The sequence below is a fragment of the Bradyrhizobium sp. GCM10028915 genome (genome assembly GCF_042666195.1).
Lineage (GTDB): Bacteria > Pseudomonadota > Alphaproteobacteria > Rhizobiales > Xanthobacteraceae > Bradyrhizobium > Bradyrhizobium canariense_D.
The window spans coordinates 1-56,402 of record NZ_JBHTFN010000045.1 but is presented as its reverse complement, the minus strand read 5'-3'; the positions used below and the strand labels follow the sequence as shown (position 1 = coordinate 56,402).

The following is a 56,402-nucleotide window of genomic DNA, read 5'->3' as shown; positions in this document are numbered from 1 at the left end:
CACCAGGAAGATGTTGGTAATGTTGAGATCGCGCGCGAGCAGCGCCACGCCATAGCCGGCCGAGCCGAAAAACAGCGCCTGGCCGAAGCTCATGATGCCGGCATAGCCCCACACCAGGTCGAATGACAGTGCGAACAGCGCGAGGATGATCACGCGCGTCGCGAACACCGTGAGGTAGTCCTGCAGCACCAGCGGGGCGAGCAGCGCCACGACGAGCACGACGCCCTCCACGATCGGCAGGATTTTCCGCACCGAACCGGCTTGCCCTGCTGATCCGTGTTCAACCATGGCAACGTTCTGCTCCCCGCCGATCTCGGCGGGGACTGCCTGCTTCGCTGCGCCCATCGCTTTCGGCATTCGACTCTAGCATTCCTTGGGATCGACGAGTCCGTCGCTGCGTCCGACGATCTCGTAGTTCCCGCCTTTGGCGACAGCGGTGTACATCTTCATCTTGCAGTGGCGCTTGCCCGGCACCATCTCGGCAGGTCCGCCGGGACCTTCGGCGATCTTGGCATGATCGAGCGCAGCGGCGACCGAGTCGCGATCGACCTTGCCGGCTTCCTTGACGGCGGCTTCCCACAGTTTCAGGCCGCGATAGGTGCCGGTGGCGGCGCTGCCGGCAGCGAACAGGAAGTTGCCCGGGAAATCCTTCTCGTAGGCCGCCTGGATTTTTGCGTCGAACGGGTTCTCCTTGGTGAGCACCTTGAAATAATCGAGACAGCTGGCGAGACCCTCGATCTCGGCCGCCTGATTGATGTTGAGCGTGTTCTCGTCATAGTAGACGCAGGCCAGCCGTCCGCCATTCTTGAGAAAGCCGGCCTCGTAGAGCTGCTTGAAGAACGGACCGACGCCGGGCGGGATGACGGTGTTGAAGACGACGTCGACTTTGTTGGAGATGATGCGGTTGACGGTCGAGGAGAAGTCGACCTGGTCAAGCGGATAGTATTCCTCGAACACGACCTCGCCGCCGTTGGCCTCGATCACCTTGCGGGCGTAGACGTTGAGTGTGTGCGGCCAGACATAGTTGGCGCTCGGCAGCGCGAACTTCTTGCCGCCGTTCTTGATCAGCCAGGGAATGAACTCGTCACACTGCTGCGCCGGCGTCGGCCCGGTACAGAACAGATAAGGCGTGCACTCCTTGCCTTCGTAGAGCTGCGGATAGATGTAGAGCGTCTTGCCGCGCGCGACGATCGGGTCCTTGATGGCGTTGCGCATCGACGAGGTGATGCCGCCCAATACCATGTCGACCTTGTCGCGCTGGATCAGCTTGCGGACGTTGCCGACCGCGACGGATTCGTTCGAGGCGGTGTCCTCGACAAAGAGCTCGAGCGGGCGGCCGAGCAGACCGCCGCCGGCGTTGATCTCCTTGATCACCATCTTGGCGACGTTGGCGTCGGCATTGCCGGCGTAGGCAATCGGCCCGGTGAGGTCGGTGGCGATGCCGACCTTGATCGGGGCTTCGGCCGCATTGGCCCAGGGCGCCGGGATCACCCAACTGCCGACGCCGGTTGCGACTGCACCGGAGGCAAAGGCGAGATTCGAAAGGAACCGGCGACGGGAGAGCTGAGAACGATCGGACATGTGACTAAACCCCTTTTCCAGCAATGAGGCCCTGCGGCCGGAATTTGATGAAGACGATGGCGAGAACGAAGACGAGGACATCGGCCACGACGGGCGCCATCACCCAGGGCAGCGCGGCGCTGAGCGTGCCGATGACGCCGGCGCCCGCGACCGGCCCGATGAAGGAGCCGACGCCGCCGACCATGACCGCGACAAAGCCCTGGATCAGGAAGCGCAGGCCGAGATCGGCGAACAGGCTGAACACCGGCACGATCAGTGCGCCGGCAAGGCCAGCAAGCGCCGCGCCGAACGCAAAGGTGGCGCCGTAGATCAGCGGCGTGGAGATTCCGGAGGCGCGGGCCAGCGAAGGATTTTCCAGGGTAGCGCGCACGCGCAGGCCGAAGCTGGTGCGCGCCAGCAGCAGATAGCAGCCGCCCATCACCAGCGCCGTGATGATGATGATGGTGAAGCGCCAGGCCGAGATTTGCATGGCACCGATATCGATCGAGCCGCCGATCGGCTCCGGCACGGTGAGATAGAAGCCGCCGATCAAGCCGCGCACGGATTCGCGGATGATCAGGCCGAGCGCATAGGTGCCGAGCATGGCGACGATGGGGGCTGCGTAGAAGCGTCGGATGATCAGCGCCTCCAGCACGAAGCCGAGCGCGCCGACAATGAATGGTGCGGCGACCATGCCGGCCCAGATCGGCAGGCCATTGGCGTAGGCAAGATAGGTGATGTAGGCCCCGAGCAGGACGAACTCGCCCTGCGCGAAGTTGAAGATGCCCATCATGCTGGCGATGATCCCGAGCCCCAGCACGATCAGGACGATGATCGCACCAAAGCTCAGGATCTCGAACGCCGCGACGAACGCGTTAGCCATGCGCCGGAGCCTTTCCCGTTCCGAAGGAATCGGAACGGGGCTCCGGCTTGATGTCTTGACGCGTCCGAAAACGCTTCCCTGTTACGTCCGTCTGCATGAGTCCCTCGCTCACATCTTCTTCCAGTCGCCGATCTGCTCGAAGGCGTGGGCGGCGCGGTAGATGGTGGATTCCTCGAACATGCGGCCGACCAGCATCAGGCCGACGGGCAGGCCGTCGACCATGCCGCAGGGCAGCGACATCGCCGGATGATGGGTGATGTCGAACGGCGCGGTGTTGGAGATCATCTCCAGCGCACGCGCGACATAGTCTTCGCGGCTGGCCGTGGGCTCCGGCAGCTTCGTCGCCTTCATCGGCGTCGTCGGCAGCAGCAGCAAATCGTAGTCTTTGAAGGCCTTGTCGTAAGCCGCGGTCAGGCGTCGGGAGATGTTGAGAGCCTTGCCGTAATAGCGCGGACCGAAGGTGTTGTTGATGTAGGTGCCGAGCAGCAGGAACAGCTTTGTGGTCTCGGACAGAGAATCCGCCTGCCGCCGCCAGCCGCGATGGAAGTCCATCAGCGTGGTCGAGTAGAGATCGGAGCGGGACAGACCATAGCCGTCGCCATACATCATGGTCTGGGTCATGCCCTCGGTGCCGATCGGCGTCCAGATCGCGGGACCCATGAGATGCATCGGGATCGAAACGGTCTCGACCGTGGCGCCCAAATCCTTGAATCGCTTTGCGGCCTCGCGCACGCTCTCGTTCACGGCGGCTTCGGCCGTCGCCTGCTCAAAGCCTTCCTTGAGGATGCCGATCCTCATGCCCTTGACGCCCTGGCCGAGCGCCTTGGTGTACTCCTCGACCTTGGGCGCCTTGATGCGGGGGTCGTAGCCGTCGTCGCCGGCCAGCACCTCCAGCAGCAGCGCGTTGTCGGCGACGGTCGCCGTCATCGGGCCGGTGTGGTCGACGAACACCTCGATCGGCATGATGCCGGTGTAGGGCACGAGGCCCCAGGTCGGCTTCATGCCATAGGTGCCGCAGAACGAGGACGGCATGCGGATCGAACCGCCCTGGTCGCCGCCGATCGCCATGTCGACTTCGCCGAGCGCGACGACGACGCCGCTGCCTGACGACGAGCCGCCGGCCGAATAGCCCATCTTGTGCGGATTGTGGACGGCGCCGACCGCATTGGTGTGGCTGCCGCCGGACATGCAGAAGGATTCGCAATGGACTTTTCCGGCGATCTCGGCGCCCGCATCGAGCATGCGGGTGACGATGGTGGCGTCGAAATCGGGCACGTAGCCTTCGAGCGTCGCCGAGCCGTTCATCATGGGAACACCGGCGAGCATGATGTTGTCTTTCAGGGCGACCGTCTTGCCCTTGAGCTTGCCACTCGCCGCCCCCTTCACGGTCGACTTGCGATACCAGGCGTTGCGCGGGTTCTCTTCCGGCGAGGGCCGATAGCCCGGCGTGCGCGGATATTTGACCTCCGGCACCTCGTCCGGCATGGCTCCGACGAGATTGTAGGCCTCGATCGAGCCCTGCATCAGACCGCGGAACGAGGCGACATCGTCGTCGGTCAGCGAAAGGCCGCACTGGTCGGCGACACTGCGCAATTGGGCTGGCGTGGGAAGGACAACTGTCACGGCGCTCTCCTCAAAGGCTTCTTGATCCCTGGAATTGGAATCCCTGGCATTGGAGCCTCATTGGCGCGCGTGTGCGGGCGCGCCCATCGGCTCTACCTTGATATTACAGACGGAAATATTTTCCTTTTCAAGTATTATTTTGGATTCGGGCGTTTGCAGATGGGGCGCCGGCGTCAGATCGGTTTGATCAGCTTGAAATCGAGGCCATCCGCGCCGGCGAGATACATTTGCATCCGGGTATGACCGTTCCTGACGGTGACGGGGCCGCGCGCGCCGCCATAGACGATGTTGCGGCCGGCCGCGAGCATGGGCCCCATCGCCAACGTGCCCGCCTTGTTTGCCACGGCCTCAAGGAAGCGCAGTCCCTCATAGCTGGATTGACCGAGCGAGCCGATCGGGGGGCCGTTCGGTCCGAACATCGCGCGATAGCGGCTCTGGAAGTCGTCGTTGGCCCGCGATCCGATGCCCGGGAAATAGCCGGAGGCACAGAACAGATTTTCGCTGTTGTCGGCGCCGATTCCGAGCAGCACGGTCTCGTCCATCGCCCCGGCCAGCCGCAGCGTCGTGGCGCCGAGGCCGCATTCGCCGAACGCGCGATTGAACGTGATGCTGTCGGTGCCGATCAACGAGATCAGGACGACGTCAGGCCTCGCGGCACGGATGCGCTCCAGATGCGGCTCGTGGTTGTCTTCGCCGAGGGGAACGAACTCTTCGCCGACGACATGGCCGCCGGCCTCCTTGATGTAGCGCTTCACCGCGCGGTGCGACTGCCAGGGCCAGACATAATCGCTGCCGATCAGGTACCAGCGCGCCGCCTTCTTGACGTCGGCAAGCCAGTGGATGGAGGGGCGGCTCTGCCAGCGCGGCGTCTCGCCGATCGCCATGACACCCGGCGTCTGCTCGCCGCCCTCGTAGACGGGCGTATAGATGTAGGGGATACGGTGGCGGGTCGTGACCTTGCGCAGCGCCACACGCACCGCGCTGGTATGCAGTCCCACGATGAGGTCGATCTCATCGGAAGCGATCGCCTGCTCGGCGCGGCTCAGAATCCCGTCGAGCGGCCCGCCGGCATCGTAGATCGAAAGCTCGATCTCGCGCCCGAGAATGCCGCCGCGCTTGTTGATCTCGGCGACCGCGAGCTGCGCGCTGCTTGTCGCGCACGGGCCCCAGACACCGGGCGAGCCGGTGCAGCAAATGAAGCCCCCGATGCGGAGCTTGTTGTGTGCGCCGCGGCGCTTCATGAAATGCGCATCAGCCGGCGACAGGTCGAAATCCGCTGCCGCGGGCGACAGATTCCTGAACAGCAAGGACGGCGGTAACGCCGGACCGCCGTGAGCCGGGAAGTTTACCGTCGCGCGCACGCCAACTCCTGTCTGATACCAGACTTGAAAGCTCATTCAGCAGGCGGCCGCGGCACCCGCCCTATTGTTGGGCAATATCCTATTTTGAAAATATTGAATATTCAAGAATTGAAGTGCATATAGATGCAGCATCGATTGCAAGACATTCACTCATTTGGGTCAAGACAAAGTCTTAGCCGTGGCAAAACCGAACACCCCGATCACCGAACACCTCGCGTACCTGCTCGCGCAAGCCAACCGGGAGATCAACCGGCAGCTCGAACTGCGGTTGAGCAAGGAAGGCGTGCCCGTCGAGCAGTGGCGCATTCTGAAAGTCCTGTCGGATGGCAACGGCCATTCGATGGGAGAGCTCGCGGATGCCGTGCTGCTCAACCATCCGACGCTGACCAAGATGATCGATCGCATGGTCTCGGACACGCTGGTCTACCGCGTGCAGGACCCGAACGACCGCCGCAAGGTCCTGATGTTCATCTCCGATCGCGGCAAGGTGCTGAGCAAGAAGCTCAACTCGCTCGCGGTCGACCAGGAAGAGCACATCCTCGAGAGCTACGGCGACAAATCGACGAGCGAATTGAAGCGGCTGCTGGAGAGCTTGATCGACAGCTCGAATTGAGCTGGCGTGTTTAGCAAGCTCTCTCCACACGGTCGTCCCGGCGAAGGAGATGGAGCCGCGCGCCCCATACTCGATGTCATCGCCCGATTTAATCGGGCGATCCAGTATTCCAGAGACTGACGTGATTGAACCGAGAAGCCGTGGCGTACTGGGTCGCCCGGCTAAACCGGGCGACGACAGTGGAATGTGAGGCGCCGACGTCGCACCTCACACCTGATCGCTAAGCGTACCGCCCGTGGCAGTGCTTGTACTTCTTGCCTGAGCCGCAGGGGCAATCCTCGTTGCGGCCGATCTTGCCCCAGCTTGCCGGGTTCTTGGGATCGCGCAACGCCGCGTCGGTGGCCTGCGCTCCGAGCGTGACGCTCGCGAGCGCCATTTCGTCCTCGCCGGTGTTCGGGTCGAACTTGTGCGCTTCCATCGGCGGCAGCACCGGGGCTTCCTGCTCCGGCGGCACGATCTCGACCCGCATCAGCTGCGCCGTGACGGCCTCGCGCAGATGCGCGCTCATCTCCTGGAAGAGGTTGAACGCCTCGGTCTTGTACTCCTGCAGCGGATCGCGCTGGCCGTAGCCGCGCAGGCCGATGACCTGGCGCAGATGGTCGAGCATGATCAGATGCTCGCGCCAGAGATGGTCGAGCGTCTGCAGCAGGATGGTCTTCTCGACGTAACGCATCACGTCGGGACCCCATTGCGCGACCTTTGCGGCCATGTGCTCGTCGGCGCGGGTCTCGATGCGCGTGAGCAGCTCCTCGTCGGCGATGCCCTCTTCCTTGGCCCAGTCCTCGACCGGCAGGTCGAGATCGAGCACGCGCTTGAGCTCTTCCTTCAGGCCCGCGACGTCCCACTGCTCGGCATAGGCATGCTCGGGCACGTGCTTGGCGACGAGGTCGTCGATGAAGGCGTGGCGCATGTCGGCGACGGTCTCGGCGACGCTGTCGTCCTTCATCAGGTCGACGCGCTGGTCGAAGATCACCTTGCGCTGGTCGTTCTGGACGTTGTCGAACTTGAGCAAATTCTTGCGGATATCGAAGTTGCGCGCCTCGACCTTCTGCTGCGCCTTTTCGAGCGCCTTGTTGATCCAGGGATGGATGATGGCCTCGCCCTCCTGCAGGCCGAGACGCTGCAACATGCTGTCGAGGCGATCCGAGCCGAAGATGCGCATCAGATCGTCTTCCAGCGACAGGAAGAATTTCGAGCGGCCGGGATCGCCCTGACGGCCGGAGCGGCCGCGGAGCTGGTTGTCGATGCGGCGGGATTCGTGGCGCTCGGAGCCCATGATGTAGAGGCCGCCGGGCTTCTTCACGGTCTTGGCGGGCTTCGAACCCTTCGCGGGCTCGATCTCGACCTCTTCCTCGGCCTTCAGCACGATGTCGCGGAAGTGCTCGATGTCGGCCTTGATCTGCTCGATCTTCAAGGCCTTCTCGGCTTCGTCCTCGATCGAAGCGGCCTCCTGCTGGATGCGCATTTCCAGCGAGCCGCCGAGCTTGATGTCGGTGCCGCGGCCGGCCATGTTGGTCGCGATCGTGATCGCGCCGGGGACGCCGGCTTCCGCGACGATGTAGGCTTCCTGCTCGTGGAAGCGCGCGTTGAGCACCGCGAACAGCTTTGCCGGTTTGCCGGCGCGGGCCGCCGCGTACAGCTTCTGCATCGAATTTTCGTTACCGAAATCGATCTGCCGATAGCCGTGCTTCTTGAGATATTCGGCGATCACTTCCGATTTTTCGATCGAGGCGGTGCCGACCAGCACCGGCTGCAGCCGCGCATTGGCGCGCTCGATCTCGGCCAGAATCGCGGCGTATTTCTCGTTCTGGGTGCGATAGACCTCGTCGTCTTCGTCGAGACGGGCGACCGGCAAATTGGTCGGGATCTCCACGACCTCGAGCTTGTAGATGTCGAACAATTCGTCGGCTTCGGTCAGCGCCGTGCCGGTCATGCCCGCGAGCTTTTCGTACATCCGGAAATAGTTCTGGAAGGTGATCGAGGCCAGCGTCTGGTTTTCCGGCTGGACCTGCACGTGCTCCTTGGCTTCCAGGGCCTGATGCAGGCCTTCCGAATAGCGGCGGCCCTGCATCATGCGACCGGTGAACTCGTCGATGATGACGACCTCGTCGTCGCGGACGATGTAGTCCTTGTCGCGCGTGAACAGCGTGTGGGCGCGCAGCGCCTGATTGATGTGGTGCACGACGGAAACGTTCTCGACGTCGTAGAGCGATTCACCCTTGAGCTGGCCGGCATCGCGCAGCAGCGTCTCGATCTTCTCCATGCCGGCTTCGGTCAGCGTCACCGTACGCTGCTTCTCGTCGACGTCGTAGTCGGACTTGTCGAGCTTGGGCAGGAAGCCGTCGATGGTGTTGTAGAAGTCGGAGCGGTCGTCGAGCGGGCCGGAGATGATCAGCGGCGTGCGCGCTTCGTCGATCAGGATGGAGTCGACTTCGTCGACGATGGCGTAGAAGTGCGGCCGCTGGACCATGTCCTCGAGCCGGTACTTCATGTTGTCGCGCAGATAGTCGAAGCCGTATTCGTTGTTGGTGCCGTAGGTGATGTCACAGGCATAGGCCATCTTGCGCTCGGAATCGTCGAGGCCGTGCACGATCACGCCGGTGGTCAGGCCGAGGAAGCCGTAGATCTGGCCCATCCAGGCGGAGTCGCGGCGGGCGAGGTAGTCGTTGACGGTGACGACGTGGACGCCCTTGCCGGCGAGCGCGTTGAGGTAGACCGCGAGCGTTGCGACCAGGGTCTTGCCTTCGCCGGTCTTCATCTCGGCGATGTCGCCCTCGTGCAGCACCATGCCGCCGATCAGCTGGACATCGAAATGGCGCTGGCCGAGCGTCCGCTTGGCGGCTTCACGGACCGTGGCGAAAGCGGGGACCAGCAGGTCGTCAAGGGTCTTGCCCTCGGCGAGCTGCTTCCTGAACTCGACGGTGCGGGCCTTGAGGGCCTCGTCGGAGAGTTTCGAGACCTCGGGCTCCAGCGCGTTGATCGCGTTGACGCGGGACTGATATCCCTTCACCCGCCGGTCGTTGGCGGAGCCGAAAAACTTGCGGGCGAGCGCGCCGATCATGCTTAGTTCCTGTGTTCGCGATTCAACCGCGTTCGCGTTGCAGCCAAGAGGTTGTCACCCGCCTGCCTATCAACTCACCGTGACGCCTGCTGGGCGCCAGAGCCCCGTCTGCGGGGGGTCCATCCGCCATATGGGTGGGAGTTGGGCAAGTCTGGGTTCAACGGCCAAAAACGCAGCAAAATAAACGCCATCGCATGGACGCGACCGGGCAGAGATATGGCCCGGTCAGGGCCTTGTCAACGGCGGGTGCATTGCGGCTAATTCATCATTTTGACAGACTTTTCGCGTTGCCAAGGCCCCCTGAATTGGGCGAGTGTCCGCCCCGCTCGAGCAGCCCCCTGCTTCAACAAAAGGATTTTCCATGACCACCTCGTTCCCGGTAACCAGAACCGGCCTGCGCTTCGGCCTCGCCACCGCCCTCGTGGGCTGCCTTGCGCTGGCGCTGATCGCGGGTCCCGGCCGGGCTGCCGACGATCCGGTGCTGGCGAAGGTCAATGGCGCGGAAATCAAGAAGAGCGACGTCGCCATGGCCGAAGAGGAACTCGGGCCGAGCCTCGCCCAGATGGACCCGGCGACCAAGGACGAGAACGTCCTGTCCTTCCTGATCGACATGAAGATCGTCGGCAAGGCCGCCGAGGACAAGAAGCTCGCCGAGGGCGAGGAGTTCAAGAAGCGGCTCGCGTTCGCCCGCAACCGCCTGCTGATGGACAGCCTGCTCGCCGGCGAGGGCAAGGCCGCCACCACCCCGGATGCCATGAAGAAGGTCTATGAGGAGGCCTCCAAGCAGATCACCGGCGAGCAGGAAGTGCACGCCCGCCACATCCTGGTCGAGACCGAGGACGAGGCCAAGGCGGTGAAGGCCGAACTCGACAAGGGCGCCGATTTCGCCGAACTCGCCAAGAAGAAGTCCAAGGATCCGGGCTCGGCCGACGGCGGCGACCTCGGCTTCTTCACCAAGGAGCAGATGGTGCCGGAATTCTCGGCGGTCGCCTTCGCGCTCGAGCCGGGCAAGATCTCCGACCCCGTGAAGTCGCAGTTCGGCTGGCACGTCATCAAGGTCGAGGAAAAGCGCAGCCGCAAGGCGCCGGACTTCGAGCAGGTCAAGGCGCAGATCGAGCAGTATGTCACCCGCAAGGCCCAGGCCGATTACGTCGCCAAGCTGCGCGCGGAAGCCAAGGTCGAGCGGCTGGACCAGCCGGCGGATGCGGCAAAGGACGCCAAGCCGGCCGATGCGGCCAAGCCGGCTGACGCCAAGCCGTCCGACAGCAAGATGGCGCCCCCGGCGAAGAAGTAAGAATTCGCTGTCACTTCGGTGACGTGAAGAGTATCTAAGCCTTTGTGATGCCCGGCCCCCGCGCCGGGCATCTGCATGTCCAGATCCCACCAAGGCGCCCCGATGTCCTCCTCCGTTTCCCCCCTCGCCCCGAAACACGTTCCCGACATGCCCGTGATCGCGGGGGTCCGTCTCGCGACGGCCGAAGCCGGCATTCGCTACAAGAACCGCACCGACGTGCTGCTGGCGGTGATGGACAAGGGCACCGCGGTCGCAGGCGTCTTCACCAAGTCGAAATGTCCCTCCGCGCCGGTGGAATGGTGCCGCGCCAAGCTGAAAGGCGGCAAGGCCCGCGCGTTGGTGGTCAATTCCGGCAACGCCAATGCCTTCACCGGCAAGACCGGCCGCAGCTCCACGGCACTGACCGCGAAGATCGCGGCCAAGGCCGTCGGATGCACCGAGGGTGAGATCTTCCTGGCCTCGACCGGCGTGATCGGCGAGCCGCTGGATGCGACCAAGTTCGACGGCGTGCTCGGGAGGCTCGCGGAAACCGCCGAGGCCGGCGATTATCTCGCCGCCGCCAAGGCGATCATGACCACCGACACCTTCCCGAAGGTCGCGACCGCGACCGTGAAGCTCGGCAAAGCCAAGGTCACCATCAACGGCATGGCCAAGGGTGCCGGCATGATCGCGCCCGATATGGCGACGATGCTGTCCTTCATCTTCACCGACGCACCGATCGCGCCTGCCGCGCTGCAGGCGCTGCTCAAAAGCGGCGTCGAGGACACCTTCAACGCGGTCACGATCGACGGCGACACCTCGACCTCGGACACGCTGCTGGCCTTTGCCACCGGTGCTGCTGCGGAACACGGCGCGCCGAAGATCAGTCGCGCCACCGACCCGCGCCTGAAAGCCTTCGTCAAGGCCTTCAACCAGGTGCTCGCCAATCTTTCCGAGCAAGTGGCCCGCGACGGCGAAGGCGCGCGCAAGCTGGTCGAGATCACCGTCGAGGGCGCCAAGACCAAGGCCTCGGCGCGCAAGATCGCGATGTCGATCGCGAACTCGCCGCTGGTGAAGACCGCAATCGCCGGCGAGGACGCCAATTGGGGCCGCGTGGTGATGGCGGTCGGCAAGGCCGGCGAGCCGGCTGACCGCGACAAGCTCTCGATCTCCTTCAACGGCATCCGCGTCGCCAAGAGCGGCGCGCGAGATCCGTCCTATGACGAGGCGCAGGTGTCGGAAGCGATGAAGGCGCCGGAGATCGCGATCAAGGTCTCGCTCGGCCTCGGCAAGGGCCGCGACCGCGTACTGACCTGCGACCTCACCAAGGAGTATGTCGCGATCAACGGGGATTACAGGTCGTAGCCGGACTCGCGGTGAGTCCGCTTGACCCGCAAGCGGGCGGGGTGATCAAAATCACCCCGAGATCCGCGCATCCGCGAGTGCCTTCTTGAACAGCGCGTTCATCGCTTCCGAAATGCCCTGGGTGGGGCTGACCTCGAAATAGAATCCCGGCGAAGCGCAGCTCTGCATGTTCTGCGCGATCTTGCTGTTCGGAGACGGCCCCCACGGCCCGGGGTTAAAGGGCGAGATCCAGGTGGTGTACCAGGTGTCGGTAGGTGGTTGATACGTCGTGTACAGCACCGCGATCTTGATACCGCGGTCCTTGATGGCCGTGCAGAGCGCCGGATTGATCGGCGACTGACAGCGATTCGATGACGCGAGAGGATACGAAGAAGACGAGACACTACACATCGTCGTGCCTGAGTTGGTTTCGTCAGCGACCCCATCGGATACAAAAAACAGATATTTCAGCGGTGACGCGGATGTGCCGGCTCCCGGCGAGGCGATTGCGCTATTGATCGCGGGAAAAATCGTGGTGAAGGGAGTATCTTTGTCTTTAGTATACGAGTCATTCTGACCGGCGACCGCCATCAGGTCGATGTTTCCCGCCGCAGTCTTGGCGGAGCTCAGGCTCGACGACAGCGCGAACAGATTTCTCAATCCGATCGTCGCTGACGAAGCGCCGAAATCGTAGATCGCCATTCTGAACTGGTTCGAATAGGTCTGCGTGTTCTGGGCTGTGTCCATCAGGTTCGCGCTCGCCTGGCGCACCACGTCAATTCGGGTCGTGATGCCGTTTGCTTTGGCGATGTCGTAGTTGCTTGTGCCGGCGGCCTTGGTGGTGTCGTGACACGCGAATGCACATCCACCCGTCTTTCCCTGCAATTTCGTTATGTCGGTCGGTGTCGCTGCGACGCCCATCGACGGAGAATTGTCCAGCAGGAGATAGAAGTCGACATAGAGCGGCATATTGGCCGTCGACGACGACGTGCCGCTCATGGTCAGTGTGGTCTTGCCGATCAGGCCGAGAAACATGGTGTTGATGGTGGCGGTGAAAGAGACGGTCGAGTTGATGGTCGAGCCGGTCTTGACGACGGTCGGGGTGACGCTGTCGAGCGTATAGCCGGTCAGGTTGGCGCGATTGGCATCGAAGATTTTCTGGGCGTCGTCGACGCCGGCCGTGATCGTGCCGTCCGTGGTCATCGAGCCCGCGGCGGCAAACCCCGGCGATGCCTTGGCGAGCGCACCGACGCTGGCCGCGTCAGCCGCGCCCTGAAGCTTGGCCCGGACCTGCGTCGCGCGGGAGTAGTCGATCGCGGTGCCGATGAACGTGATCAGGGGGACGCAGCAGATTGCGAAGATCACCGCGACATTGCCGCGCCGGTCGCGAAGGAACCGACGGAAGATGGTACGACACTCAGCGCGCATGGATCTGGCCCGAAATGGTTTCAGCGTTTCCACTCTAGGAACCGTGGATTAAATATGACTTATGGAGACCTCGGAAACACGGGCCGTAACAGGGTTAACGAACCGTTGCGGATGATCCTTCAGCGAGCGGAATTCCAGGCATGGCTGATCTCAAACTGACGCTCGTGGTGGCTTGCGCGCTGGTCGACGCCGACAAGCGCGTCCTGATCGCGCAGCGCCCCGAGGGCAAGACGCTGGCCGGCCTTTGGGAATTTCCCGGCGGCAAGTGCGAGCCCGGCGAGCGGCCGGAACAGAGCCTGATCCGCGAACTCCACGAGGAGCTCGGCATCACCGTCGCCGAACCCTGTCTGGCGCCGCTGACGTTCGCGAGCTACGGCTACGAGACCTTCCACCTCCTGATGCCGCTCTTCATTTGCCGGCGCTGGGAGGGACAGGTCACGCCGCGCGAAGGCCAGGCCCTGGCCTGGGTTCGCGCCAACAAGCTGCGCGACTATCCCATGCCGCCCGCGGACATTCCGCTGATCCCGCATTTGATTGATTTGTTGATGTGAATTCGAAGCGGGCACCACACTCTCGGCGTCATGCCCGGGCTTGTCCCGGGCATCCACGATCTTCGTGCTGAACCGACAGGCGTGGATGGCCGGGACATAGGCGAGCGGAGGCGACGCCGTCCTTCGGACGGCTATGCCGGCCATGACGGCGGAGAGAGCTTACGTCCCTCCCGCCTTCTTCACCGCTTCCGCCAGGCTCGCCTTCGCTGATCCAGGCTTGAGCGGCTGCTGCTGGCTCGCATGCGGCGCCCAGCCGGAAAGCCAGATGATGTCGAATGTCGCACGGATGCGGCCGTCGGCGTCGGCAAAGCGTTCCGCGTAGATTTCAGCCATCCGCAGCAGCGTCGATCGCCGGCTCGGCGTGCGTCGCCGCTCGATCAGCACATTGGCGGCGCCCATGCGCCTGATATCCTGCATCAGCGCGAACGCGTTGGCGTAGCGCACCACGACGCGGTCGACATCGGTGACCGGCAGCGCAAACCCCGCCCGCTGCAACAGCGCGCCAACGTCGCGCAGATCGGCGAACGGTGCGACTCGCGGCGATACGCCGCCCTCGCATTCGGCCTCGGCGGCGGCAAAGGCCTGGCGCAGCTCGGTCAGGCTGTCGCCGCCGATCATCGCCGCCAGCAGCAGCCCGTCCGGCCTCAGCGCGCGACGGATCTGCGCGAGCACACCCGGCAGATCGTTGGCGAATTGCAGCGCCAGCGCCGAGACCACGAGATCGAGGCTCTCCGGTACAAAGGGCAGCTTCTCCGCACCCGACGCATCGAGCTCAATGCGCTCGATCGAGGGCAGTCGCGCGCGCAGCACCGCGAGATCCTCGCCGGGCGTCCAGAGATCGGCCGCTGTGTGAAACTCTCGCATCACCGCGGCCAGCCGGTCGGAGATGTCCTCGGCGACCCGATCCAGCAGGAAGCTCGCGGCACCTTGCGCCTGCGCGCGGCGCTGTCGCGCGCGCAGCAAGGCACGATCGAACAAAGCGGGCGGGGTTTGCGGGTCTTGAGCCATGCCGCTGGTTACGCCGATCATGCTGGTTCTGGCAATCCACTGCGCGCGGCGCTAGCCTTGCCTCATGGAGCCGACACCGGCCCCGTGTTCCAAACTAGCAATCCGCACCAGGCCCGCGGCGCCGGAGCGTCAAACGATGATCACCTGTTATCTGCGATACGAGATCCCCCCGGACAAGCTCGCCGAATTCGAAGCCTATGGCAGGATGTGGCTGGAACTAGTGCCAAGATTCGGCGGCATCCACCACGGGTACTTCCTGCCATCGGAAGGCGCCAGCGACGTCGCCCTCGCGATGTTCAGCTTCCCGAGCTTCGCGGCGTACGAACAATATCGGAAGGACAGCGCCGAAGATCCGGACGTCCAGAAAGCGATCGAGTTCGCAAGGCAAACGCGCTGCTTTCGCCGTTATGAGCGATCGTTCTTCCGGCCCGTGCTGCCGAAAGAGCCGTAGGCCGGGCGCGGACGAGAACAGCCCATTGACTTGAGCGTGGCGCAGGACGGCGCTAGCCTTGCCCAATGGACGCCGAGGCATCACCACCACGCTCCATTTCCAGCCATTTGCGCGGCGCGCTTCAGGCCTGCCGAGGTGTGATGGCGCATCTGCCAACGCTTGCACTCGACATCGCGCTGCCGACACTGTGCGTGTCCTGCCGCGAGCCGGTCGACGGCGAGGGCGTGTGCGCGGCGTGCTGGGCGCGGCTGTCGTTCATCGAACGGCCCTACTGCCCGCGGCTCGGCATTCCCTTTGTGTACGATCCCGGGCCCGACATGCTGTCGATGGAGGCGATCGCGAGCCCGCCGGCCTACCAGCGGGCGCGCGCCGCGGTGCGTTATGACGACGTCGCGCGCACCCTGGTGCATGCGCTGAAATACCAGGACCGGACGGATTTGGCGCCCGCCATGGGCCGCTGGATGGCGCGCGCGGGCGGCGAACTGCTCGCCGAAGCCGACATGCTGGTGCCCGTTCCCCTGCATTGGCGAAGGGCGTGGCGCCGCCGCTACAACCAGTCCGGGGCGCTGGCGCGGATCATCGAGCGGCAGAGCGGAGTGAAGGCGAAGGCTGAGGTGCTGCGCCGGGTACGCGCGACCGAGCAGCAGATCGGCCTGTCGCGGGCCCAGCGCGCCACCAATGTGCAGGGCGCATTCCAGGTATCCCCCGACCGCCAGGCGGACGTCCAGGGTCGGCGCATTGTCCTCATCGACGACGTCCTGACGTCGGGCGCGACGCTGGATGCGTGTGCGCGGGCCCTGCTCCGGGCCAAAGCGGCGCAAGTGGACGTGCTGGTGTTTGCCCGGGTTGTCGAGAGCCGGTGAAGTCCCATATAATTCAATGAATTCATGACATGAGAGCGCCAGACAAGATGACCGCTGCTGTCGAGATCTACACGAGGCCGGGCTGCGGCTATTGTTCCGCCGCCAAGTCGCTGCTGACCCGCAAGAAGGCGACGTTCACGGAGTTCGATATCGCCAAGAACCCGTCCTGGCGCCAGGAGATGTACGATCGCGCCGGCGAGGGCTCGACCTTCCCTCAGATCTGGATCGGCGGAGCCCATGTCGGGGGCTGCGACGAGCTCTACGCGCTCGATCGCGAAGGCAAGCTCGACGGCATGCTCGAAAGCGTCAAGGCGGAGTCATGAGCGACAACAGGACCTTCACGGCGGCTATGGTGCAGATGCGCACCGGCCTGATACCCGAGCCCAGCCTCGCGCAGGCCACCAGGCTGATCCGCCAGGCTGTAGCCAATGGCGCCGACTACGTGCAGACGCCCGAAGTCAGCAACATGATGCAGCTCAACCGCAAGGCCCTGTTCGAGCACCTCCAGAGCCAAGACGACGACAGCTCGCTGAGGGCGTACCGGGCGCTCGCGGCGGAACTGAAGATCCACATCCATGTCGGCTCGCTGGCGCTGCGCTTTTCGGACGAGAAAGCGGTCAACCGCTCGTTCCTGATCGGGCCCGAGGGCAATGTGCTCGCGAGCTACGACAAGATCCACATGTTCGATATCGAGCTGCCTGACGGCGAGAGCTATCGCGAATCCGCCAATTACCAGCCGGGCGAGACGGCCGTGATCTCCGACCTGCCCTGGGGCCGCGTCGGCCTGACGATCTGTTATGACGTGCGCTTCCCCGCGCTCTACCGCGCGCTGGCCGAAAGCGGCGCGTACTTCATCACGGTGCCCTCGGCCTTTACCCGCAAGACCGGCGAGGCGCATTGGCACGTGCTGTTGCGTGCGCGCGCGATCGAGACCGGTTGCTTCATCTTCGCCGCGGCACAGGCAGGCCTGCACGAGAACAAGCGCGAGACTTATGGCCATTCGCTGATCATCGATCCCTGGGGCGAGATCCTCGCCGAAGGCGATGTCGAGCCCGGCATCATCATGGCAAAAATCGATCCGGCCAAGGTCGAGACCGCGCGCCGCGCGATACCCTCACTCCAGCACGGCCGCCGCTTCGGCGTCGCCGACCCCAAGGCGGGGCCGGATCATCTGCACCTGGTGCGGGGATCGGCATGATCCGCTACGCGCTCCGCTGCGACCGGAGCCACGACTTCGAGAGTTGGTTCCAGAGCTCGGCCGCGTACGACCAGCAGGTGAAGCGCAAGCTCGTGACCTGTCCGATTTGCGGCTCGGCCAAGGTCGACAAGGCGATCATGGCGCCGCGCATCGTCGGCAAGAAGGGCCGCGGACGCGCCACGCCCCCGCCTGAGCCCACCGCCACGATGACCGCGCCCGAAGCTGCGCAATCCGCACCGACCTCGCTGCTGATGGCGCAGGAGCGCGAGCTGCGCGCCAAGCTCAAAGAGCTGCGCGATCACATCGTGAAGAACGCCGACAATGTCGGCGAGCGATTCGCCACCGAAGCCCGCGCGATGCATTACGGCGACAAGGAGCACCGTCCGATCTATGGCGAGGCCTCGCCCGACGAGGCCAAGTCGCTGATCGACGAAGGCATCGAGGTGTCGCCGCTGCCGACGCTGCCGGAAGATCGGAATTAGACTCCCACCAACACCGCCACGCCGACCACGATCAGCACGATGCCAATAATCTCGCGCGGCGCGATCGGCTGCTTGAACGAATAGTACGCCACGCCTTGCGCGAACAGCACCTCGATCAAAGCGAGGGTGCGGACATTGGCGGCGGCCGTCAGCGCGAACGCCAGGAACCAGAACTGCGAGGCGAAGGCGCCCATGAAGCCGGCGAGCAGCGATGGCTTCCAAAGCCTCAGGATCGACTGAAGCACTTTTGGCGCCCGCCAGAGCAGATAGACCGTCAGGATCAGCGTCTGCACGAACAGGCCGAGCACCAGCGTGAACGATGCCGCAGTCACGAACGAGACATCAGGCACGTTGATGATGGCGCCGCGGAAGCCGACCGCAGAGAGCGCGAAGGCCGCGGCCGCGACGAGGCCGGTGATGGTCGGCTTCAATTCGGCAAAGCTCTTCTCGCCGCCGGGCCGCAGCGCGGTGATGACGACGCCGATTGTCGCGATCACGATCGCAAGCACCTTCAGCCATGTCAGATGATCGCCGAGGAAGACGAAGCCGAAGATGGCGGTCTGGATCGCCTCGGTTTTCAAATAGGCCGTCGTCACCACGAAGGAGCGGTCGTTCATGGCGAGCAGCATCAGGCCGGTCGCGACGATCTGGCTGAGCGCGCCGAGCAGGAGCCACGGCCAGAACACACCGGGCGGCATATCGAGATGATCGCCGGTGGCGACCAGCACCACCGCCAGGAAAAGCAGCGAGAACGGAAAGCCGAACAGGAAGCGGATATTGGTTGCGCCCCAGGTCCCCAGCGGCTTCGTCAGCGACCGCTGCATCGCATTGCGCGCGACCTGGCCGAGCGCGGCAATGACGGTGAAGGGAATCCAGAGGCTGGCGATGGTCAACATGGGTGGGACTGCGCTGGGAGCGAGAGGACGTTGAGTCAACGTGCCGCTCGCGCTCAAGCAGGTCAATCACGCGGATGTCATGGGTGCGATGCTTGCCTGACGAATTCGGTGTCGTCCTGGACAAGCGAAGCGCAGATCCAGGACCCATTACCCCAGGGAGTGGTTTGGCGAAGACTCGTAATTATCAGTTTTCGCCTAACTAAACCCTGGCTTTCGCCAGGACGACGCCGAATGTTTGGAAGCGGCAACGCCTCACACCATGCCTTCCGCCACCACCATGTAGTTCACGTCCATGTCTGACGAGAGGGTCCATTTGTCGGCGAAGGGGCTGTAGACGACGCCGGTCTGCTCGGTGATGACCAGGCGGTTGTCGAGCAGGTATTTCGTCAGCTCGTCGGGGGTGACGAACTTGTTCCACTCGTGGGTGCCGCGCGGCAGCCAGCGCAGGACATATTCAGCGCCGACGATGGCAAGCGCAAAGCTCTTCCAGTTCCTGTTCAGCGTCGAGACCACCATCAGGCCGTTCGGCTTCAGCATCGCGGCGCAGCGCTTCAGGAAAACGCCGACGTCGACGACGTGCTCGACCACCTCCATCGCCAGAACGATGTCGAAGCGCTCGCGCGGGTCGATCTCCTCAACCGTGGTGCAGCGATAGTCGATCGCGAGGTGCGCCTTGTCGGCATGCAGCTTGGCGGCCGCGATGTTGCTGACCGACGGATCGACGCCGATGACCTGCGCACCCAGGCGCGACAACGGCTCGCAGAGCAGGCCGGCGCCACAGCCGATGTCGAGCACGCGCAGACCGCCGAGGCAGTTGAGGCTGCGCGCGTTGCGCTCGAACTTGCGGCAGGCGGCATCGCGGATATACCCGAGCCGCAGCGGGTTGATCCGGTGCAGCGGTGCCATCTTGCCGTTGGGATCCCACCACTCGACCGAGAGCTTTGAGAATTTCGCGATCTCGGCGGCATCGACGGTCGAGCCCGGCGAGGTGCTTGCGGTTACGGGAGTATCTTGCTGCATGCTCATGGTTACGCGCGGTCCTACCGCGTGGTGATCGAACTACGGAAGGCGAGCGGCGAGGCGATGGTCTTGATCGTCTCGATCCCCTCGCCGACGCCGCGAATCGTCACGTCGCCGTAGTTGAGAATTCGTCCAAGAATGGTCTGATCGACATCGACGCTCTCGACCTTGTCCAGCGCCATCTCGAAGGTGCGGCGCTTGATGAAGCCGGTCTTGTGCACGACCCGCAAATTGGTCACGTCGGTCTCGGTGGTAAAGCGATGGAACCAGCCCTTCACAGTCCAGTACAGCGCCGCCAGAGCGACCAGGCCGGCCGCAACCAGACAGAGCATGACGAGCCCCTCGACGGTGGTTTGCCGGGACAGGACGAACAGGACCAGCGCCACGATCCAGGCCAGGATCGCCGGAAAATAGAAGATCCAGTGCGCATTGGTCGAATACAGCACCTTCTCGCCAGGCTGCAGGATCTCGTCGATATAGCGCGCCATGATCTCGGTTAACCCACTACCCCGCACCCTGCCCCGCAGGAACCCGCTTGCCCCCGGCCCCGCCGCTATGTATACGCGCGGTCGGTGTCCGCGAGGCCCGTCCAGTGCGGGCCACCATACTGATCCTTATGAAGGAATGCACGCGTCGTCATGAGCCGCCTCGTGATGAAATTCGGCGGCACGTCCGTCGCCAACATCGAACGTATCCGCAACGTCGCACGCCATGTGAAGCGTGAGGTCGACGCCGGCCATGAAGTGGCCGTGGTCGTCTCGGCGATGTCCGGTAAAACCAACGAGCTGGTGGCCTGGTGCACCGAGGCCTCGCCGATGCACGACGCGCGCGAATACGACGCCGTGGTCGCCTCGGGCGAACAGGTGACGTCCGGCCTGCTTGCCATCGTGCTTCAGGGCATGGGTATCCAGGCCCGCTCCTGGCAGGGCTGGCAGATCCCGATCACGACCAGCGACGCCCATGCTTCGGCCCGGATCGAGGGCATCGACGGCAGCGAGATCATCAAGCGCTTCAGGGAGCGCAAGGAAGTCGCCGTGATCGCCGGCTTCCAGGGCATCAACCCCGAGACTAACCGCATCACCACGCTCGGCCGCGGCGGCTCCGATACCTCGGCCGTGGCGATCGCCGCCGCCGTGAAGGCGGACCGCTGCGACATCTACACCGACGTCGACGGTGTCTACACCACCGATCCGCGAATCGTGCCGAAGGCGCGCCGGCTCGACAAGATCGCATTTGAAGACATGCTGGAGCTGGCCTCCCAGGGCGCCAAGGTGCTCCAGGTCCGCTCGGTGGAACTCGGCATGGTCCACAACATGCCAATTTTCGTCCGCTCGAGCTTCGAAAAGCCCGAGGATATCGACCCGCATGCCAACCAGCCGCCCGGCACGCTGATCTGCAGCGAGGAGGAGATCATGGAAAGCCACGTCGTCACCGGCATCGCCTTTTCGAAGGACGAGGCCCAGATCTCGGTACGCCAGATCGAGGACAAGCCCGGCGTGGCGGCGTCGATCTTCGGCCCGCTCGCCAATGCCAACATCAACGTCGACATGATCGTGCAGAACGTCTCCGAGGACGGGAAGACCACCGACCTCACCTTCACGGTCCCGGCCGCCGACTACACCAGGGCCAAGGAGACGATTACCGCGGCCAAGGGCCAGATCAATTATGCCCGGCTCGACACGGCTACCGATGTCGCCAAGATCTCGGTGATCGGCAGCGGCATGCGCAGCCATGCCGGCGTTGCCGCCCAGGCGTTCTCGGCCCTCGCAGGACGGAATATCAACATCCGGGCCATTACAACCTCCGAGATCAAATTCTCGGTTCTGATCGACACCGCCTATACCGAGCTTGCGGTGCGCACCCTGCACACGCTCTACGGTCTCGATCAGGCTTAGGCTAATTTTCTCTTAGCGGTCGCAGCAAACGCGAAGGTGTCCACACTTTCGCGTTTGGCAGGCGTTTTGCTTGGCAAAACAAGCCCCAATTCGCTATACGGCGAACTGGGTGGGCTGCCAGAAACTGTGCCCCAGTTGAGGCGGTGCTGATTCGGCCCAGGCAACCGCCGGGGCTGGCGCCGGACGAGCAAATTTGTTGTTTTTCTGGATTTCTGGGCGAGCCGCCGCGGGTCCTTTCGGCCCCGGCAGACGGAGGAGATTGACGGTTCATGCGGAGCGCGTCGGGAGGTCCCCGCGTCTTGTTGAGACGGCTCCGCGAAACCATGGCGGAGCAGGTCTCGGCCCAGGAGCGGCTGGACAAGATCGTGGTGCTGATCGCCGCCAACATGGTGGCCGAGGTGTGCTCGGTCTATGTGCTGCGCGTCGACAACACGCTCGAGCTCTATGCCACCGAAGGCCTCAACCGCGAGGCGGTGCACCACACCGTGCTCAGCGCCCATGAGGGCCTTGTCGGCCTGGTCGCGAGCGAGGCAACGCCTCTCAACCTGAGCGATGCGCAGAGCCATCCGGCCTTCTCGTTCCGCCCGGAGACCGGCGAAGAGATCTACCACTCCTTCCTCGGCGTGCCGATCCTGCGCGCCGGCAACACGCTCGGCGTGCTGGTGGTGCAGAACCGCGCCAAGCGCAACTATGTCGAGGAGGAGCTCGAGGCGCTTCAGACCACCGCGATGGTGCTGGCGGAGCTGATCGCCTCCGGCGAGCTGTCTGCGCTGGCCCAGCCGGGCCATGAGCCCGCGGCGCGCCATTCGGCGCAGAAGGTCGGCGCCATCCTGTCGGAAGGCATCGCACTCGGCCATGTCGTGCTGCACGAGCCGCGGGTGGTCATCAAGGACTACATCGCCGAGGACCTGCCGAAGGAGATCAAGCGGCTCGACACCGCGCTCGCCAAGCTGCGCGCCGATCTCGACCGCATGCTGGAGCGCGGCGACGTCGCCGAGGGCGGCGAGCATCGCGAGGTGCTGGAAGCCTACCGCATGTTCGCCAACGACCAGGGCTGGTCGCACAAGCTGCACGAGGCGGTCGCCACCGGCCTCACGGCGGAAGCCGCCGTCGAGCGTGTGCAATCCGACACCCGCGCGCGCATGCTGCGCTCGACAGATCCCTATTTGCGCGACCGGCTGCATGATCTCGAGGATCTCGGCTATCGCCTGATGCGACAGCTGGTCGGCCAGGATCACGCGCCGTCACGCGAACAATTGCCCGACAACGCCATCGTCATCGCGCGCGCGATGGGCCCGGCGGCGCTGCTCGACTATGACCGCAAGCGCCTGCGCGGCATCATATTGGAGGAAGGCACCGCCAATTCCCACGTCTCGATCGTGGCGCGCGCGCTCGGCATTCCCGCGGTCGGCGAAGTCCCGAACGCGCCTGGTATCGCCGATCCCGGCGACGCCGTCATCGTCGACGGCACCTCCGGCATGATCTATGTGCGCCCATCGCAGGAGGTCGAAGCGGCCTTCGCCGAGCGCGTGCGCTTCCGGGCCCGCCGCCAGGCGCAGTATCTGGCGCTGCGCGACCGGCCCTGCGTCACCAAGGACGGCCAGAAGGTCGAGCTGATGATCAATGCGGGTCTCGCGATCGACTTGCCGCACATCGAAGACACCGGCAGCGCCGGCATCGGCCTGTTCCGCACCGAGCTGCAATTCATGGTCGGCCAGAGCCTGCCGCGCACCAGCGACCAGCTCGCGCTCTATCGCACCGTGCTGGATGCCGCCGGCACCAAGCCCGTCACCTTCCGCACCCTCGACATCGGCGGCGACAAGGCGCTGCCTTATATGGAGGCGGTAATCGAGGAGAACCCCGCGCTCGGATGGCGCGCGATCCGGCTCGGGCTCGACCGTCCCGGCCTGTTGCGCGGCCAGATCCGCGCACTGCTGCGCGCCGGCGGCGGCCGCGCGCTGCGCATCATGTTCCCGATGATCTCGGAGGTGGGTGAATTCGATTCTGCGAAGGCGCTTGTCGAACGCGAACTGACCTATCTGCGCCAGCACGGCCACACGCTGCCGGAGCGGATCGACATCGGCACCATGGTCGAGGTGCCGGCGCTGCTTTATCAGCTCGACGAGCTCCTGAAGAAGGTCGACTTCATCTCGGTCGGCTCCAACGATCTGTTCCAGTTCCTGTTCGCGGTCGACCGCGGCAACGCGAAAGTCTCGGAGCGCTTCGACACCATGTCGGCGCCGATCCTGCGCGCGCTTCGCGACATCGCACGCAAGACGCAAGCCGCGAACAAATCGCTGTCGCTCTGCGGCGAGATGGCGTCGAAACCGATCGGCGCGCTGGCGCTGATCGGGATGGGCTATCGCTCGCTGTCGCTCTCGGCCACCGCGCTCGGCCCGGTCAAGGCCATGGTGCTCGATCTCGACGCCAAGAAGGCCGAGGCGATGCTCGGGCCGTTGCTGGACGCGCCCGCCGGCAGCGTCTCGATCCGGCAGAAGCTGACGGAATTTGCCGAGGCCGAAGGCCTGGCCTTGTAGCGGGCCTGTCGCCCCCTCCTGCCGCCTCGCCCTTTTCCGCATTTGAGACCGAACCGATGTCGTCACTCCCCGAAGCCAAACTGGACGTCCTGCTCGCGCATCACGCCTCACTCGAGGCCGAATCGCTCGGTCAGCTCGCCTCCGAACGCTATGTGCAGATCACGCGTGAGCTCGCCGAGCTCACGCCATTGATCGAAGCGGTCAAGACCTATCGTTCGGCCCTCAAGGAGCTCGCCGACACCGAGGCGCTGATCGCCGATCCCGCGACCGATGCCGAGATGCGCGCCATGGCGGAAGCCGAGCGCGGCGAGCTGACGCCGAAGATCGAGGAGTTGGTCCAGAAGATCCGCGTCGCGCTGCTGCCGAAGGACGCCATGGACGATCGCAACGTGGTGCTGGAAATCCGCGCCGGCACCGGCGGCGACGAGGCTTCGCTGTTTGCCGGCGACCTGTTCCGGATGTACGAGCGCTTCGCGGCCCTGCAGGGCTGGAAGGTCGAGGTGATCTCGGCCAGCGAAGGCAGCGTCGGCGGCTACAAGGAAATCATCGCCGAGGTGCAGGGCCGCGGCGCGTTCTCTAAGCTGAAGTTCGAGTCCGGCGTGCACCGGGTGCAGCGCGTGCCGGACACCGAGACGCAGGGGCGCATCCACACATCTGCCGCCACCGTCGCCGTGATGCCCGAGGTGGAGGAGGTCGACGTCGAGATCCGGAACGATGATTTGCGTATCGAGACGATGCGCGCCGGAGGCGCCGGCGGCCAGCACGTCAACAAGACCGAATCGGCGATCCGCATCACCCACATCCCGACCGGCATCGTGGTGATGATGCAGGATAGCCGCTCGCAGCACAAGAATCGCGCTTCCGCCATGAACATCCTGCGCTCGCGCATCTACGACGCCGAGCAGCAACGCCTCGACGCGGCGCGCTCGGCCGAGCGCAAGGAGAAGGTCGGCTCCGGCGACCGCAGCGAGCGCATCCGCACTTATAATTTCCCGCAAGGACGCGTCACCGATCACCGCATCAATTTGACGCTCTATAAGCTGCCGCAGGTGATGGCGGGCGAAGCGCTGGGCGAACTGACCGACGCGCTGACCACCGAGCACCAGGCCGCGCAGCTCGCCGCTCAGGGCGCGGCGGCGTAGAGCTCGCGGCTTCGCGCTTTCTTCAGCGTGTCCTCAGCATCTCTTGGCTCGAAACGCTCGCAGGATCTTGCCCAAACCGGGCGCGGCGGCGCTGAGCTCGTCCAGATGGATGCGCGAGAGGGATCGCAGCTTCCGCTCGCCCTTCGCTGTCAGCTTGACCAGGACGCGCCGCGCATCATCGGGGTCGGCTTCCCGGCCAATCAGCTTCAGTTTCGCCATGCGATCCACCAGCTCCACCGCGGTGTGGTGCCGGATCAGCAGGAAGCGCGCGATGTCGCCGACGCTGGCGCCGTCAGGGGCGGCCAATCCCTTGATCGCCAGCAGCGCCTGGTGCTGCTGCGGCGTCAAGCCGGCGCTCTGGGCCGCGGCTTCGCTGAAGGCCAGGAAAGTTCGGAGCTGATAGCGAAACTGCGCAAGCGCCCCGTAGTCGGCCTCGCGCATCGCGCCACCCTTTGTGGGCACAGCACGCGCCGGGCGTGTCGTCTTCCGCTTCGATGGGGCCATTCCCTGCCTGCGACGTCGAGCCAGCCGGTGCAACGGGCGGCCTCACCGAGACTAGCAAGGAAGGCCAAGCCGAACCAACCGACCGGCGCCCCGGACACACAAATATCGCCACCTATTCGAAGCTGGACAGCAGGATCTTCACCAGGATGACCTGGAACGCGATCGGGATACGGACGCTCTTTCGCCGGATCGAGCGCTGCAGCGCGCCGGCAATCTCGGCGCTGGTCAAGGCACCCGCGGATGCATTGCTAATCAACTCGGCCCACATCTGCGACAGCGAGCCGCCGGGCGGGATCACCGGCTTGATCGTCACGCCACAGCCCTGCGCCCAGTCGATGATTTCCCTCATCGTGTGAGGACCGCAATTGCGCGCGGTCGCGAGGCGTTCGGCCGTCAGCGCAAGCAGCAATTCGCGCGAGGGCGACCAATTCCCCTTCGGCGGTTGCTCGGCAGTGAGCTCGACCGCGAGTTCCTTGAGGACGTTCTGGGCGCGCACGCTTAGCTTCTGCATCGGACCGGGCGCGCGCTTCGCCTGAACGGGGCCGACGGCGGGCCCGCGCCGGCCGGCCGGCCCGTTGCGCGGATCGGGCATGCGCGAGGCATCGCCGGACTGCGGTGTCGCCCGCTGCCCGCTCACCTCTTCCGGCCACGCCGCCTCCTGCCGCTCCGCACCTTGCGGCCACGACCGTCGCTTTCGGGTACCCGCCACTGTCGTCTGCCGCGCCATTTCTCTCGCCGAACCCGCCAGCCTCGTACTCACAAAGGCTAATATATATCGTGATGCGATATGTTTTCACGAGATAATTTTCGGCGTTCGACCAAAGACGAAATTGACAGAAGGCGTTCACAAGCAATGCTTGCGCCCAAGAGCTACACGCGGATGTGACGTGCCCGGCGCGGACAGGCCTTCGAGGCCGGCTGCCGTCGGACAGGTCGTGCTTTGCCTGCAAACAAGAACGACGTTAGGAGGAAACGATCATGACTGACAATCTCATCCGCCGCGGCCTTTCGCGCCGTGGCCTGCTTCAGACCACCGCGGGCCTCATCGGTGGCGCGGTTCTGCCGGGGATGCCGGCGTTTGCCGAGGACAAGCCGGCGATCGGCTCCTACCCCGCAGGGGTCTCGGGCTCCACCGCCTTCATCGGCATCTCGGTGCCGCGCACCGGCACCTATGCCGTGCAGGGTGAAGACGAGCTCAAGGGCTACCAGCTCGCGATCGAGCACATCAATGAAGGCCACGAGCTGATCAAGAAGATCTCGCCCAAGACCAGCAAGGGCGTGCTCGGCAAGGAGCTGAAGTTCGGCGTCGCCGATTCCGCGGCCAAGCCGAACGAGGCAGTGCAGGCGCAGCAGCGCTTCATCAGCGAGAACAAGGCGATCATGATCACCGGCGGCACGTCGAGCGCCGTTGCGGTGGCGCTGAACAAGCTCGCCCAGCGCGAACATGTGATTTTCGTGTGCGGCATTTCCGGCTCGAACGATACCACTGGCAAGGATTGCGTCCGCTACGGCTTTCGCCAGAACTTCTACGGCCAGACTGCGGCCGCAGCGATCGGCCCGGTGATGGTACGTGAGTTCGGCAAGGGCAAGAAGGCGGCGTATCTGACTCCCGACTACACCTACGGCCACACCGTTACCAAATCGATGCAGGACTTCCTGGCGACCGCCGGCTGGACCACCGTGACCAACCAGGTCGCCCCGCTCGGCGCCCCCGACTATTCCTCATACCTGCTGAACGTCGCCAACTCCGGCGCCGACGTGCTGATCAACGTCAATTGGGGCCACGACGCGGTACTGTCGACACAACAGGCCAAGCAGTTTGGCGTGCTCGACAAGATGAAGCTGGTCGTGCCGTACCAGGTGCCTTTCATCGCGCGCGAGACCGGGGGCCTGATGCAGGGCGTCTACGCCGCCACCGACTATTGGTGGACCATCGAGGACAAGTTCCCGCTGGCGAAAATGTTCAACGAAGCGTTCGAGAAGAAGTACGGCTACAAGCCCGAATGGGGCGCCGAGAACGCCTATGTCAGCTTCGCGCATTGGGCGCACATGTGCGAGCAGGCCGGCAGCTTCAGTCCGCCTGACGTGATCAAGACCTACGAGAAGGGCGAGACGATCCCCTCCCTGGTCGGCGACGTCCATTACCGCCCGGAGGATCACCAATGCGTCCGCCCGGTGATCATCGTCAAGGGCAAGCAGCAGAAGGACATGAAGAACAAGGAAGACTGGTACGACGTCGTCGAGATCGTCCCGGGTGAGGGCCTGATGCAGAAGCCCGACGCCTTCGGCTGCCATCTCGGCGACTACAGCTGAGACCTCGCCAACCCCTGTGACGCCGCGGACTGCACTCCGGTCCCGCGGCGTCGCCTTTTTCTGACGCGCAACAGCGATTGTCCCATGATAAGTTGGCCCAACCTCGTTTCACAGCTTTTCAACGGGCTCGCGCTCGGCGCCCTGCTCGCGCTGATCAGCTCCGGCCTGACCATCATCTACGGCACGCTCGGCGTGCTCAACCTCGCACACGGCGCGATGTTCATGATCGGCGGCTATGCCGGCTTCGTCGCCTACCAGTACACGGAGTCGTTCATCCTTGCCGTGATCGCGGGCTCCCTGTTCGTGATGCTGCTCGGCGTTCTCATGGAACGCGTCATCATCCGTCATTTCTATCATCGTCCGCACGAGGATCAGCTGCTCGTGACCTTCGGGCTCGGCATCTGTTTCGTCGAGCTCGTGCGCCTGATCTTCTCGAGCCAGTCGCAGCTGGTGCCGCCGCCGGCGCTATTCCAGGGCATCACCAATCTCGGCTTCATGTTCTATCCGACCTACCGCCTCGCCGTCGTCGGCATCGTCGCGATCGCCCTCGGCGCATTGTTCATCGTGCTCTACCGGACCCGGCTGGGCATGATTGTGCGCGCCGGCATCGAGGATTCGGTGATGGTGGATTCGCTTGGCATCAATGTCTATCGCGTCTTCATGGTGGTCTTCGGCATCGGCGCAATGGCCGCCGGCTTTGCCGGCATCGTCAACGCGCCGGTGGTGTCGCTGACACCGGGCATCGGTGACGACATCCTGGTCCAGACTTTCGTGGTGGTGGTGATCGGCGGCGTCGGTTCGTTCCCCGGCGCAATTCTCGGCGGCCTGATCGCCGGCGAGATCATCAGCGTCACCTCCATGTTCAACCCCGGCTATGCCTATGTGATGCTGTTTGCGGCGATGACGCTCGTACTCGTGGTACGACCGCATGGCCTGCTCGGCGTCCAGGGCCGCGAGTAAGCGATCACCTGATGCTCAAGCAACGCCCCTTCCTGATCGAAGCCCTGACTGCGATCGGCTTGATCGCAGCCCCCTTCGTGCTGCCTCATCTCGGCTTCGCGCCGAACACCGTGAACAGGATCCTGGTCTGGGGCCTGTTCGGGCTCGGCTTCGACATCCTGTTCGGCTTCACCGGCCTGCTCTCGTTCGGCCAGTCCGCCTTCTACGGCACCGGCGGCTTCGTCGCCGCCTACCTGCTGACCCGCGCGGGCTTCGGCAACGTGCTGGGCGCGCTGATCATCGGCATGATCGCGGCCGCAGCGACCGGCTACCTGATCGGCCTGATCGCATTGCGCCGCACCGGCATCTATTTCGCGATGATCACCGTGGCAATCGCGGAAGTGTTCTTCTTCGTCGAATTCAATCCACTTTCCGATTTCACCGGCGGCGAAAACGGCCTGCCCGGCGTGCCGACGCCGAGCTTCAATCTCGGCTTCACCTCCATCCACTTCACCAATGGCTGGTCGCTCTATCAGTTCATCGCGCTGTGCTATTTCGTCGGCGTCGTCATCGCCCTCAGGATCGTGCGCTCGCCGGTCGGCGCGGTTCTGAGTGCGATCCGCGACAATCCGCTGCGCGCCACGGCCGTCGGCCACAACATCCATGGCTACAAGCTGACCGCCTTCGTGATCGCAGCCGCTTACGCGGGTTTCGCCGGCGGACTGCTCGGCGTGCTCCAGGCCTTCATGCCGCCCGACGCCTTCACCTTCGACACCTCGGGCCAGCTCGTGATGCAGACGGCCATCGGCGGCAGGGGCACGCTGTTCGGACCGCTGGTCGGCGCAACCGTTTGGCTGTTCCTTCAGGACTTCCTGCAGTCCGCACTGGGCCTCGGCGCAGCCTGGAAGTTGGTGCTGGGTGTCGTGTTCGTGCTGCTGGTCTGCTTCCTGCGCGGCGGCATCATCGGCGGCCTTGCCGATCTCTACCGCCTCGTCTCGGGAAAGCGAAAGCAGACGGATGCGGAGATGGAGCAGGACGCCGCTGACACCGAGGCCAGGCTGCAACCTCCACCGGCGCCGATGCAGGCCAAGGAGGTCGAGCACCCCGCCTATTCCGGGCCGATCCTGAAAGCCACCGGCCTGACCAAGCGCTATGGCGGCCTCGTTGCCAACAGCGACATCGATTTCAGCGTCAATCGGGGCGAGCTGCGCGGGATCATCGGCCCCAACGGCGCCGGCAAATCAACCTTTTTCAAGATGCTGACCTGCGAGATCGCGCCGAGCTCCGGCCAGATCGTGTTCGAGGGCCGCGACATCACGGGATTGAAGGTCACCGAGGTTTGCCAGCTCGGATTGACCAAAAGCTACCAGGTCAACCAGCTCTTCACCGGGTTGACGGTGCGGGAGAACCTGACGATCGCAGCCCTTGCCGAACTGCGCGGAAAATTCCGGCTCGACCTGTTCCGCACGCTCGGCGGCGTCAAGGGCCTGACGGAGCAGGTGGCGCACACGCTCGCTTTGGTGAACCTGACCCGTCGTGCCGACACGCCCGTGTCCGAGCTCGCCTATGGCGAGAAGCGCAGGCTGGAAATCGGGCTTGCGCTCGCCACGTCGCCGCGCCTGTTGCTGCTTGACGAGCCGCTCGCCGGTATGAGCCCGCGAGAGCGTCTCGAGACCGTCAAGCTGCTCAAGTCGATCGCGCGCGGCCGTACCATGATCATCATCGACCACGACATGGATTCGCTGTTCGAGTTGGTCGAGCGCGTCACCGTGCTCCAGGAAGGCCGGGTGCTGGTCTCCGGCACGCCGGAGGAAATCAAGGCCAACGCCGCCGTCCAGGAAGCCTATCTCGGTGGCGTGCACGGAGAGATCGCGGCATGAGCCTGATCGAGGTCAACGGCCTGAACAGCTATTACGGGGACTCCCACATCCTGTTCGACGTCGCCATGCATGTCGAGCGTCACGAGGTGGTGGCGCTGCTCGGACGCAACGGCGCCGGCAAGAGCACCACGCTGAAGAGCCTTATGGGCGTCGTGACGCCGCGTAGCGGCAGCGTGAAATTCGACGGCATCGATATCGCCGGGCGCAAGAGCCACAGAATCGCGCAGGCCGGCATGCAGCTCGTGCACGAGGAACGCCGCATTTTCGGCAGCCTGTCGGTGGAGGAAAACATCGTCCTCGCCGGCATCACCGCGCCGAAACGCTGGCCGCTCGATCGCATCTACGAGATGTTTCCGCGGCTGAAGCAGCGGCGCAACAACCGCGGCACCGAGCTATCCGGGGGCGAACAGCAGATGCTCGCGATCGCACGGGCGCTCGTGCGTGATCCCAAGATCGTGCTGCTGGACGAGCCGTTCGAGGGACTCGCGCCCGTCATCGTCCACGATCTGGTCAAGGCCTGCCGCGAGCTCGCCGCCGCCGGCCAGACCATCGTGCTGGTCGAGCAGAACCTGGCGGCGACGCTGGCGCTGGCGACACGGATCTACATCATCAACAACGGACATATCGTGCACGAAGGGCCGGCGCGGGAGCTCAAGGCCCAGCCGGAGCTGCTCCAGCGCTATCTCGGCGTCTAGAGAGCGGCGATCATTCGCCTGGCGTGAGCGGCGAGCACCGCCGTGTCCTCCTTGCGCGTCTGCGCCGGCAGCAGCTCGATTCCGGCCCTGACCGGCATGACGTGCATGTGCAGGTGAAAGACCACCTGGCCGCTGGCCGGCTCGCTGAACTGCTGAAGGATGATGCCCTCGGCGTCGAACGCCTTCATCGCGGCAATCGCGATCCGCTTGGCGGTTCGGGCGACCGCGGCGAGGTCGTCATCCGCGATGTCGAGGATGCCGCGTGCCGGCGCCCGGGGAACGACCAGCGTGTGCCCGGGCGAACGCGGCATGATGTCGAGGAAGGCGAGGCTACGGTCGTCCCTGAAAACCTCGAAACAGGGGATCTCGCCACGCAGGATCTTTGCGAAGACGTTCTGATCGTCGTAGGGCGTCATGGACCCTCCTTGGTTGCGAGGCGCGATCTGACGCGCTCCTTTTCATTGACGCAAGCAAGCCAGCCGATCTATCCACGATGCTAGGCAGGATGGTTCCATTGGCGACAGATTTCGATCCCGGACACAGCATCGAGAGTGCGCGGCGCGTGCTTGCGGCACGGCTGCAATCGGCCGGCATCGAGCAGCCCGCCCTCGATGCGCGCCTGCTCGTCGGAGCTGCGCTGAGGCTTGATCTGACCGGGATGGTGACGCAGGCGGGCCGACAACTCGCGCCTGAAGAGGCTGCGCGGCTGGAAGCGTATGCGCAGCGCCGGCTCGCGCATGAGCCCGTCGCCCGCATTCTCGGCGCTCGGGAATTCTGGGGCCTGCCGTTCCAGCTATCCGAGGCGACGCTGGTCCCGCGGCCGGATACCGAGACCGTGGTCGAACTGGCGCTCGAGATCTTTCATGGGCTTACGAATTCGGGACGGCGCCCGTGCATCGCCGATATCGGCACCGGATCCGGCGCCATCCTGCTCGCGCTGCTGCACGAAATTCCCGGCGCCGTCGGCGTCGGCACCGATCTCAGTCTGACCGCGCTCAAGACCGCCAGAGACAACGCCGCGGCTCTTGGCCTCGCCGACCGCGCCAGCTTCGTCGGCTGCTCCTACGCAGCGGCGCTCCGCGGCCCGTTCGACCTCGTCGTGTCGAATCCGCCCTATATCCCGTCGGCCGAAATTCCGAAATTGAGCATCGAGGTGCGCGAGCACGATCCGCACCTGGCGCTCGACGGCGGCAATGACGGTTACGACGCCTATCGCGCCCTGATCCCGCAGGCGACTGAACGTCTCGCTCCCGGCGGAGCACTGATCGTCGAGGCCGGACAGGGCCAGGCCCGAAATATTGAAACCTTGATGACGGCTGCCGCGTTGGTCGTGGACAGGCCGCCCAAGGCCGATCTGGCGGGCATCCCACGGGCGGTTTCGGCCCGGAAAATGCCCCCATAAAAGCCGGATTGGGCTGCAAAAAACCTCTTGGAATATCCCTTGGGAACGACTACCTTCCTATCAACACATCGGTGCCGGCCCCGTAGACCTACGGGCGAAAGCCGGGCTCTCGGGCGAGAGCTTACTGATAATGGTTCCAAGCCGCAGGTCCTGTTGAGCGCGATGGCCATTTGAGCTGCGCTGCTTACCGACCGCAACGTGAACGAAAGCCTGATATTGCGCTTGAAGACTTACGCAACAAAGCAGGGCTTGTTTCGGCAGGCGATATGAATGGGTTCGCTGGCGATGGATGCTGGCGGTGGGGAACGCGTCTTTTGTTGAACGCGACGGTCGACGAACATCGGCAGGGATCAATCCGCTCTTGCGTGCGGTTGCGCGCAAGCGATGTGAACCGCTGTCATCAGGTCACTCTCGGCAATCAGTAATGCGTGCAACCTTTAGGGCTGGAATTAAAGGCAGGACATGAGAAACGGTCAGAACAAGCAGCGGATGCGCAACCGCAACAATAATAATAGCAATAACAACAATAATAACCGGCGCGGCCAGAACCCGATGACCCGGGTCTACGAGTCCAACGGACCTGACATCAAGATCCGCGGCACGGCTTCGCATATTGCTGAAAAATATCTCCAGCTCGCGCGCGACGCGCGCTCATCCGGAGACCCCGTTGCGGCCGAGAACTACTACCAGCATGCCGAGCATTATTTTCGTCTGATCGCGACGGCTCAGGAACAGTTCCGGCAGAACCAGCAACCGCGCGGCGACGAGCCCATCAGCAACAACAGCGGTGACGACGGCGAGGACGACGGCGAGAATTTCTCGAATTTCGGCCAGGAACCGGGTTTTGTCCCACAGCCGCCACCGCCGCCCTTCACCCGCGACCGCGACGGCCCGCGCGATCATCAGCCGCGTGATCATCAGCCCCGCGACAACCATGCTTATCAGCGCGACAACCAGCAGCCGCGCGAGCATCGCGAACGCGACCATCGTCCGCAGCCGCAATATCAGCCCCAGCCGCAACCGCTACCGCTGAACCAGCCTCAGCCCGTCGTCGCCGACGCCGTCAGCGTCGATCGTTTGCCTTCCTTCATCACCGGCCCGCAGCCGCAGGTGAGCGGTGGCGCGCCCGGCCAGGCCGGCTTCGAAGGTGGTGGTGGCGAGCGCTTTCCGCGGCGGCGCCGCCGCCCGAATGGCCCGCGCCCCGAGCGCGAAGCCGCTCCGGCCGCCTCAAGCGACGAAGTGGCTCCCGGCGAGTAAGCCTTTCGCCGGACATCTTGCCAGATGTCCTGACCCGAATCGTCCCGGCATGTCCGGGACGATTTGTTTTTAGCCGCGCGTCGCCGTCGTCGAGGATGGTACCAGCACCGGCTTCGCCAGTGATGGAATGAGCCGCGCCCGCTCGCGCTTGGCGGGGATCGCGCGGTAGACCTGCTTGGTCGCCTCGACGATGTGCACGCCGGCGAAGGGCAGCGACAGCGCCGCGCCGGCCCGCTCCCACATCTGTGCGGATTTCAGCACCCAGCCCCCGGCATAGGGCGGCATGAACAGCGCCTCGCCCCAGGCGGTCGGGGTGAACCAGGTCTGGCGCAACAGGTCCGTGATCTGCGAACGCGAATAGGGCCGGCCGTGACCGAACGGCGTGCTGTCGGTGCGGGTCCACACCCCGCGCCGGTTCGGGATGACCGCAATCACGCGACCGGACGGCGACAGCACGCGCCATGCCTCGCGCAGCAGCGCGGCCGGATCGTCCGACATTTCCAGTGCGTGGACCAGCAGGATGCGATCGACCGCGGCGTCGGGAAGCGGCAGCGAGAACTCGTCCACCAGCGAGGCAAGCGCCGGCCGTCCGGTGGGCCATTTCAGGACGCCCTGGGCCGAGGGCATGAAGGCGATGCAGCGCTCCGCGTCCTCGCGGAACAACCCGAGATAGGGCGTGGGATAGCCGAAGCCGAGCACCCGCTGGCCATCGACGCGCGGCCAGCGCTCCCGAATGCCGCGATTGATCATTTGCCGCGCCACAATCCCGAGGCGACGGGAGTAGAACTCGCGGAGGTCGACGACATCAATGGTCATGATCGCAATGTAACATGCACGAGGCGGCCCCCGCGCGCGGAATATTGCATTGCCTGCGCAACGTTAACGCCATATTTGTCTGACGGAGCTGAGCGCGATCGGAGATGACATGGCCGCCGAAATTCGTACTTTCACCTGTTTAAACGACAATTTCGGTTACCTCATCCACGATGTGGAAACCAAGGCGACGGCGTCGATCGACGCGCCGGAGGCCGGCCCCATCGTGAGGGCGCTCGAGCGCGAGGGGTGGCAGCTCACCGACATTCTGATCACCCATCATCATGGCGATCATGTCGGCGGGGTCGCCGAACTCAAGCAGAGATACAATTGCCGCGTCGTCGCGCCGCATGACAAGACGACGGAGATCGCAGACGTCGACCTGCGCGTCGCCAATGCCGAAATCGTCAGGGTCGGCAGCTTGCTGGGGCGCGTACTGGAGACGCCCGGCCACACGCTCGACCACATCTCCTATGTGTTCGACACCGACAAAGCGCTGTTCGCCGGCGACACGCTGTTCTCGATCGGCTGCGGCCGCGTGTTCGAGGGCACCTATCCGATGATGTGGGATTCGCTTCTGAAGCTGCGTGCCCTGCCCGACGACTTCAAGCTCTATTGCGGCCATGAATACACGGCCTCCAACGTCAAGTTCGCGCTGACCGTCGACCCCGACAATGCGGCGCTGCAGGCGCGCGCGGCGGAGGTGGCGAGGCTGCGGGCCGAGAACAAGCCGACCATTCCCGCGCTGCTTGGTGACGAGAAGCGGACAAACGTGTTCCTGCGCGCCGACGAACCCTCGATCGCAGCCAGGCTGCACATGAAGGGCGCGGATGCCACCGCGGTGTTCGGCGAGCTGCGCGAGCGCAAGAACAAGTCTTGAAGAACAGATCCTGACGGGAATCGATGCCGACCGCAGCCGAGATCATCGCGCGCCTCGAACTCCGCCCGCATCCCGAAGGCGGGCATTACCGAGAGACGTTTCGCGACCAGACCACCGACGCCAACGGCCGCGCGCGCTCGACCCTGATCTATTTTCTGCTGGCGCGCGGCGAGCGTTCGCACTGGCATCGCATCGATGCTGTCGAGAGCTGGCACTATTACGCCGGCAGCCCGCTGACCCTGCGGATAGCGCACGAAGGCTGCTCCCAGCACGAGGTACGGCTCGGTACGGACCTGTTGAACGGCGAGCGGCCACAGGCGATCGTGCCGGCCGATGCGTGGCAGACGGCAGAGACCACCGGCGAGTGGACCCTGGTCGGCTGCACCGTGGCGCCCGCCTTCGAGTTCGCGAAGTTCGAGCTCGCGCCGAAGGGCTGGGAGCCCTAAGGCCCTGTCGCTTCGGCTTGCGCCGGCAATGATGCTACCGCTTCCGCAGCAACATGTCCTTCGCCGCAATCAGGCCGCCGCCGGCGATCAGGATCGCGGCGATGGTGATGTTGGCGCTGGCATTGGCAAAGCCAGCGGCGATGAGGAAGCCGGTCGAGAGCAGCGGCGTCGCATAGGAGGCGGCGCCGAGCACGCGGATGTCGCCACGCTTCATGCCGATGTCCCAGGCGTAGAACGCAGCACCGACGGGGCCGATGCCGAGCGCGATGACGGAGAGCCATTGCAGCGTCGTGTCCGGCCACACCGTGGTTTCAAGCAGTCCATGCATCAGCGCGGCGAGCACCGCGGTGGCGAGGCAGAATCCCGCGACCGCATCGGTCGGCACCGCCTTCAGTCGCCGCGACAACACCGAATAGATCGCCCACACGAACGCTGCGATGAAGGCCGCGGCCAAACCCGGCAATTGTCCCTGCGTGAAGCCCGAGGTGTTACCGGCGAACAGCAGCACGGTGCCGACGAGGCCGAGCAGGGCGCCAACGACGTGATGCACGGCAAGCCGCTCGCCCGGCAGAAACGACGAGAACAGCACGATCAGGAGCGGCCACAGATAATTCAGCAGGCCGGCTTCAGCCGGTGGCGCAAAGCGCAGCGCGAGGAAATACAGCGCGTGATAGCCGAACAGTCCGCCGACACCGACGATCCACACGACCAGCGGCTGACGCAGGCTTTTGGCCGCTGCGCCGCGGCCGATCCAGGTGAGCAGGCCGACGAGCCCGCCGATCGCGAACGTCATCGCGGCCAGCTGGAATGCCGGGATCTTTCCGGTCGCCACCGTCATCACTGACAGCAGCGACCACATCAGGATCGCGGTCAATCCGATCAGCGTTGCGGTGCGGGGAGTCATCGATCAAAGGCTCTGAGGACGTTTATGCCCGGCACAAGGCCGGGCATTTTCGTCTTCACTATCGCCTTGTCGCGACTGAAGCTACATATTTTGCCTCAGCGACGTTGCGCCAAGAGAATGGGCGCCATCAGGCCTGATATTGGCCGCCATTGATGGTCAGCGTCGAGCCGGTCATGAAGCCGGCCTCGTCCGCCGCCAGGAACACGACCGCACGTGCGATCTCTTCCGGTTCGCCGAGCCGGTTAACCGGGATCTGCGGGATCACGTTCTTTTCCAGGACGTCCTTTGGCACTGCCTGCACCATTTCGGTGTTGATGTAGCCGGGGCAGATCGCGTTGACGGTGATGCCGCCCTTGGCGTTCTCGAGCGCGAGTGCCTTGGTGAAGCCGATGTCACCGGCCTTCGCCGCGGAATAGTTGACCTGGCCAAACTGTCCCTTTTGACCGTTGATCGACGAGATCGAAATGATGCGGCCGAACTTGCGCGCACGCATGCCTTCAATGATGGGACGCGTCATGTTGAACAGCGAACCGAGATTGGTATTGATGACGGCGTTCCACTGATCGAGCGTCATCTTGTGGAAGGCGGTGTCGCGGGTGATGCCGGCATTGTTGACGAGCACGTCGATCGGGCCGACCTCGGCCTCGACCTTCTTCACACCCTCGGCGCAGGCATCGAAACTGCTGACGTCCCATTTGTAGACGGCGATGCCGGTCTCGGCCTTGAACTTCTCTGCCGCCGCGTCGTTGCCGGCATAGCTCGCCGCAACCTTGTAGCCGGCCGCCTTCAGCGCCTTGCTGATCGCAGCTCCGATGCCCCGCGTACCACCCGTCACCAATGCAACACGTGCCATATCGTATTTCCTTCCCTTGGACTCTTCGGACGTTTCTGAGTGATCGTTTTTAAGTGCGGATTATGGGGGACGTTTGACGGACATCAAGAACAAAACGCCCGGCGTCGAGCCGGGCGTTTCTCTTTAGTCGAGGCTTGTACGGTTGCGAAGAATATTTGATTTGCAACCGCTGCCTTTTTAATCGCGTGCAACGCACTCAGTCACGTGTGCAGCGCACGCGCAAATGACGCGTCAACTATCTCAGTCGCGCGCCACACACATCGCGATACCCATGCCGCCACCGATGCACAGCGTGGCGAGGCCCTTCTTCGAATCGCGCTTCTGCATCTCGTGGAGCAGCGTCACCAGCACGCGGGCGCCGGAGGCACCGACCGGATGGCCGATCGCGATCGCGCCGCCGTTGACGTTGACCTTGGAGGTATCCCAGCCGAGGTCCTTGTTGACGGCACAGGCTTGCGCAGCGAAGGCTTCGTTGGCCTCGATCAGGTCGAGATCGCCGACGTTCCAGCCGGCCTTCTTCAGCGCGGCACGCGAGGCCGGGATCGGGCCCGAGCCCATGATCTTCGGATCGACGCCCGCCTGCGCCCAGGACACGATGCGCGCGAGCGGCTTCTTGCCTTCCTTGGCGGCCTGCTTGGCGGTCATCAGCACCACGGCAGCAGCGCCGTCGTTGATGCCGGACGCCGAGCCCGCGGTGACCGTGCCGTCCTTCTCGAAGGCGGGACGAAGCTTCGCCATCGCGTCGACCGTTGCGCCATGGCGCGGATATTCGTCGGCGCTGACGACGACATCGCCCTTGCGTCCCTTGATGGTGACGGGAACGATTTCGTCGTTGAATTTACCGGCCTTCTGCGCGGCCTCGGCCTTCTGCTGCGAGGCCACCGCAAACTCGTCCTGCTGGGCGCGGGTGATCTGCCACTGCCGCGCGACGTTCTCGGCGGTGTTGCCCATGTGATAACCGTTGAAGGCGTCCCACAGGCCGTCCTTGATCATGGTGTCGATGAATTCGACTGCCCCCATCTTGACGCCGCCGCGCAGATACTGGGCGTGCGGAGCCATGCTCATGGATTCCTGGCCGCCGGCGACCACGATCTCGGAATCGCCGTTGAGCAGCGCCTGATAGCCGAGCGCAACGGTGCGCAGGCCCGAGCCGCAGAGCTGGTTGACGCCCCAGGCCGGGCTCTCGACCGGAATGCCGGCATTGATCGAAGCCTGACGGGCCGGGTTCTGGCCCTGGGCGGCGGTCAGGATCTGGCCCATGATGACTTCGGAGACCCGGCCGGGCTCGATGCCGCCGCGCTCCAGCGCGGCCTTGATGGCAATGGCGCCGAGATCATGGGCGGGAAGGGTTGCGAACGCTCCGTTGAAGCTTCCGACCGGGGTGCGGGCGGCGCTGACGATGACGACATCGTCTGACATGGGCATCTCCTGGGTTGAATGGGGGCAGACGGGGCTGGGGAAACGGCTCGCCAGTCTCGGACGGCATCCTGTTAACGTCGTTGAGGCATGTCAATCGGCCGGTGGCCGAATTCATCCCGCAGCGCATTCAAAATAGCGTTCTTGGCGCTTTCGCAAGCACGTTTTTGCTGCCCGATTAACCGTGGCGCACAAAACGGTAGCGTGACCCCTTTGAAAATGCTTATTTTGTTGCGTTGCGTACTCTTCCCGCCCTGCGGCATAGCCCGTCAGGTTCCCGTTCTCCGCGCTTGCAAGTGAGAGCCCATGGCGAAATCAGACCAACCCACCACCATCAAGAAATACGCGAACCGCCGGCTCTATAACACCGGGACGAGCACTTACGTGACGCTGGAAGACCTCGCCGCCATGGTCAAGGACGGCGAAGATTTCCTGGTTTACGACGCCAAGACCGGCGACGACATCACCCGCTCCGTGCTTGCCCAGATCATCTTCGAGCAGGAGAACAAGGCCGGCCAGAACCTGCTCCCGACCACCTTCCTGCGCCAGCTCATCCGCTTCTACGGCGACAGCATGCAGATGGTGGTGCCGAAATATCTGGAGCAGGCCATCGCCTCGCTCACGCAGGAGCAGGAGAAGTTCCGCAAGCAGATCGCCACCTCGCTGTCCGGAACCCCGTTTGCGCCGCTGGAGGAACAGGTCCGCCGCAACATGGAGCTGTTCCAGCAGACCTTCTCGATGTTCAAGCCTTTCGCGCCCGGCGCAGCCCGCCCCGCGGGCTCCGCGGAGCCGGCGCCCGAGCCGGCCGCCGAAGCCCCAAAGGACAGCAATATCGACGATCTGCGCCAGCAGATGAAGGACATGCAGGAACGCCTCGAGCGGATGTCGAAGAAGGACGAGTAGGGGTTCCTGCCACGCGCTAACGCGCCTTGCTGCCACAACTCCGCCGTCGTACCGGCGAAGGTGGGGAAGCTACGCCGCCAGCTTCACTGCGTGGGCAAAGTCCCAATAGAGCTTGCGCGCGCGCGTGTAGAGCGGGCCCGGCTGCAGCTCGCGATCGTCGATGCGGATCACCGGCGCGACTTTTGCGAAATTGCCGGTCGAAAAGATCTCGTCGGCGGCGAGGAAGTCGGCGTAACGCAGCGTCTTCTCGACCACGGTGACGCCGTCGGCGCGAAGCAGGCTGACGACGCGCTGCCGGGTGATACCATTGAGAAAGGTGCCGTTCGGCACCGGCGTGTAGACCACGCCGTCCTTGGCCATGAACACGTTGGAATTGCCGAACTCCGCGACGTTGCCGAGCATGTCGAGCATCAGCGCGTTCTGGAAGCCGCGCGAGGCGGCCTCGGCAAGCGCGCGCGAATTGTTCGGATAGAGACAGGCGGCCTTGGCCTCGACCGGGGCGCATTCGGCGGTGGGCCTGCGGAACGGCGACAGCGTGATCGCGTTGCCGACCGGCTTTGGCATCGGCGCCTCGTAGATGCACAGGCACCAATCGGTGGTCTCGGGATCGAACAGCACGCCGCCGCCCGAGCCGTTCCGCGCCCAGTACATCGGACGGACGTAGAGCTCGGCATCCGGCGCGAAGCGTGCGATGCCCTCGTTTGCGAGTGTCATCCAGGTTCCGGTATCGACCAGCGGCTTCAGGCCAAAGTTGATCGCGGATTGATTGGCGCGGGCGACGTGGCGGTCGAGATCAGGCGCGACGCCTTCGAACGCCCGCGCGCCGTCAAACACGACCGAGCCGAGCCAGGCCGCATGCGTGCGCGGACCCATGATCGGCACATTGCCGTCGTGCCATTTGCCCTCGAAGAAGGTCCAGCTCGGCGAATATTCGATGGGCTTTTTGATCTCGGCCATGACCGGCCTCTCCCTTGGCGTGGTGCCGCATTATAGCGCCACTATTGGGCGCAATTTCTAAATGATTCCCTGCGGGAAAATGGTGAGTTACCCTCCCGTGAGGGGAAAGGAAGCACCATGCCGCTCGATCCGCTCGCAAAGCGCTTGTTGACCATGATGGCTGCGGCTGCGCCGCAGGCACGGAGCCGGCCGAGCGTGGAAGCACGGCGGCAATCATTGGCAAAGCTGATGCAGTTTGCGCGCGCCGATGCGCCTGACGTGACGACGTCCGACGGCGTGCTGCCTGGTCCCGGCGGCGCGCTGCCCTATCGTCTCTATTCACCCGCAGGCGCCGATGATCGCGCGCCCGGCTTCGTGTTCTTTCACGGCGGCGGGCTCGTTGCCGGCAGCATCGCCACGCATGACCGCATCGCGGCGGCGTTGGCACATGCGACCGGTTGCCGCCTCGTCTCGGTCGATTACCGGCTGGCGCCAGAGCACAAATTCCCCGCCGCCGTGGACGATGCGATTGCTGCCACCGAATGGGTGGCGCGCGAGGCCGCATCGCTCGGCATCGACGCCGGGCGTCTGGTGCTCGGCGGCGATTCCGCCGGTGCAACGCTCGCTGCGATCGTGTGTCAGGAGGCGGCGCAGACAGCTGGTCTTTCCATCGTCGCGCAATGCCTGATCTGCCCGGTGCTGGATTTCGAGGAGGCCTCGCCTTCGCGCAAGGCGTTCGCCGAAGGCCACCTGATCGACCGCGTCACGATCGAAGCCGATCTCGCCGACTATCTGCCCGAGGCCCTGGATACTGCCGATCCCCGCATCTCGCCCTTGCGCGCGACACGGCTTGCGGGCCTGCCGACCGCCATCATCCACACCGCCGAGTACGACCCGATGCGCGACGAGGGCAATGCCTATGCGCGCAAGCTGCTCGCTGCGGGCGTCACGGTCGAGCACGTCTGCCACGAGGGCATGGTCCACAATTTCCAAGCCATGGGCGCAATTCTGCCGCAGGCGCAGCTCGTGCTGTCGCAGATCGGTGAGCAGGTCAGGCGGGCGGTGGGGACGTGAAGCACCTCGTCTTGCCGTCTCCCGCAACGGGAGAGGAAAGAGAATGCCTCACGCTCTTGCCCCGATGACGGAACGCGCCGCCGCGACGTAGTTTGGCCAATGCGCATCCGCATAACGCTCGGCCTGTCGCGCGCAGGTGATTTCGGGCGCATGCGCAGCTGCGATCATGCGCGCAAAGCGCTCTTCGGCGACCGTCACATCATCGGCCGCGGTCGAGGGCGCGGCTCCAGCGGCGGTCGGCGCAACGGCGAGTCCCGCCAGTCCGGCGAGCAGGATGCGGCGTGACGTGTCCATGGCTGTCGTTCCCTCTTCATTGCACTTCGATCGTGACCGGCGAATGCATCGCCATGGCGGCGGCAGGGTACCGTGACGCTTCCGTCCAGTCCAGCAGCTGGGGCAGTGTGGTCAGTCCGGCACCGGCACGTCGAACGTGTTCAGCGTGACCGACACCATGCAGTAAACGCCGACGAGATAGGACAGTTCGGCCGCACCGTGCTCGCCGAATTCCTTGACCGCGGCCCGATAAGTCAGTTCCGGCAGCACGCCGCCGCTGACCAATGCGGACGCCACGTCGTAGGCGACGGCTTCCTGCTTGGTGAGATCGACCGGCCGCTGTCCGGCGACGATGGTCGCGAGCTTCTCGTCGGAGAGGCCGCGCTGCTCGGCAACCAGCACATGCGCATAGAGTTCGTAGCCGGAGCGGAAATGCGAGCCGGTGACGAGGATCGCGACCTCACGCACCGGCGCCGGCAGCAGCGGGTTCGCCGCGATCGCCTTGACCAGCTCCCACACCGGCTTGCCGAAGCGCGGCTCACGGATCCAGGGATTCCAGGGCCCGAGCAGCGCGCCATCGTCGCGCATGTTCACAAAGCCCTTGAAGTGATCCTTGATGCCAGCTCGCATGTCGTCATAGAGCGGCTTCTGTTCGGCACTCAGGTCTTTCGGGTCGAGAATGGGAAGGCGCACGGCAGGTCTCCTCGTTGAGAAGCCGCGAAACTCGCCCGCAGGCGCTCGCAAGGCAAGTGAAGTTGCCGTGACGGCCGTGCAATCTTGCAATGGCAGGGAGGCGCCAGCTATCAGGCCTCAGGATTTCGCAAGTTCTGCGGATTCGTTACGTCTTCGAACTCAAGCCCCAGTGGCTGCGCTGTATCGAGGAACGACGACAAGGCCGCCTCGAACGGCGCTGGATCGAGTCCGCGCGCTTTCAGCCAGGCGGGCTCATAATAGGTCTGCCGGTAGCGCTCGCCGGAATCGCAGATCAGCGTCACCAGCGATCCCGTCTGATTCGCCTTTCGCATCTCCGAGGCGAGCCGGCACAGCGCCAGGAAATTGGTGCCCGTAGAGCCCCCCACCGCGCGACGCAGCCGGCGTGACAGTACGTTCATCGCCGCGATCGTCGCCGCATCCGGGATCTTCATCATGCGGTCGACCACGCCCGGCACGAAGGAGGGCTCGCAGCGCGGCCGGCCGACACCTTCGATCAGCGAAGGGCGGTCGCAAACATGAGAGCGGTCCTGCGAGCTGAAGCAGTCGAAGAAAGCGGAATGCTCGACATCGGCGACGCACAGCCGCGTCGGGTATTGGCGATAACGCAAATAGCGTCCGATGGTGGCCGAGGTGCCGCCGGTGCCCGCACCCATCACGATCCAGTCCGGCAGCGGGCGCGGCTCGCCCTGCAATTGCGTGAAGATGGATTCAGCGATGTTGTTGTTGCCGCGCCAGTCGGTGGCGCGCTCGGCGAAGGTGAACTGGTCCATGTAGTGGCCGCCCAGCCGTGCGGCCAGCGCGCCGGCCTCCGCATACAGCGCGCGGCCGTCGTCGATCAGATGGCAGTTACCGCCGTAATGCTCGATCGCGGCGATCTTCTCCGCCGAGGTCGTGCGCGGCATCACGGCATAGAAGGGCACGCCGATCATCTGCGCGAAATAGGCTTCCGACACTGCGGTCGATCCCGACGAGGCCTCGACGACAGGCGTGCCTTCGCGGATGTGGCCGTTGCAGAGCGCGTAAAGGAAGAGCGAGCGCGCGAGCCGGTGCTTCAGGCTGCCGGTCGGATGCGTCGACTCATCTTTCAGATAGATGTCGATGCCAGCGAGCGCCGGCACGATCAGCCGGATCAGATGCGTGTCGGCCGTGCGGCACTGGTCGGCCTCGATCGCGGCCACGGCTTCGTCGACCCAGCCGCGCCGATAGGCCGGCCCCGCCGGATTGAGGTGGCGGAAGGGGAATGTCTGCATCATCTGAATCTCCCATGATGCGGAACGCGCATCAATAGCTTCCGCTCAAAACTCCAGCGGCGCGTTGTCGACGACTTCCTTCATCACGAAGAAGGTGCGGGTCTGGCGCACGCCGGGCAGCGCGATCAGTTGCTCGCCGTGGATACGGTTGAAGTCCTCCATGTCGCCGACGCGGATCTTGAGGAAATAGTCGAAGTCGCCGGCGACGAGGTGACAGTCGAGCACGAATTTCAGCCTGGTGATCGCCTGCTCGAAGATCGCAAAGCTCTCCGGCGTCGAACGGTCGAGCACGACCCCGACCATCACCAGCGTGCCCTTTGCGACCTTCTTCGGCGCAACCATGGCGCGCACGGCGGCGATGAAGCCGTGCTCGAACAGGCGTTGGGTGCGGCGATGACAGGTGGCGGGACTGATGGCGACGGTTTCGGCCAGCTCGGCGTTGCTGAGCCGGCCGTTATTTTGCAGCAATCGCAACATCTTAAGGTCGATACGGTCAAGACGAACGGACATGGAAGAAGCTTCCGAAATTAGGGTTTTCGGCGAAAGGAAGACTACGCTATATGGCACTTTCTGCAAGAACATGCGCAACAGAGCCGCAGTATTTGAAAGCACCTTTTTACACAGCGATGCTAGCGTTTTATCAGACATTAACGCCAATCGGGATGACCTGACGATGCTCGAAAAATTCGCGCGCTATCCGCTGACCTTCGGTCCGACGCCCATCGAGAAGCTGGAGCGGCTGTCAAAGCATCTCGGCGGCAATGTCGAGGTCTATGCCAAGCGCGAGGACTGCAATTCCGGCCTCGCTTATGGCGGCAACAAGCTGCGCAAGCTCGAATACATCATCCCCGACGCGATCGCCTCGAACGCCGACACGCTGGTCTCGATCGGTGGCGTGCAGTCCAACCACACCCGCATGATCGCGGCCGTCGCGGCCAAGATCGGCATGAAGTGCCGCCTGGTGCAGGAGGCCTGGGTGCCGCACGAGGACGCCGTCTATGACCGCGTCGGCAACATCATGCTGTCGCGCATCATGGGCGCCGACGTGCGCCTGGTCGACGACGGCTTCGACATCGGCATCCGCAAGAGCTGGGAGGACGCGATCGAGGAGGTGAAGGCGGCGGGCGGCAAGCCCTATGCGATTCCCGCCGGCGCCTCCGTGCACAAATTCGGCGGCCTCGGCTATGTCGGCTTCGCCGAGGAAGTGCGCAAGCAGGAAGCCGAACTCGGCTTCAAGTTCGACTACATCGTGGTCTGCACCGTCACCGGCTCGACCCATGCCGGCATGCTGGTCGGCTTCGCCGCCGATGGCCGCGCGCGAAAGGTGATCGGCATCGACGCCTCCTTCACCCCGGCGCAGACCAAGGCGCAGGTGCTCTCGATCGCACAGAACACGGCCAAGCTCGTCGAGCTCGGCAAGGATCTCGTCGCCGACGACGTCGTGCTGATCGAGGATTATGCTTATCCCGCCTACGGCGTGCCGTCGGAAGAAACCAAGGAGGCAATCCGCCTCACCGCGCGTCTCGAAGCCATGATCACCGACCCCGTCTACGAGGGCAAGTCGATGCAGGGCCTGATCGATCTCACGCAGAAGGGCTATTTCGAGAAGGGCGCAAAGATCCTCTACGCCCATCTCGGCGGCGCGCCGGCGCTGAACGGCTATGGATATGCGTTCCGGAACGGCTAGCGCGTCGGTGATGTGAGGCGGCGCGCACCTCCCGACGAGTGTCGTCCTGGCGAAAGCCAGGACCGATTACCCCGACTGCCAATTGTTGAAACACGCTGAGGCAGTCAGCGTGCCTTTTCCTACGGCCCGTGGCTATGGATCCCGGATCGGCGCTCCGCTTCGCTGCGCTTGTCCGGGATGACGGCGGAGGTGTGCCTGCGCCCTACCGCGTCCTGACAATCTGCAGCAGCTCGTTGCCGTAATGCTCGAGCTTCTTGTCTCCGATGCCGGGCACATTGCGCAGTTCGTCCAGCGTGGTCGGCCATGCGCGAACGATGCCGTCGATGGTGGCGTCATGCAGCACGACGTAGGCCGGCACGCCACGTGCGCGGGCAATGTCCGAGCGCCACGCTCGTAGCCGCGCGCGCAATTCAGGATCGACATCGCCCTGCGGCGCGTCGGCTGCCGGGGCCAGATCACTGCGGCGGGACTTGGCGCGGCTCGAACGGATCCGGACGCCGGGCGCCTCTTCGCGCAGCCACACTTCCGTTTCGCCCCGCAGCACGCCGCGCGACGAATCCGTCAGCTTCAGCGCGCCGAACGATTCGCTGTCACTCAGCAAATGTCCCATCGCCACGAGCTGCCGCAGCACCGTACGCCACTGCTTCTCGTTGAGCTCGCGTCCGATGCCGAAAACGGTGAGCTTGTCGTGACCGAACTGCGTCACCTTCTCGGTCAGGCGTCCGATCAGCACGTCGATGAGGTGCATCGCGCCGAAACGCTGCCCGGTGCGATAGGCACAGGATAGCAGTTTTTGCGCCAGCACCCTGCCGTCGCGCATTTTCGGCGGCGTCAGGCAATTGTCGCAATTGCCGCAGCCCTCGCCCATCACGATCTCGCCGAAATAGGCGAGCAGCCGCCGGCGCCGGCAGTGCGGCGTTTCGGCGAGGCCAACGAGCGCATCGAGCTTGCCAATCGAGACCCGCTTGAATTCGTCGGAGCCGCTTGACTCGTCGATCATGCGGCGCTGCTGCACGATGTCCGAGAGACCGTAGGCCATCCAGGCCGCCGACGGCTTGCCGTCGCGGCCGGCGCGTCCTGTCTCCTGGTAATAGGCCTCGATGCTCTTGGGTAGATCGAGATGCGCGACGAAGCGCACGTCCGGCTTGTCGATGCCCATGCCGAAGGCAATGGTCGCGACGATGACGATGCCGTCCTCGTTGAGGAAGCGGTCCTGGTTGCGCGAGCGCACGCTGCTGTCGAGCCCGGCGTGATAGGGCAATGCGGCAATGCCGGCGTCGTCGAGCGCCGCGGCGACCTCCTCGACCCGTTTGCGGGAGAGACAATAAACGACGCCCGCATCACCTGCGTGACGCTCCCGGATGAAATCCTTGAGCTGCGACACCGCGTTGCGCTTGTCGACGATCTCGTAACGGATGTTGGGACGGTCGAAGCTGGAGACGAAGTGCGGACTGTCTGCAAGCTGAAGCCGCTCGACGATCTCCTTGCGGGTCAATTCGTCGGCAGTCGCGGTCAGCGCGATGCGCGGCACGTCGGGAAAGCGCTCGGCGATGATCGACAGGCCGACATATTCGGGGCGGAAATCATGGCCCCATTGCGAGACGCAATGCGCCTCGTCGATCGCGAACAGCGCCACCTTCGCCCGCGCCAGCAGCGCCAGGCAGCGCGGCGTCAGCAGCCGTTCCGGCGCGACATAGAGCAGGTCGAGATCACCCACGATCAGGCGCCGCTCGATGTCGGAGGCTTCCTGCGGGGTCAGCGACGAGTTCAGCGCGGCCGCGTTGACCCCGGCTTCGAGCATGGCGGCGACCTGGTCGCGCATCAGCGCAATCAAGGGCGACACCACGACACCGCAGCCTTCGCGCAGCAGCGCCGGCAATTGATAGCACAGCGACTTGCCGCCGCCGGTCGGCATCAACACCAGGCAATTGCCGCCGCCGGTGACGTGCCGGATGATCTCGCCCTGCGCGCCGCGGAACCCGGGCAGGCCGAACACCGAACGCAGCACCGACAGCGCATCGCGGCCCTGGGCCGGCGCAGGCAGCGGAGCGGTGGAAGGAGAGGACATGGGCATGTCGGGGTGAGGCCGTGAGATTCGTCACAAGGCCAGTCGCATGACCGCGCAGGCGTGGCAAGGCTGTTTGCTCCGCAGGACGCCGCCTTCCACCCTTCGTGGGAAGAAAACTTTCTTACGCCCCGATCCTCCGCAGCGCTTCCGCGACCGTCACGATCGGCATGTCGCGCCTCGCGGCGGCCTGCAGCGCATGGCGCATCAGGTCCGGCGTGCAGCCATACGGGCTCGGCGCGTTGGCGACGTCATGACCGTAGAAGATCAGCCATCCGCCGCTCTCGACCGCCTCGTCGAAATAGCCATCGACACCCGTCGTATTGATCTCGCGATCGACCAGGGGCGAGGCCCGCAGGAACTGGAGATCGATGACGTCGCGATTGACGCCGGGAAGGATGCCGCGCGCCGAGCGGAAGGTCTTGGCGAGCTGCGGCTTGCGCCACACCGACGCGATGCCATAGGGGTAAGCAAAATTTTCGAGCGTGATCGAGGAATCGATGCCGCGAAAATGGCTGCGGTTTCGCTCGATCTCGCGGGCCATGGCGGTCTCGTCGAGATTGACCGCACTCTGGTGCGAGAAGGTGTGGCACGCAATCTCGTGCCCGGCCCGGTGAAGCCGCACGATGGCGTCGTTCGACAGGCCGTGCCAATGGTCCGAGGGACGATCGACCAGGCTGCCCGCGAGATAGAAGGTACCGCGGCCGCCATGCTGCTCCAGAAGCTCGGCGCCCTCGCCTGCGGCGCTATCGGGGGCATCGTCGAAGGTGAAGCTCACCATGGGCGCATGCGCGGGCAGACGGTGCGGCGCGGCACGAAAGTGCCGGGCCAGCCGATTGCTCACGCGTCCCTGGAGTGCCGACCACACGACTCGCATTTCCTGTCTGCCCCGCCGTCACTGAAGCATTCGTGCGCCGCTCGAGGCAAGCTACACACTTCGTTAGTCCTAACGTCGATGCCGTCGTCCCGACCTAACGTGCAAGCACCGACGCGTCGGTCCCCGCGCCGAGATATTGCAGCCAGTTCCGGAACAATGCCGCCGCGGCGCTGCCCGCGGCAATATCGGCACGCAAATTCAGCGCGGGCAGCTCGTTGCTGAGCGCGGGGTGGCGCTGGTGCCTTGCCTGTTTCTCGAAGCGGACCAGCTTCTCTTCGGTCGAAGCGTCAAAATAGCTCACGGGCAGATGCGGATAATTGTCGCGCTCACGCGCGAGATAACGGCCGATGTCGCGCAGATATTCACGCTGAAGCGACAGCGCGTCATATTCCGGATGGCCCTGGAAGAACACGAATCGGCTGACATATTGGCGGACGAAGGTATCGACGCCGGCCTTTGCCGAACGCGTCAGCACCTGGTAGCCGGCCTCAACGAGGTCGCTCTCGGCGATCTCGTTGAGACGCGAATGCGAGACCTTGAGGGGAGCGGGCGCGGCCCGCGTCAGCGGATCCCTGGTCACGGCTTCGCAGTCGAAAATGCCGTGACATTTGGCCGGCAGCGGCCGCCGTTCGATGCGGTCGAGATGCAGCACCGCGGCATGCGCAGCGAGGCACGACCAGATCGTCGAGCGCGTGTTGACCTTGGCCCAGTCGATCAGCTCGGTGAGATCGCGCCAATACGGTTCCTGGTCGAGCTCAGGCGCGATCGGCTCGGCGCCGGTCACGATCAGGCCGTCGAACCTGTGGCGTCTGAGCTCGGTGAGTTCCGAGTATTCGCTCTCGACATGCCATCTCGCTTCCGGCGAGCGCTTCACCGAAGGCAGCGAGAAGCAGTGAAAGCGGATGCGGCGCGGACCTGCTGCGGCTTGCAGCAGCTTCATGAATTGCCGCTCGGTCGCCTTCAGTGCCGGATCCGGCATGTTGTTGATCAACCCGATCGTGAACTCGGTGCCGCCGGGCTCGCGCGCCAGATCGCCCGCTCCCGGCACCAGCGCCGGGCTCGATATAGCTTGATCCCTGTCGATCAGGATCGTCATCGGCGCAGCCGCCTACTCCGCGGCCTGGAGGCGCGCGGACGGGCAGGCCTTTTCCAGTGCCTGATCGAGGTCCTCGATGATGTCCTGGCAATGCTCGATGCCGATCGACAAGCGGATCGTTTCCGGCAAAACGCCGGCGACCCGCTGCTGCTCCGCCGACATCTGCCGGTGCGTGGTCGAGGCCGGATGGCAGGCCAGCGACTTGGCATCGCCGATATTGACGAGGCGCGTGATCAGCTTCAGCGCATCGTAGAAGGACTTGCCGGCTTCCATGCCGCCCTTGATGCCGAAGGTGAACAGCGACGAGGCGTTGCCGTCGAGATATTTCTGCACCAGCGGATAATAGGGACTGTCCGGGAAGCCGGTGTAGTTGACCCAGGCCACGCGCGGATCCTTGCGCAGGAATTCGGCGACCTTGCGGGCGTTTTCGCAGTGGCGCTCCATGCGCAGCGCGACGGTTTCGATGCCCTGGAGCAGCAGGAAGGCGTTGAACGGCGACAGCACCGAACCCATGGTGCGCTGATAGATGCTGCGCGCGCGCTCGATATAGGCTGTGCGGCCGAAGCGCTCGGCATAGACGAGGCCGTGATAGGAGGCATCCGGCTTGTTGTAACCGGGGAAGCGGTCGGCGTGCTTGGCCCAGGGGAAATTTCCGGAGTCGACGATGGCGCCGCCGAGCGTGGTGCCGTGACCGCCCAGAAACTTGGTCAGCGAATGCACGGCGATGTCGGCGCCGTAATCGAACGGCTTGAGCAGGATGGGCGTTGCAACGGTATTGTCGACGATCAGCGGCACGCCGTGGGCGTGGGCGACCTTCGCCAGTGCTTCGATGTCGCAGACATTGCCGGCGGGATTGCCGATGGTTTCGGCGAACACGGCGCGGGTGTTCTCGTCGATCAGCCTTTCGATTGCCTCGGGCTTGTCGCTCTCGGCGAAGCGGCCGGTGATGCCCTGCCGCGGCAGGATGTGCGAGAGCAGCGTATGCGTGGTGCCATAGAGCTGCGGCACGGAAACGATGTTGCCGCCGTGATCGGCGACGTTGACGAAGGCGAAATGCAGCGCGGCCTGCCCGGTCGCGACCGCAAGCGCGCCGACGCCGCCCTCGAGCTCCGCGATACGCTTTTCCAGCACCGCGCTGGTCGGATTGGCGATGCGGCTGTAGCGATAGCCTTCGGTCTCGAGATTGAAGAGCGCCGCGCCGTGATCGGCGCTGTCGAAGGCGTAGGCCGCGGTCTGGTAGATCGGCACGGCAACCGCGTGCGTGGTGGCTTCGGGCTCGTAGCCGGCGTGAATAGCGATCGTCTCGTTGCGCATCGTGCCACCTCCGCGTGGAGCGGGCCGCACTTATTGGCCTGTATGAGGCATGTGCGTTGTCCGCCGTCCTCTGTTAGAGGCGGGTGGTAAAGCGGACAATAATTCGTCTAGAGATCGAGGAAGTAACCCTAACGGTTGTTGGGGAATTGGCTAAAATTCAAGTCAAATTGGATTAATGAAGTTTTGCGGTTGGCGGCAGCGAACACGCTGCACTCCCTTCTCCCCTTGTGGGAGAAGGTGGCGCGAAGCGCCGGATGAGGGGTCTCTATCCATACGGCCAAGCTTGCGTTAGCGGGGAGAGACCCCTCACCCGTCTCGCCGCTGCGCGGCGAGCCACCCTCTCCCACAAGGGGAGAGGGAAACAACTTCGCTGCCCTATCAGTCCATCTGTTCCCACAGCCGATGGGCGAGCACGCCGGCGCGCTTCTCGATCGCGGCCGCTGCATCGAGCGCGAGATCCTCGCGATAGCGCCCGGCAATGAGCTGCACGCCGATCGGCTGGCCATCGTGCAGCGTCACCGGCACCACGGCGCCCGGCAGGCCCAGCACGTTGATCGCGGAGATGAAGCGGATCTCGCCCCAGAAAATCTCGCGCACGCGCTCGGGGCTGACAGTGTCCTCGCGCGGGCTAGGCGTCGGCTTCACCGTGGTCGGTGCCAGCACCACCGGATACTCCTCGAAGAACAATTGCCAGGCGCGAATGTGGCCGTTGCGCGCGGCGGTCGCCTGCATCCAGGCCTTGAGGTCGAGCACGTTGGCCTTGGCTTTCATGCCGCCCCACGCCTTGTGGAAGTCTTCCGACGTCACCTTCAGCATGCCGGCCTCCTGCATCACCATCGTCTCGTTGGTGATGATGTCGCACCAGGTCTGCCAGACGCCGTCGATGTCGGGCACATCGACCTCGCTGACGCGATAGCCGGAACGCTCCAGGTGATCGGCGGCCTGACGCAACGCCGCCGCGACGTGCGGATCGACGTCCATGTCTTCAGGAATCCTGGCGAGCGCGACCTTGATCGGCCCCTTCGGCTTCGGCCCGACCAGCGGCGCCGGTACCCACCAGGGATCGCGCGGATCGCGCTGGCTCATCACCTCCAGCGCGAGCCTGACGTCGGCGACGTGGCGGGCGAGCGGCCCCTGCGCCGACATCAGATGCGCCAGCATCGGCCGCTCGGCGGTTGCGCTTGCGTTGAAGGCCGGAATACGTCCCTGCGTCGGCTTGATGGTCGCAACGCCGTTGCAATGCGCCGGCCAGCGCAGCGAGCCGCCGATGTCGTTGCCGTGCGCGATGGTGCCTATGCCGGCGGCGACCGCCGAACCCGCACCGCCCGAGGAGCCGCCGCAGGTGATATTGGGATCCCAGGGATTGAGCGTCAGCCCGTGCAGGGGATTGTCGGTGAAGCCGCGGAAGGAGAATTCCGGCGTGTTGGTGAGGCCGATGATGATCGCGCCAGCCTTCTTCAGGTTGCGCACCACCGGCGAATCCGACGGCGCGATGAGGTCCTTGTTGGCGGGGACGCCATTGAAGTTCGGACGGCCCTCGTAGTCGACGTTCTCCTTGATCGTGATCGGTAGGCCGTGCAGAAGGCCGAGCTCGCCGCCCTTCGCGCGCCGCTTGTCGGCCGCATGCGCCGCGGCCAGCGCCTCCTCAGAGAGATCGACGACAACCGCGTTCAGTCGCGGATTGACGGCCCGCATCCGCTCGAGATGCGCCTCGACGGTCTCGACCGCGGAGATGGCGCCGGAGCGGATTGCGGCTGCGGTCTCGACCGCCGACCATTGCCAGGCCGGGCCCTTGGGGCGGCGCGGTGCGGACAATTTTCGCGCGGCGGCCTTCTTGACCGGCTTGGTTGCAGCCTTCGCGACCTTGCCCTTGCGAACGGCGCTTGTCTTGTTGGAGGTCTTCGCTGCTTTCTTCGCAGCAGATTTCTTCCTGGTCGCCGTCTTCTTCGCCACGTCGCATCTCCTCACATTGCGCCGCGGAAGTTATGGAGGTCACGCCACCGTGTACAGGCGCGTTTCTGCATGGCGCGACTTCACGACGCGTTGTGGCGGCCGAAGGCGCGCGAGAGACGCTCATGCACCTTTGGGGCTTTTCCCACGACGCATGTACTGGTTGAATGATGGAATAAACTGCGGCCAGGTTGCCGCATCGCGACCGGGTTTTTTGATGCCGCCATTTGCCTGCAGCCGCCTGGCATCCGATGTCGTGGCGATCGGCGATGGAAGAGTGTCGTGGGCGGGCGCGACGGGACGGGACGAATGGGTTGGCCGGACAGTTGGGAGGGCACCGAGGCGCGGTTGTCCCGCGCAGCACGGAAGGCCGGGCGCGATGCTTAGACCGCACGCGCCAACCGTAGAGCGGAGGACCTCGCGGACATCATTCGCGACCTTGCGCGAACTGGAGTGGCATCTCTCAGCGGAGTGGCACGGGCCCTTACGCAGCGCCGCATTCCAACGCCCCGCGGCGGAAGGGAGTGGACGGCCACGCAAGTTGCTCGGGTGGCCGCGCGACTCAGGGTATAAGCCTCTCTCACGGTCCATCAGTGTTTTTGCAAGTCCAAAAAGCGCACCATCCACACAATGTGGGGATACGCCTTGGGACATAGCCACATCATCTTGTGGTTTGGAACCGACTCACCTATAAGGCGAACATCTTGTCGACTCGCTTTTGGGGGCCGGGCTCGATCTGAGCGTCGGTTGTTCCGGGGGTGAGGTCCGGGTGGCAGTTGCTACTTCGGATCAGGTCGCACCCGAGGGATGCACACTGCGCCTTCGGAGCCTTGGGGATCGGACTTCGCTCTCGGCGGGTTGGAAGCTGACCGTAGCCCTCACTGTTACGGGGACCTATCGGACGGTTGGCAGCTTTTCTTTCTCCGCCGGCGTGGAGGGTCGCGGGCAGTTCTTGACAGGCACCGCCAAAAAGGTAGGCGGACCCCGAAGGAGCGCGTCGAATGACCAGGACATGCAAAAAGGTGCCAAGCGATTGGCGCCGGCTATCGCTGCGATCTGCTCCGCAGCAACGATCCACTCGCTTCTGGGGGCCGGGCTCGATCTGAGCGTCGGTTGTTCAGGGGGTGAGGTCCGGGTGGCAGTTGCTACTTCGGATCAGGTCGCACCCGAGGGATGCACACTGCGCCTTCGGAGCCTTGGGGATCGGACTTGATCTTGGCCGAGGGCGGGCGAACCGATAGGGCCTCACACCACTGGCGCTTAGATGGTCAATGATCTCTGCAAAAGGCTCAGGTCGCGGGAGGTGCTTCATCGATCTTGGGCGGCAGTGAAGCAGAGCGGCCTTTTGTCCCCTAGCGAAACGACTGTTAGTGCCATCAAGAGTTACGACGAGAATTGGCTCAACAACGTCGAACAGATCAGCAAGCGCCTTCGCAACAGCACGTTCGCCTTCGATGGGGAAAAAGGGATCACCATCCCCAAGGGGAAGGGAAAGGGCTTTCGTCCATTAGTGATGGCCCCCATCGACAATCGCATCGTGCGTCGAGCGATCCTTGAAGTACTGCAAGGTTTTGGCTCTGATACGTCGCCGGCTCGAAAAAGATGGCCCGGCGTGCCCGCCGTGAAACAGGTCATGGAAACAAGAACGAGCGTGGGTGGTGTCAAGAGCCGCGGCGTGCCTCATGGACTGTCGTTGATCGACCATGCCGTTCGTAGCGGCAAGTCGTGGTTTGTGAGATCAGACATCAAAGACTTCTTCACTCGCATACCCCTGGCACGGGTGAATGAGTTCGTGTCCCATGCGGTTGCGGATGAAGAATTCACAGAACTCTTCAAGATCGCGCTTGCGACGAACCTGAGCAACAAGGCTGAGCTGGAGGAGCGCGATCAATTCGTCCTTTTTCCCGATGCAGACCTTGGTGTGGCCCAAGGCTCTGCCTTATCCGCACTCGCCGCAAACATCGCGCTCCGGGATTTTGACGAGCAGATGAACGGCCGAGGCATCGTATGCGTCCGGTACATCGACGACTTCATCATTCTGGGACCCACGAGAGCAAAGGTCATGGCTGCTTTTGCTTCGGCGCGGGATCGATTGGCCTTGATTGGTATGGATGTCTACGACGAAAACGACCGCGCCGCTCGACAGTCCGGCAAGTTCGATGAGGGCAACATCCATGACGGAACTGACGTGCTCGGCTACAGGGTTTCGGGGACCTCACGACAGCCCTCATCAGCCGCAACCACCGCTTTCTTGAGGAAGTGCGACGCACTAGTTGCCCAGGCGAAGAAGGAGATGAGGCTAGCGGCGTCGGGACAGTCAACATCGCACGTGCTGCGCTATCATCAGGCAATGGTGTTGCTGCACAAGACTGTCAGGGGCTGGTCACAAGCGTTCCGCCATACCACCGCAACCCATGTCTTCACGAACCTCGACGGAGAGATCGACCGCCGCATCCAAGAGCTGAGGAGGTTCGCCTACTCCCTTACACAGGGGGCTACTGAGGAAGTGCGACGGCGAGTGATGGGAGTGCACGTTCTGTCCGATACTTCGACCCTGCCTCTACCAGCGATGTAGAAGGCGCTTGGGGGACAGATTGGGGGCCAGAATGGAGACACAAAGCCCCACCACCCTTGCAACGCACTGATTTGCTATGACAATGTGGCCACCTGAGCGGCCCGAGACATAGGTGACAAAACGTACCGGACACATGGATTACACTTTCCGCTTTTGTTCTGCGGGAGGTGTGGATGCCGTGGAAAGCGAGTTCGGTC

General features: G+C 64.2%; 52 protein-coding genes (1 of these 52 running past the window's edge). 24 read left to right on the top strand and 28 right to left on the bottom strand.

Going from position 1 to position 56,402, the window contains the following annotated elements; all coding sequences use genetic code 11:
* From ACFQX9_RS26705 to ACFQX9_RS26685, 5 genes are all read right to left on the bottom strand, one after another.
* On the bottom strand, positions 1-357 hold the beginning of the coding sequence (locus ACFQX9_RS26705; protein WP_018452917.1) for a branched-chain amino acid ABC transporter permease. The gene continues 750 nt to the left of window position 1, outside the view; the window shows 357 of its 1,107 coding nt (coding positions 1-357); its start codon is at positions 355-357; the stop codon falls past the left edge of the window.
* 6 nt (positions 358-363) lie between these two features.
* Positions 364-1,581, bottom strand: coding sequence for a substrate-binding protein (locus ACFQX9_RS26700; RefSeq protein WP_018452916.1), 1,218 nt, complete (start codon positions 1,579-1,581; stop codon positions 364-366).
* Positions 1,582-1,585: 4 nt separating this feature from the next.
* On the bottom strand, positions 1,586-2,443 hold the full coding sequence (locus ACFQX9_RS26695) for a branched-chain amino acid ABC transporter permease (protein WP_377791071.1): 858 nt from the start codon (positions 2,441-2,443) through the stop codon (positions 1,586-1,588).
* Positions 2,444-2,551: 108 nt separating this feature from the next.
* Positions 2,552-4,066, bottom strand: coding sequence for an amidase (locus ACFQX9_RS26690; protein WP_026232420.1), 1,515 nt, complete (start codon positions 4,064-4,066; stop codon positions 2,552-2,554).
* A gap of 173 nt (positions 4,067-4,239) precedes the next feature.
* Entirely contained in the window at positions 4,240-5,427 is a 1,188-nt protein-coding gene (locus ACFQX9_RS26685) for a substrate-binding domain-containing protein (RefSeq protein WP_085384113.1), read from the bottom strand.
* 178 nt (positions 5,428-5,605) lie between these two features.
* On the opposite strand from ACFQX9_RS26685, the gene ACFQX9_RS26680 reads away from it, so the two are divergent.
* On the top strand, positions 5,606-6,040 hold the full coding sequence (locus ACFQX9_RS26680; RefSeq protein ID WP_007599198.1) for a MarR family winged helix-turn-helix transcriptional regulator: 435 nt from the start codon (positions 5,606-5,608) through the stop codon (positions 6,038-6,040).
* A 220-nt stretch (positions 6,041-6,260) separates the two neighbouring features.
* On the opposite strand, the gene secA is transcribed toward ACFQX9_RS26680, so the two are convergent.
* Positions 6,261-9,101 (bottom strand): preprotein translocase subunit SecA, encoded by a 2,841-nt coding sequence (gene secA / locus ACFQX9_RS26675; protein WP_085394759.1) that lies wholly within the window; start codon positions 9,099-9,101, stop codon positions 6,261-6,263.
* Between the two features lie 361 nt (positions 9,102-9,462).
* Here secA and ACFQX9_RS26670 point away from each other — a divergent pair, with 361 nt between their 5' ends.
* Positions 9,463-10,395 (top strand): peptidylprolyl isomerase, encoded by a 933-nt coding sequence (locus ACFQX9_RS26670; protein ID WP_018452911.1) that lies wholly within the window; start codon positions 9,463-9,465, stop codon positions 10,393-10,395.
* A gap of 102 nt (positions 10,396-10,497) precedes the next feature.
* Positions 10,498-11,739 carry a bifunctional glutamate N-acetyltransferase/amino-acid acetyltransferase ArgJ gene (argJ, locus tag ACFQX9_RS26665; protein WP_377791070.1) on the top strand — a complete coding sequence of 414 codons (1,242 nt, stop codon included), beginning with the start codon at positions 10,498-10,500 and terminating at the stop codon, positions 11,737-11,739.
* Positions 11,740-11,790: 51 nt separating this feature from the next.
* Here argJ and ACFQX9_RS26660 read toward each other — a convergent pair whose 3' ends face one another.
* On the bottom strand, positions 11,791-13,146 hold the full coding sequence (locus ACFQX9_RS26660) for a TadE/TadG family type IV pilus assembly protein (protein ID WP_085357815.1): 1,356 nt from the start codon (positions 13,144-13,146) through the stop codon (positions 11,791-11,793).
* Positions 13,147-13,286: 140 nt separating this feature from the next.
* On the opposite strand from ACFQX9_RS26660, the gene ACFQX9_RS26655 reads away from it, so the two are divergent.
* Positions 13,287-13,697 carry a (deoxy)nucleoside triphosphate pyrophosphohydrolase gene (locus ACFQX9_RS26655; protein ID WP_085348366.1) on the top strand — a complete coding sequence of 137 codons (411 nt, stop codon included), beginning with the start codon at positions 13,287-13,289 and terminating at the stop codon, positions 13,695-13,697.
* 159 nt (positions 13,698-13,856) lie between these two features.
* Here the strand turns inward: ACFQX9_RS26655 and ACFQX9_RS26650 are convergent, their stop codons facing one another.
* A complete protein-coding gene (locus tag ACFQX9_RS26650) occupies positions 13,857-14,726 on the bottom strand; it encodes a methyltransferase domain-containing protein (RefSeq protein WP_377791069.1) in 870 nt (289 codons plus the stop codon).
* Between the two features lie 115 nt (positions 14,727-14,841).
* Between ACFQX9_RS26650 and ACFQX9_RS26645 the strand changes: the two genes are divergently transcribed.
* The 5 genes from ACFQX9_RS26645 (at position 14,842) to ACFQX9_RS26625 (ending at position 17,699) form a co-directional block, all read left to right on the top strand.
* Positions 14,842-15,156 carry an NIPSNAP family protein gene (locus ACFQX9_RS26645; protein WP_007599187.1) on the top strand — a complete coding sequence of 105 codons (315 nt, stop codon included), beginning with the start codon at positions 14,842-14,844 and terminating at the stop codon, positions 15,154-15,156.
* 65 nt (positions 15,157-15,221) lie between these two features.
* The gene (locus ACFQX9_RS26640; protein WP_377791068.1) at positions 15,222-16,019 is read left to right on the top strand and encodes a ComF family protein; all 798 of its coding nucleotides are present in this window, start codon (positions 15,222-15,224) and stop codon (positions 16,017-16,019) included.
* A 47-nt stretch (positions 16,020-16,066) separates the two neighbouring features.
* Entirely contained in the window at positions 16,067-16,342 is a 276-nt protein-coding gene (grxC, locus tag ACFQX9_RS26635) for a glutaredoxin 3 (RefSeq protein WP_018452902.1), read from the top strand.
* A complete protein-coding gene (locus tag ACFQX9_RS26630; RefSeq protein ID WP_377791067.1) occupies positions 16,339-17,217 on the top strand; it encodes a carbon-nitrogen hydrolase family protein in 879 nt (292 codons plus the stop codon). The genes grxC and ACFQX9_RS26630 overlap by 4 nt, the downstream gene beginning before the upstream one ends.
* The gene (locus ACFQX9_RS26625) at positions 17,214-17,699 is read left to right on the top strand and encodes a DUF1178 family protein (RefSeq protein WP_018452900.1); all 486 of its coding nucleotides are present in this window, start codon (positions 17,214-17,216) and stop codon (positions 17,697-17,699) included. Before ACFQX9_RS26630 ends, ACFQX9_RS26625 begins: the two co-directional genes overlap by 4 nt.
* Here the strand turns inward: ACFQX9_RS26625 and ACFQX9_RS26620 are convergent.
* The 3 genes from ACFQX9_RS26620 to ACFQX9_RS26610 all read right to left on the bottom strand — a co-directional run bounded on the left by ACFQX9_RS26620 (position 17,696) and on the right by ACFQX9_RS26610 (position 20,103).
* Complete coding sequence (locus ACFQX9_RS26620; protein WP_018452899.1) at positions 17,696-18,595, bottom strand: EamA family transporter; 900 nt, start codon at positions 18,593-18,595, stop codon at positions 17,696-17,698. The two genes, ACFQX9_RS26625 and ACFQX9_RS26620, sit on opposite strands and share 4 nt — an antisense overlap.
* A 252-nt stretch (positions 18,596-18,847) precedes the next feature.
* Positions 18,848-19,621, bottom strand: coding sequence for a bifunctional 2-polyprenyl-6-hydroxyphenol methylase/3-demethylubiquinol 3-O-methyltransferase UbiG (ubiG, locus tag ACFQX9_RS26615; RefSeq protein WP_204512796.1), 774 nt, complete (start codon positions 19,619-19,621; stop codon positions 18,848-18,850).
* A 14-nt stretch (positions 19,622-19,635) separates the two neighbouring features.
* The gene (locus tag ACFQX9_RS26610; protein ID WP_018452897.1) at positions 19,636-20,103 is read right to left on the bottom strand and encodes a PH domain-containing protein; all 468 of its coding nucleotides are present in this window, start codon (positions 20,101-20,103) and stop codon (positions 19,636-19,638) included.
* A gap of 150 nt (positions 20,104-20,253) precedes the next feature.
* Here ACFQX9_RS26610 and ACFQX9_RS26605 point away from each other — a divergent pair, with 150 nt between their 5' ends.
* From ACFQX9_RS26605 to prfA, 3 genes are all read left to right on the top strand, one after another.
* The gene (locus tag ACFQX9_RS26605; protein WP_204512797.1) at positions 20,254-21,510 is read left to right on the top strand and encodes an aspartate kinase; all 1,257 of its coding nucleotides are present in this window, start codon (positions 20,254-20,256) and stop codon (positions 21,508-21,510) included.
* 269 nt (positions 21,511-21,779) lie between these two features.
* Entirely contained in the window at positions 21,780-24,047 is a 2,268-nt protein-coding gene (gene ptsP, locus ACFQX9_RS26600) for a phosphoenolpyruvate--protein phosphotransferase (protein ID WP_026232414.1), read from the top strand.
* A 56-nt stretch (positions 24,048-24,103) separates the two neighbouring features.
* On the top strand, positions 24,104-25,189 hold the full coding sequence (gene prfA / locus ACFQX9_RS26595) for a peptide chain release factor 1 (protein WP_085348398.1): 1,086 nt from the start codon (positions 24,104-24,106) through the stop codon (positions 25,187-25,189).
* 33 nt (positions 25,190-25,222) lie between these two features.
* Here the strand turns inward: prfA and ACFQX9_RS26590 are convergent, their stop codons facing one another.
* Positions 25,223-25,693, bottom strand: coding sequence for a MarR family winged helix-turn-helix transcriptional regulator (locus ACFQX9_RS26590; RefSeq protein ID WP_085348399.1), 471 nt, complete (start codon positions 25,691-25,693; stop codon positions 25,223-25,225).
* A 112-nt stretch (positions 25,694-25,805) separates the two neighbouring features.
* Positions 25,806-26,420: a hypothetical protein gene (locus tag ACFQX9_RS26585; RefSeq protein ID WP_204512799.1), complete on the bottom strand. Its 615-nt coding sequence runs from the start codon at positions 26,418-26,420 to the stop codon at positions 25,806-25,808.
* 251 nt (positions 26,421-26,671) lie between these two features.
* On the opposite strand from ACFQX9_RS26585, the gene ACFQX9_RS26580 reads away from it, so the two are divergent.
* The 4 genes from ACFQX9_RS26580 (at position 26,672) to ACFQX9_RS26565 (ending at position 31,520) form a co-directional block, all read left to right on the top strand.
* On the top strand, positions 26,672-28,006 hold the full coding sequence (locus ACFQX9_RS26580) for a substrate-binding protein (RefSeq protein ID WP_018452891.1): 1,335 nt from the start codon (positions 26,672-26,674) through the stop codon (positions 28,004-28,006).
* A gap of 84 nt (positions 28,007-28,090) precedes the next feature.
* Entirely contained in the window at positions 28,091-28,966 is an 876-nt protein-coding gene (locus tag ACFQX9_RS26575) for a branched-chain amino acid ABC transporter permease (protein ID WP_085348400.1), read from the top strand.
* Between the two features lie 11 nt (positions 28,967-28,977).
* The gene (locus ACFQX9_RS26570) at positions 28,978-30,825 is read left to right on the top strand and encodes an ATP-binding cassette domain-containing protein (protein WP_377791065.1); all 1,848 of its coding nucleotides are present in this window, start codon (positions 28,978-28,980) and stop codon (positions 30,823-30,825) included.
* Positions 30,822-31,520 carry an ABC transporter ATP-binding protein gene (locus ACFQX9_RS26565; RefSeq protein ID WP_018452888.1) on the top strand — a complete coding sequence of 233 codons (699 nt, stop codon included), beginning with the start codon at positions 30,822-30,824 and terminating at the stop codon, positions 31,518-31,520. The genes ACFQX9_RS26570 and ACFQX9_RS26565 overlap by 4 nt, the downstream gene beginning before the upstream one ends.
* Here the strand turns inward: ACFQX9_RS26565 and ACFQX9_RS26560 are convergent.
* Complete coding sequence (locus ACFQX9_RS26560; protein WP_018452887.1) at positions 31,517-31,936, bottom strand: HIT family protein; 420 nt, start codon at positions 31,934-31,936, stop codon at positions 31,517-31,519. The genes ACFQX9_RS26565 and ACFQX9_RS26560 overlap by 4 nt on opposite strands.
* A gap of 89 nt (positions 31,937-32,025) precedes the next feature.
* Here ACFQX9_RS26560 and prmC point away from each other — a divergent pair, with 89 nt between their 5' ends.
* On the top strand, positions 32,026-32,922 hold the full coding sequence (gene prmC / locus ACFQX9_RS26555) for a peptide chain release factor N(5)-glutamine methyltransferase (RefSeq protein WP_085348402.1): 897 nt from the start codon (positions 32,026-32,028) through the stop codon (positions 32,920-32,922).
* Positions 32,923-33,384: 462 nt separating this feature from the next.
* The gene (locus tag ACFQX9_RS26550) at positions 33,385-34,179 is read left to right on the top strand and encodes a DUF4167 domain-containing protein (RefSeq protein ID WP_377791064.1); all 795 of its coding nucleotides are present in this window, start codon (positions 33,385-33,387) and stop codon (positions 34,177-34,179) included.
* 69 nt (positions 34,180-34,248) lie between these two features.
* On the opposite strand, the gene ACFQX9_RS26545 is transcribed toward ACFQX9_RS26550, so the two are convergent.
* Positions 34,249-34,995 (bottom strand): class I SAM-dependent methyltransferase, encoded by a 747-nt coding sequence (locus ACFQX9_RS26545; RefSeq protein WP_007599158.1) that lies wholly within the window; start codon positions 34,993-34,995, stop codon positions 34,249-34,251.
* A 109-nt stretch (positions 34,996-35,104) separates the two neighbouring features.
* Between ACFQX9_RS26545 and gloB the strand changes: the two genes are divergently transcribed.
* The gene (gene gloB / locus ACFQX9_RS26540) at positions 35,105-35,872 is read left to right on the top strand and encodes a hydroxyacylglutathione hydrolase (RefSeq protein ID WP_085348403.1); all 768 of its coding nucleotides are present in this window, start codon (positions 35,105-35,107) and stop codon (positions 35,870-35,872) included.
* 23 nt (positions 35,873-35,895) lie between these two features.
* Complete coding sequence (locus ACFQX9_RS26535; protein WP_018452883.1) at positions 35,896-36,318, top strand: cupin domain-containing protein; 423 nt, start codon at positions 35,896-35,898, stop codon at positions 36,316-36,318.
* Positions 36,319-36,352: 34 nt separating this feature from the next.
* On the opposite strand, the gene ACFQX9_RS26530 is transcribed toward ACFQX9_RS26535, so the two are convergent.
* From ACFQX9_RS26530 to ACFQX9_RS26520, 3 genes are all read right to left on the bottom strand, one after another.
* On the bottom strand, positions 36,353-37,222 hold the full coding sequence (locus ACFQX9_RS26530) for a DMT family transporter (protein ID WP_018452882.1): 870 nt from the start codon (positions 37,220-37,222) through the stop codon (positions 36,353-36,355).
* 127 nt (positions 37,223-37,349) lie between these two features.
* A complete protein-coding gene (gene phbB, locus ACFQX9_RS26525) occupies positions 37,350-38,075 on the bottom strand; it encodes an acetoacetyl-CoA reductase (RefSeq protein WP_085348404.1) in 726 nt (241 codons plus the stop codon).
* 240 nt (positions 38,076-38,315) lie between these two features.
* Positions 38,316-39,494, bottom strand: a complete 1,179-nt coding sequence (locus tag ACFQX9_RS26520; protein WP_018452880.1) for an acetyl-CoA C-acetyltransferase — start codon at positions 39,492-39,494, stop codon at positions 38,316-38,318.
* Between the two features lie 303 nt (positions 39,495-39,797).
* On the opposite strand from ACFQX9_RS26520, the gene phaR reads away from it, so the two are divergent.
* Positions 39,798-40,394 carry a polyhydroxyalkanoate synthesis repressor PhaR gene (gene phaR / locus ACFQX9_RS26515; protein ID WP_018452879.1) on the top strand — a complete coding sequence of 199 codons (597 nt, stop codon included), beginning with the start codon at positions 39,798-39,800 and terminating at the stop codon, positions 40,392-40,394.
* Positions 40,395-40,463: 69 nt separating this feature from the next.
* Here phaR and ACFQX9_RS26510 read toward each other — a convergent pair whose 3' ends face one another.
* Positions 40,464-41,351, bottom strand: coding sequence for a branched-chain amino acid aminotransferase (locus tag ACFQX9_RS26510; protein WP_085348405.1), 888 nt, complete (start codon positions 41,349-41,351; stop codon positions 40,464-40,466).
* Positions 41,352-41,468: 117 nt separating this feature from the next.
* Here ACFQX9_RS26510 and ACFQX9_RS26505 point away from each other — a divergent pair, with 117 nt between their 5' ends.
* On the top strand, positions 41,469-42,404 hold the full coding sequence (locus ACFQX9_RS26505) for an alpha/beta hydrolase (protein WP_085357847.1): 936 nt from the start codon (positions 41,469-41,471) through the stop codon (positions 42,402-42,404).
* A 48-nt stretch (positions 42,405-42,452) separates the two neighbouring features.
* On the opposite strand, the gene ACFQX9_RS26500 is transcribed toward ACFQX9_RS26505, so the two are convergent.
* The 4 genes from ACFQX9_RS26500 to ACFQX9_RS26485 form a co-directional block, all read right to left on the bottom strand.
* A complete protein-coding gene (locus tag ACFQX9_RS26500) occupies positions 42,453-42,698 on the bottom strand; it encodes a hypothetical protein (protein WP_018452876.1) in 246 nt (81 codons plus the stop codon).
* Positions 42,699-42,809: 111 nt separating this feature from the next.
* The gene (locus ACFQX9_RS26495; protein ID WP_027568030.1) at positions 42,810-43,370 is read right to left on the bottom strand and encodes a carboxymuconolactone decarboxylase family protein; all 561 of its coding nucleotides are present in this window, start codon (positions 43,368-43,370) and stop codon (positions 42,810-42,812) included.
* 110 nt (positions 43,371-43,480) lie between these two features.
* Entirely contained in the window at positions 43,481-44,641 is a 1,161-nt protein-coding gene (locus ACFQX9_RS26490) for a PLP-dependent cysteine synthase family protein (RefSeq protein WP_085348413.1), read from the bottom strand.
* Between the two features lie 45 nt (positions 44,642-44,686).
* Positions 44,687-45,151 carry an Lrp/AsnC family transcriptional regulator gene (locus ACFQX9_RS26485; protein WP_085348407.1) on the bottom strand — a complete coding sequence of 155 codons (465 nt, stop codon included), beginning with the start codon at positions 45,149-45,151 and terminating at the stop codon, positions 44,687-44,689.
* Between the two features lie 163 nt (positions 45,152-45,314).
* On the opposite strand from ACFQX9_RS26485, the gene ACFQX9_RS26480 reads away from it, so the two are divergent.
* A complete protein-coding gene (locus tag ACFQX9_RS26480) occupies positions 45,315-46,328 on the top strand; it encodes a 1-aminocyclopropane-1-carboxylate deaminase (RefSeq protein WP_085348408.1) in 1,014 nt (337 codons plus the stop codon).
* Between the two features lie 202 nt (positions 46,329-46,530).
* On the opposite strand, the gene recQ is transcribed toward ACFQX9_RS26480, so the two are convergent.
* From recQ to ACFQX9_RS26455, 5 genes are all read right to left on the bottom strand, one after another.
* A complete protein-coding gene (gene recQ / locus ACFQX9_RS26475) occupies positions 46,531-48,396 on the bottom strand; it encodes a DNA helicase RecQ (protein ID WP_085348409.1) in 1,866 nt (621 codons plus the stop codon).
* Positions 48,397-48,517: 121 nt separating this feature from the next.
* Positions 48,518-49,261 carry a polysaccharide deacetylase family protein gene (locus ACFQX9_RS26470; RefSeq protein ID WP_026232410.1) on the bottom strand — a complete coding sequence of 248 codons (744 nt, stop codon included), beginning with the start codon at positions 49,259-49,261 and terminating at the stop codon, positions 48,518-48,520.
* A gap of 103 nt (positions 49,262-49,364) precedes the next feature.
* Positions 49,365-50,366, bottom strand: coding sequence for a homoserine O-succinyltransferase (locus ACFQX9_RS26465; RefSeq protein WP_085348410.1), 1,002 nt, complete (start codon positions 50,364-50,366; stop codon positions 49,365-49,367).
* Between the two features lie 12 nt (positions 50,367-50,378).
* Positions 50,379-51,680, bottom strand: coding sequence for an O-acetylhomoserine aminocarboxypropyltransferase/cysteine synthase family protein (locus ACFQX9_RS26460; RefSeq protein ID WP_085348411.1), 1,302 nt, complete (start codon positions 51,678-51,680; stop codon positions 50,379-50,381).
* A gap of 378 nt (positions 51,681-52,058) precedes the next feature.
* Positions 52,059-53,633 (bottom strand): amidase family protein, encoded by a 1,575-nt coding sequence (locus tag ACFQX9_RS26455; RefSeq protein ID WP_377791062.1) that lies wholly within the window; start codon positions 53,631-53,633, stop codon positions 52,059-52,061.
* Positions 53,634-54,894: 1,261 nt separating this feature from the next.
* Here ACFQX9_RS26455 and ACFQX9_RS26450 point away from each other — a divergent pair.
* On the top strand, positions 54,895-56,205 hold the full coding sequence (locus ACFQX9_RS26450) for a reverse transcriptase domain-containing protein (protein WP_204512811.1): 1,311 nt from the start codon (positions 54,895-54,897) through the stop codon (positions 56,203-56,205).
* Positions 56,206-56,402: the final 197 nt, after the last annotated feature.

Excerpts from the sequence above, each read along its gene's own strand:
- ACFQX9_RS26700 (WP_018452916.1), bottom strand. The coding sequence starts at position 1,581 with ATGTCCGATCGTTCTCAGCTCTCCCGTCGCCGGTTCCTTTCGAATCTC.
- ACFQX9_RS26695 (WP_377791071.1), bottom strand. The coding sequence starts at position 2,443 with ATGGCTAACGCGTTCGTCGCGGCGTTCGAGATCCTGAGCTTTGGTGCG.
- secA (WP_085394759.1), bottom strand. The coding sequence starts at position 9,101 with ATGATCGGCGCGCTCGCCCGCAAGTTTTTCGGCTCCGCCAACGACCGG.
- ACFQX9_RS26670 (WP_018452911.1), top strand. The coding sequence starts at position 9,463 with ATGACCACCTCGTTCCCGGTAACCAGAACCGGCCTGCGCTTCGGCCTC.
- argJ (WP_377791070.1), top strand. The coding sequence starts at position 10,498 with ATGTCCTCCTCCGTTTCCCCCCTCGCCCCGAAACACGTTCCCGACATG.
- ACFQX9_RS26660 (WP_085357815.1), bottom strand. The coding sequence starts at position 13,146 with ATGCGCGCTGAGTGTCGTACCATCTTCCGTCGGTTCCTTCGCGACCGG.
- ACFQX9_RS26655 (WP_085348366.1), top strand. The coding sequence starts at position 13,287 with ATGGCTGATCTCAAACTGACGCTCGTGGTGGCTTGCGCGCTGGTCGAC.
- ACFQX9_RS26650 (WP_377791069.1), bottom strand. The coding sequence starts at position 14,726 with ATGATCGGCGTAACCAGCGGCATGGCTCAAGACCCGCAAACCCCGCCC.
- ACFQX9_RS26645 (WP_007599187.1), top strand. The coding sequence starts at position 14,842 with ATGATCACCTGTTATCTGCGATACGAGATCCCCCCGGACAAGCTCGCC.
- ACFQX9_RS26640 (WP_377791068.1), top strand. The coding sequence starts at position 15,222 with ATGGACGCCGAGGCATCACCACCACGCTCCATTTCCAGCCATTTGCGC.
- grxC (WP_018452902.1), top strand. The coding sequence starts at position 16,067 with ATGACCGCTGCTGTCGAGATCTACACGAGGCCGGGCTGCGGCTATTGT.
- ACFQX9_RS26630 (WP_377791067.1), top strand. The coding sequence starts at position 16,339 with ATGAGCGACAACAGGACCTTCACGGCGGCTATGGTGCAGATGCGCACC.
- ACFQX9_RS26625 (WP_018452900.1), top strand. The coding sequence starts at position 17,214 with ATGATCCGCTACGCGCTCCGCTGCGACCGGAGCCACGACTTCGAGAGT.
- ACFQX9_RS26620 (WP_018452899.1), bottom strand. The coding sequence starts at position 18,595 with ATGTTGACCATCGCCAGCCTCTGGATTCCCTTCACCGTCATTGCCGCG.
- ubiG (WP_204512796.1), bottom strand. The coding sequence starts at position 19,621 with ATGAGCATGCAGCAAGATACTCCCGTAACCGCAAGCACCTCGCCGGGC.
- ACFQX9_RS26610 (WP_018452897.1), bottom strand. The coding sequence starts at position 20,103 with ATGGCGCGCTATATCGACGAGATCCTGCAGCCTGGCGAGAAGGTGCTG.
- ACFQX9_RS26605 (WP_204512797.1), top strand. The coding sequence starts at position 20,254 with ATGAGCCGCCTCGTGATGAAATTCGGCGGCACGTCCGTCGCCAACATC.
- ptsP (WP_026232414.1), top strand. The coding sequence starts at position 21,780 with ATGCGGAGCGCGTCGGGAGGTCCCCGCGTCTTGTTGAGACGGCTCCGC.
- prfA (WP_085348398.1), top strand. The coding sequence starts at position 24,104 with ATGTCGTCACTCCCCGAAGCCAAACTGGACGTCCTGCTCGCGCATCAC.
- ACFQX9_RS26590 (WP_085348399.1), bottom strand. The coding sequence starts at position 25,693 with ATGGCCCCATCGAAGCGGAAGACGACACGCCCGGCGCGTGCTGTGCCC.
- ACFQX9_RS26585 (WP_204512799.1), bottom strand. The coding sequence starts at position 26,420 with ATGGCGCGGCAGACGACAGTGGCGGGTACCCGAAAGCGACGGTCGTGG.
- ACFQX9_RS26580 (WP_018452891.1), top strand. The coding sequence starts at position 26,672 with ATGACTGACAATCTCATCCGCCGCGGCCTTTCGCGCCGTGGCCTGCTT.
- ACFQX9_RS26575 (WP_085348400.1), top strand. The coding sequence starts at position 28,091 with ATGATAAGTTGGCCCAACCTCGTTTCACAGCTTTTCAACGGGCTCGCG.
- ACFQX9_RS26570 (WP_377791065.1), top strand. The coding sequence starts at position 28,978 with ATGCTCAAGCAACGCCCCTTCCTGATCGAAGCCCTGACTGCGATCGGC.
- ACFQX9_RS26565 (WP_018452888.1), top strand. The coding sequence starts at position 30,822 with ATGAGCCTGATCGAGGTCAACGGCCTGAACAGCTATTACGGGGACTCC.
- ACFQX9_RS26560 (WP_018452887.1), bottom strand. The coding sequence starts at position 31,936 with ATGACGCCCTACGACGATCAGAACGTCTTCGCAAAGATCCTGCGTGGC.
- prmC (WP_085348402.1), top strand. The coding sequence starts at position 32,026 with ATGGTTCCATTGGCGACAGATTTCGATCCCGGACACAGCATCGAGAGT.
- ACFQX9_RS26550 (WP_377791064.1), top strand. The coding sequence starts at position 33,385 with ATGAGAAACGGTCAGAACAAGCAGCGGATGCGCAACCGCAACAATAAT.
- ACFQX9_RS26545 (WP_007599158.1), bottom strand. The coding sequence starts at position 34,995 with ATGACCATTGATGTCGTCGACCTCCGCGAGTTCTACTCCCGTCGCCTC.
- gloB (WP_085348403.1), top strand. The coding sequence starts at position 35,105 with ATGGCCGCCGAAATTCGTACTTTCACCTGTTTAAACGACAATTTCGGT.
- ACFQX9_RS26535 (WP_018452883.1), top strand. The coding sequence starts at position 35,896 with ATGCCGACCGCAGCCGAGATCATCGCGCGCCTCGAACTCCGCCCGCAT.
- ACFQX9_RS26530 (WP_018452882.1), bottom strand. The coding sequence starts at position 37,222 with ATGACTCCCCGCACCGCAACGCTGATCGGATTGACCGCGATCCTGATG.
- phbB (WP_085348404.1), bottom strand. The coding sequence starts at position 38,075 with ATGGCACGTGTTGCATTGGTGACGGGTGGTACGCGGGGCATCGGAGCT.
- ACFQX9_RS26520 (WP_018452880.1), bottom strand. The coding sequence starts at position 39,494 with ATGTCAGACGATGTCGTCATCGTCAGCGCCGCCCGCACCCCGGTCGGA.
- phaR (WP_018452879.1), top strand. The coding sequence starts at position 39,798 with ATGGCGAAATCAGACCAACCCACCACCATCAAGAAATACGCGAACCGC.
- ACFQX9_RS26510 (WP_085348405.1), bottom strand. The coding sequence starts at position 41,351 with ATGGCCGAGATCAAAAAGCCCATCGAATATTCGCCGAGCTGGACCTTC.
- ACFQX9_RS26505 (WP_085357847.1), top strand. The coding sequence starts at position 41,469 with ATGCCGCTCGATCCGCTCGCAAAGCGCTTGTTGACCATGATGGCTGCG.
- ACFQX9_RS26500 (WP_018452876.1), bottom strand. The coding sequence starts at position 42,698 with ATGGACACGTCACGCCGCATCCTGCTCGCCGGACTGGCGGGACTCGCC.
- ACFQX9_RS26490 (WP_085348413.1), bottom strand. The coding sequence starts at position 44,641 with ATGCAGACATTCCCCTTCCGCCACCTCAATCCGGCGGGGCCGGCCTAT.
- ACFQX9_RS26485 (WP_085348407.1), bottom strand. The coding sequence starts at position 45,151 with ATGTCCGTTCGTCTTGACCGTATCGACCTTAAGATGTTGCGATTGCTG.
- ACFQX9_RS26480 (WP_085348408.1), top strand. The coding sequence starts at position 45,315 with ATGCTCGAAAAATTCGCGCGCTATCCGCTGACCTTCGGTCCGACGCCC.
- recQ (WP_085348409.1), bottom strand. The coding sequence starts at position 48,396 with ATGTCCTCTCCTTCCACCGCTCCGCTGCCTGCGCCGGCCCAGGGCCGC.
- ACFQX9_RS26465 (WP_085348410.1), bottom strand. The coding sequence starts at position 50,366 with ATGACGATCCTGATCGACAGGGATCAAGCTATATCGAGCCCGGCGCTG.
- ACFQX9_RS26460 (WP_085348411.1), bottom strand. The coding sequence starts at position 51,680 with ATGCGCAACGAGACGATCGCTATTCACGCCGGCTACGAGCCCGAAGCC.
- ACFQX9_RS26450 (WP_204512811.1), top strand. The coding sequence starts at position 54,895 with ATGGTCAATGATCTCTGCAAAAGGCTCAGGTCGCGGGAGGTGCTTCAT.